General features: G+C 72.4%; 51 protein-coding genes, 1 tRNA gene, 1 pseudogene and 1 riboswitch (1 of these 54 cut by a window edge). Of the genes and pseudogenes, 25 read left to right on the top strand and 28 right to left on the bottom strand.

All coding sequences use genetic code 11. The features are described from left to right. Positions 1 to 63: 63 nt before the first annotated feature. The 3 genes from LPC08_RS19260 to LPC08_RS19250 all read left to right on the top strand — a co-directional run bounded on the left by LPC08_RS19260 (position 64) and on the right by LPC08_RS19250 (position 1519). Positions 64 to 1155, top strand: coding sequence for a ribonuclease E/G (locus LPC08_RS19260; RefSeq protein WP_230449852.1), 1092 nt, complete (start codon positions 64 to 66; stop codon positions 1153 to 1155). Continuing rightward, positions 1145 to 1366: a DNA gyrase inhibitor YacG gene (locus LPC08_RS19255; protein WP_230449851.1), complete on the top strand. Its 222-nt coding sequence runs from the start codon at positions 1145 to 1147 to the stop codon at positions 1364 to 1366. Before LPC08_RS19260 ends, LPC08_RS19255 begins: the two co-directional genes overlap by 11 nt. A gap of 80 nt (positions 1367 to 1446) precedes the next feature. Then, positions 1447 to 1519, top strand: a tRNA-Phe gene (locus tag LPC08_RS19250). A 157-nt stretch (positions 1520 to 1676) separates the two neighbouring features. Here the strand turns inward: LPC08_RS19250 and LPC08_RS26375 are convergent. The 10 genes and pseudogenes from LPC08_RS26375 to LPC08_RS19205 all read right to left on the bottom strand — a co-directional run. Continuing rightward, positions 1677 to 2402, bottom strand: a pseudogene (locus tag LPC08_RS26375) (tyrosine-type recombinase/integrase); the annotation flags it as partial. A gap of 257 nt (positions 2403 to 2659) precedes the next feature. Beyond that, positions 2660 to 2899, bottom strand: a complete 240-nt coding sequence (locus LPC08_RS19245; RefSeq protein WP_230449850.1) for a helix-turn-helix transcriptional regulator — start codon at positions 2897 to 2899, stop codon at positions 2660 to 2662. After that, complete coding sequence (locus LPC08_RS19240; RefSeq protein ID WP_230449849.1) at positions 2896 to 4083, bottom strand: phage portal protein; 1188 nt, start codon at positions 4081 to 4083, stop codon at positions 2896 to 2898. Before LPC08_RS19240 ends, LPC08_RS19245 begins: the two co-directional genes overlap by 4 nt. Further along, on the bottom strand, positions 4083 to 4625 hold the full coding sequence (locus LPC08_RS19235; protein ID WP_230449848.1) for an HK97 family phage prohead protease: 543 nt from the start codon (positions 4623 to 4625) through the stop codon (positions 4083 to 4085). Before LPC08_RS19235 ends, LPC08_RS19240 begins: the two co-directional genes overlap by 1 nt. Continuing rightward, positions 4622 to 5911 (bottom strand): phage major capsid protein, encoded by a 1290-nt coding sequence (locus LPC08_RS19230; protein ID WP_230449847.1) that lies wholly within the window; start codon positions 5909 to 5911, stop codon positions 4622 to 4624. The genes LPC08_RS19235 and LPC08_RS19230 overlap by 4 nt, the downstream gene beginning before the upstream one ends. After that, complete coding sequence (locus LPC08_RS19225) at positions 5908 to 6234, bottom strand: hypothetical protein (protein WP_230449846.1); 327 nt, start codon at positions 6232 to 6234, stop codon at positions 5908 to 5910. Before LPC08_RS19225 ends, LPC08_RS19230 begins: the two co-directional genes overlap by 4 nt. Further along, positions 6231 to 6761, bottom strand: a complete 531-nt coding sequence (locus LPC08_RS19220) for a hypothetical protein (RefSeq protein WP_230449845.1) — start codon at positions 6759 to 6761, stop codon at positions 6231 to 6233. Before LPC08_RS19220 ends, LPC08_RS19225 begins: the two co-directional genes overlap by 4 nt. A gap of 115 nt (positions 6762 to 6876) precedes the next feature. Then, positions 6877 to 7116: a hypothetical protein gene (locus LPC08_RS19215; RefSeq protein ID WP_230449844.1), complete on the bottom strand. Its 240-nt coding sequence runs from the start codon at positions 7114 to 7116 to the stop codon at positions 6877 to 6879. Next, positions 7113 to 7655, bottom strand: a complete 543-nt coding sequence (locus LPC08_RS19210; RefSeq protein WP_230449843.1) for a hypothetical protein — start codon at positions 7653 to 7655, stop codon at positions 7113 to 7115. Before LPC08_RS19210 ends, LPC08_RS19215 begins: the two co-directional genes overlap by 4 nt. After that, positions 7655 to 8173: a hypothetical protein gene (locus LPC08_RS19205; protein ID WP_230449842.1), complete on the bottom strand. Its 519-nt coding sequence runs from the start codon at positions 8171 to 8173 to the stop codon at positions 7655 to 7657. The genes LPC08_RS19210 and LPC08_RS19205 overlap by 1 nt, the downstream gene beginning before the upstream one ends. A 148-nt stretch (positions 8174 to 8321) precedes the next feature. Between LPC08_RS19205 and LPC08_RS26105 the strand changes: the two genes are divergently transcribed. Further along, positions 8322 to 8447 carry a hypothetical protein gene (locus LPC08_RS26105; protein ID WP_255702286.1) on the top strand — a complete coding sequence of 42 codons (126 nt, stop codon included), beginning with the start codon at positions 8322 to 8324 and terminating at the stop codon, positions 8445 to 8447. Positions 8448 to 8475: 28 nt separating this feature from the next. On the opposite strand, the gene LPC08_RS26310 is transcribed toward LPC08_RS26105, so the two are convergent. The 6 genes from LPC08_RS26310 to LPC08_RS19180 all read right to left on the bottom strand — a co-directional run bounded on the left by LPC08_RS26310 (position 8476) and on the right by LPC08_RS19180 (position 15177). After that, positions 8476 to 8673 carry a type II toxin-antitoxin system HicA family toxin gene (locus tag LPC08_RS26310; RefSeq protein WP_370643258.1) on the bottom strand — a complete coding sequence of 66 codons (198 nt, stop codon included), beginning with the start codon at positions 8671 to 8673 and terminating at the stop codon, positions 8476 to 8478. Beyond that, positions 8673 to 8918, bottom strand: coding sequence for a DUF1902 domain-containing protein (locus tag LPC08_RS19200; RefSeq protein ID WP_230449841.1), 246 nt, complete (start codon positions 8916 to 8918; stop codon positions 8673 to 8675). Before LPC08_RS19200 ends, LPC08_RS26310 begins: the two co-directional genes overlap by 1 nt. A gap of 354 nt (positions 8919 to 9272) precedes the next feature. Then, positions 9273 to 9572, bottom strand: coding sequence for a hypothetical protein (locus LPC08_RS19195; protein ID WP_230449840.1), 300 nt, complete (start codon positions 9570 to 9572; stop codon positions 9273 to 9275). Between the two features lie 255 nt (positions 9573 to 9827). Further along, positions 9828 to 12050, bottom strand: a complete 2223-nt coding sequence (locus LPC08_RS19190) for a phage/plasmid primase, P4 family (RefSeq protein ID WP_230449839.1) — start codon at positions 12048 to 12050, stop codon at positions 9828 to 9830. A 451-nt stretch (positions 12051 to 12501) separates the two neighbouring features. Next, positions 12502 to 13650: a bifunctional 2-methylcitrate synthase/citrate synthase gene (gene prpC, locus LPC08_RS19185; protein WP_230449838.1), complete on the bottom strand. Its 1149-nt coding sequence runs from the start codon at positions 13648 to 13650 to the stop codon at positions 12502 to 12504. Positions 13651 to 13662: 12 nt separating this feature from the next. Further along, positions 13663 to 15177: an MmgE/PrpD family protein gene (locus LPC08_RS19180; protein WP_230449837.1), complete on the bottom strand. Its 1515-nt coding sequence runs from the start codon at positions 15175 to 15177 to the stop codon at positions 13663 to 13665. Positions 15178 to 15302: 125 nt separating this feature from the next. Here LPC08_RS19180 and LPC08_RS19175 point away from each other — a divergent pair, with 125 nt between their 5' ends. Further along, entirely contained in the window at positions 15303 to 16754 is a 1452-nt protein-coding gene (locus tag LPC08_RS19175; RefSeq protein WP_230449836.1) for a helix-turn-helix domain-containing protein, read from the top strand. 492 nt (positions 16755 to 17246) lie between these two features. Here the strand turns inward: LPC08_RS19175 and LPC08_RS19170 are convergent, their stop codons facing one another. The 7 genes from LPC08_RS19170 to nikR form a co-directional block, all read right to left on the bottom strand. Continuing rightward, positions 17247 to 18293: an ABC transporter ATP-binding protein gene (locus tag LPC08_RS19170; protein WP_230449835.1), complete on the bottom strand. Its 1047-nt coding sequence runs from the start codon at positions 18291 to 18293 to the stop codon at positions 17247 to 17249. A gap of 13 nt (positions 18294 to 18306) precedes the next feature. After that, complete coding sequence (locus tag LPC08_RS19165) at positions 18307 to 19338, bottom strand: ABC transporter ATP-binding protein (RefSeq protein WP_230449834.1); 1032 nt, start codon at positions 19336 to 19338, stop codon at positions 18307 to 18309. Beyond that, a complete protein-coding gene (locus LPC08_RS19160) occupies positions 19331 to 20458 on the bottom strand; it encodes an ABC transporter permease (RefSeq protein WP_230449833.1) in 1128 nt (375 codons plus the stop codon). Before LPC08_RS19160 ends, LPC08_RS19165 begins: the two co-directional genes overlap by 8 nt. Before the next feature lie 4 nt (positions 20459 to 20462). Then, a complete protein-coding gene (locus tag LPC08_RS19155) occupies positions 20463 to 21452 on the bottom strand; it encodes an ABC transporter permease (protein ID WP_230449832.1) in 990 nt (329 codons plus the stop codon). Positions 21453 to 21570: 118 nt separating this feature from the next. Beyond that, positions 21571 to 23604: an ABC transporter substrate-binding protein gene (locus LPC08_RS19150; RefSeq protein WP_230449831.1), complete on the bottom strand. Its 2034-nt coding sequence runs from the start codon at positions 23602 to 23604 to the stop codon at positions 21571 to 21573. A gap of 61 nt (positions 23605 to 23665) precedes the next feature. Further along, a complete protein-coding gene (locus LPC08_RS19145; RefSeq protein WP_230449830.1) occupies positions 23666 to 24538 on the bottom strand; it encodes a phytanoyl-CoA dioxygenase family protein in 873 nt (290 codons plus the stop codon). A 75-nt stretch (positions 24539 to 24613) separates the two neighbouring features. Continuing rightward, positions 24614 to 25036 carry a nickel-responsive transcriptional regulator NikR gene (nikR, locus tag LPC08_RS19140; RefSeq protein ID WP_230449829.1) on the bottom strand — a complete coding sequence of 141 codons (423 nt, stop codon included), beginning with the start codon at positions 25034 to 25036 and terminating at the stop codon, positions 24614 to 24616. A gap of 109 nt (positions 25037 to 25145) precedes the next feature. Here nikR and nikA point away from each other — a divergent pair, with 109 nt between their 5' ends. The 5 genes from nikA to LPC08_RS19115 are packed head-to-tail and all read left to right on the top strand — an operon-like array spanning position 25146 to position 30065. Then, a complete protein-coding gene (gene nikA / locus LPC08_RS19135) occupies positions 25146 to 26711 on the top strand; it encodes a nickel ABC transporter substrate-binding protein (protein WP_230449828.1) in 1566 nt (521 codons plus the stop codon). Positions 26712 to 26717: 6 nt separating this feature from the next. After that, on the top strand, positions 26718 to 27656 hold the full coding sequence (locus tag LPC08_RS19130) for an ABC transporter permease subunit (protein WP_230449827.1): 939 nt from the start codon (positions 26718 to 26720) through the stop codon (positions 27654 to 27656). Further along, positions 27653 to 28468 carry a nickel ABC transporter permease subunit NikC gene (gene nikC / locus LPC08_RS19125; RefSeq protein ID WP_230449826.1) on the top strand — a complete coding sequence of 272 codons (816 nt, stop codon included), beginning with the start codon at positions 27653 to 27655 and terminating at the stop codon, positions 28466 to 28468. The genes LPC08_RS19130 and nikC overlap by 4 nt, the downstream gene beginning before the upstream one ends. After that, positions 28468 to 29274, top strand: coding sequence for an ATP-binding cassette domain-containing protein (locus LPC08_RS19120; RefSeq protein WP_230449825.1), 807 nt, complete (start codon positions 28468 to 28470; stop codon positions 29272 to 29274). The genes nikC and LPC08_RS19120 overlap by 1 nt, the downstream gene beginning before the upstream one ends. Continuing rightward, positions 29271 to 30065: an ABC transporter ATP-binding protein gene (locus LPC08_RS19115; RefSeq protein WP_230449824.1), complete on the top strand. Its 795-nt coding sequence runs from the start codon at positions 29271 to 29273 to the stop codon at positions 30063 to 30065. The genes LPC08_RS19120 and LPC08_RS19115 overlap by 4 nt, the downstream gene beginning before the upstream one ends. A 419-nt stretch (positions 30066 to 30484) precedes the next feature. Here LPC08_RS19115 and metE read toward each other — a convergent pair whose 3' ends face one another. Continuing rightward, entirely contained in the window at positions 30485 to 32833 is a 2349-nt protein-coding gene (gene metE / locus LPC08_RS19110; RefSeq protein ID WP_230449823.1) for a 5-methyltetrahydropteroyltriglutamate--homocysteine S-methyltransferase, read from the bottom strand. 40 nt (positions 32834 to 32873) lie between these two features. Next, a riboswitch (cobalamin riboswitch) is annotated at positions 32874 to 33119 on the bottom strand. Between the two features lie 28 nt (positions 33120 to 33147). Next, positions 33148 to 33687, bottom strand: coding sequence for a papain-like cysteine protease family protein (locus tag LPC08_RS19105; protein ID WP_230449822.1), 540 nt, complete (start codon positions 33685 to 33687; stop codon positions 33148 to 33150). 188 nt (positions 33688 to 33875) lie between these two features. Between LPC08_RS19105 and LPC08_RS19100 the strand changes: the two genes are divergently transcribed. Continuing rightward, positions 33876 to 35210 (top strand): dihydroorotase, encoded by a 1335-nt coding sequence (locus LPC08_RS19100; protein WP_230449821.1) that lies wholly within the window; start codon positions 33876 to 33878, stop codon positions 35208 to 35210. Positions 35211 to 35788: 578 nt separating this feature from the next. On the opposite strand, the gene LPC08_RS19095 is transcribed toward LPC08_RS19100, so the two are convergent. Further along, positions 35789 to 36778: a Bug family tripartite tricarboxylate transporter substrate binding protein gene (locus tag LPC08_RS19095; RefSeq protein WP_230449820.1), complete on the bottom strand. Its 990-nt coding sequence runs from the start codon at positions 36776 to 36778 to the stop codon at positions 35789 to 35791. A 180-nt stretch (positions 36779 to 36958) separates the two neighbouring features. Between LPC08_RS19095 and LPC08_RS19090 the strand changes: the two genes are divergently transcribed. From LPC08_RS19090 to LPC08_RS19055, 8 genes are read left to right on the top strand one after another with little or no spacing between them, the layout of a single operon-like run. Next, a complete protein-coding gene (locus tag LPC08_RS19090; protein ID WP_230449819.1) occupies positions 36959 to 37513 on the top strand; it encodes a chemotaxis protein CheW in 555 nt (184 codons plus the stop codon). Beyond that, complete coding sequence (locus LPC08_RS19085) at positions 37510 to 38940, top strand: CheR family methyltransferase (RefSeq protein WP_230449818.1); 1431 nt, start codon at positions 37510 to 37512, stop codon at positions 38938 to 38940. The genes LPC08_RS19090 and LPC08_RS19085 overlap by 4 nt, the downstream gene beginning before the upstream one ends. A gap of 3 nt (positions 38941 to 38943) precedes the next feature. Continuing rightward, positions 38944 to 39513: a chemotaxis protein CheW gene (locus tag LPC08_RS19080; protein WP_230449817.1), complete on the top strand. Its 570-nt coding sequence runs from the start codon at positions 38944 to 38946 to the stop codon at positions 39511 to 39513. Between the two features lie 6 nt (positions 39514 to 39519). Further along, complete coding sequence (locus LPC08_RS19075; protein WP_230449816.1) at positions 39520 to 41187, top strand: methyl-accepting chemotaxis protein; 1668 nt, start codon at positions 39520 to 39522, stop codon at positions 41185 to 41187. 22 nt (positions 41188 to 41209) lie between these two features. Next, a complete protein-coding gene (locus tag LPC08_RS19070) occupies positions 41210 to 43462 on the top strand; it encodes a hybrid sensor histidine kinase/response regulator (RefSeq protein WP_230449815.1) in 2253 nt (750 codons plus the stop codon). A gap of 8 nt (positions 43463 to 43470) precedes the next feature. Then, entirely contained in the window at positions 43471 to 44532 is a 1062-nt protein-coding gene (gene cheB / locus LPC08_RS19065) for a chemotaxis-specific protein-glutamate methyltransferase CheB (protein WP_230449814.1), read from the top strand. Next, a complete protein-coding gene (locus tag LPC08_RS19060; RefSeq protein ID WP_230449813.1) occupies positions 44529 to 46280 on the top strand; it encodes a response regulator in 1752 nt (583 codons plus the stop codon). Before cheB ends, LPC08_RS19060 begins: the two co-directional genes overlap by 4 nt. 8 nt (positions 46281 to 46288) lie before the next feature. Then, the gene (locus LPC08_RS19055) at positions 46289 to 48181 is read left to right on the top strand and encodes a response regulator (RefSeq protein WP_230449812.1); all 1893 of its coding nucleotides are present in this window, start codon (positions 46289 to 46291) and stop codon (positions 48179 to 48181) included. A gap of 184 nt (positions 48182 to 48365) precedes the next feature. Here the strand turns inward: LPC08_RS19055 and LPC08_RS19050 are convergent, their stop codons facing one another. Beyond that, a complete protein-coding gene (locus tag LPC08_RS19050) occupies positions 48366 to 48980 on the bottom strand; it encodes a D-sedoheptulose 7-phosphate isomerase (protein WP_230449811.1) in 615 nt (204 codons plus the stop codon). A gap of 136 nt (positions 48981 to 49116) precedes the next feature. Further along, positions 49117 to 50814 carry a glycoside hydrolase family 17 protein gene (locus tag LPC08_RS19045; RefSeq protein WP_230449810.1) on the bottom strand — a complete coding sequence of 566 codons (1698 nt, stop codon included), beginning with the start codon at positions 50812 to 50814 and terminating at the stop codon, positions 49117 to 49119. Between the two features lie 217 nt (positions 50815 to 51031). On the opposite strand from LPC08_RS19045, the gene LPC08_RS19040 reads away from it, so the two are divergent. The 6 genes from LPC08_RS19040 to LPC08_RS19015 form a co-directional block, all read left to right on the top strand. After that, the gene (locus tag LPC08_RS19040) at positions 51032 to 51640 is read left to right on the top strand and encodes a lipid-binding SYLF domain-containing protein (RefSeq protein ID WP_230449809.1); all 609 of its coding nucleotides are present in this window, start codon (positions 51032 to 51034) and stop codon (positions 51638 to 51640) included. 44 nt (positions 51641 to 51684) lie between these two features. Then, positions 51685 to 52122 (top strand): CoA-binding protein, encoded by a 438-nt coding sequence (locus LPC08_RS19035; RefSeq protein WP_230449808.1) that lies wholly within the window; start codon positions 51685 to 51687, stop codon positions 52120 to 52122. Between the two features lie 148 nt (positions 52123 to 52270). Continuing rightward, the gene (locus LPC08_RS19030; protein WP_230449807.1) at positions 52271 to 53056 is read left to right on the top strand and encodes a DUF2076 domain-containing protein; all 786 of its coding nucleotides are present in this window, start codon (positions 52271 to 52273) and stop codon (positions 53054 to 53056) included. A gap of 119 nt (positions 53057 to 53175) precedes the next feature. Then, positions 53176 to 54411, top strand: a complete 1236-nt coding sequence (locus LPC08_RS19025; protein WP_230449806.1) for an MFS transporter — start codon at positions 53176 to 53178, stop codon at positions 54409 to 54411. Positions 54412 to 54414: 3 nt separating this feature from the next. Then, on the top strand, positions 54415 to 55062 hold the full coding sequence (locus LPC08_RS19020; RefSeq protein WP_230449805.1) for a trimeric intracellular cation channel family protein: 648 nt from the start codon (positions 54415 to 54417) through the stop codon (positions 55060 to 55062). Between the two features lie 526 nt (positions 55063 to 55588). Further along, positions 55589 to 56357: the 5' portion of an ABC transporter ATP-binding protein gene (locus tag LPC08_RS19015; RefSeq protein WP_230449804.1), read on the top strand. 263 nt of this gene lie beyond the right edge of the window; the window shows 769 of its 1032 coding nt (coding positions 1-769); it begins with the start codon at positions 55589 to 55591; its stop codon lies off the right edge, out of view.

The following is a 56357-nucleotide window of genomic DNA, read 5'->3' as shown; positions in this document are numbered from 1 at the left end:
TGGCGGACTCCTGCCGGAGTCCGGGGGCCGGCCGTGCCCCCGGCGGGCCGGGCACGCCCCCGCATGACCGCCACGCTGATCCTCGTCTCCGCCTCTCCCGGCGAGCGTCGCACCGCGCTGCTGCGGGACGGGGTGCTGGAGGAGGCGTGGGTGGAGCGCCCGGCGCGGCCGGACGGGGTGGGGGACCTCCATCTCGGCCGGGTGACGGCGCGGGTCCCGGCGCTGTCCGGGGTCTTCGTGGCGCTGGAGGGCGAGGAGAGCGGCTTCCTCCCCGATGCCCAGGGGGGAGAGGGTCTGTCGGAGGGCGACCTGCGCGCCGTCCGGGTGACCCGCGCGGCCCAGGGTGGCAAGGGGCCCCGGCTGGACCGCAAGGTGCCGGCCGACGCGCCCACGCTGGGTCCGGTGCGGCTGCTCGCCCGCGGGCCGGCGGCGCCGCTGCGGCTGGGACGGGCGCATCCCCAGGCGGCGGTGCTGTGCGACGCCGCGGCCGATGCGGTGCCGCTGCGGGCCGCGCTGGGGGCGGGGCGGGTGGCGCTGCGCCCCGGCCCGGTCTTCGACGAGGCGTTGGAAGCGGCGTTCGACGCCCTCGCCTCGCCCGAGGTGCCGCTGCCCGGCGGCGGGCGGCTGCTGATCCAGCCCACCGCCGCGCTGACCGCGATCGACGTGGACACCGGCACCGCCACCGGCCGCGACCGCGCCGCGCAGCGCCGGGTGAACGAGGCCGCGCTGGCCGAGGCGGCCCGGCAGATCCGCCTGCGCCGCCTCGCGGGGCCGATCCTGCTGGACCTGGCGGGGATGCCGGCGGGGGCGCGGGCGGGGTTCCTGCCGGCGCTGAAGGCTGCGGCGAAGCCGGACGGGCTGTTGCGTATCCTGGGGACGACCGGGCTGGGGTTGATCGAGATGGTGCGCACCCGCGTCCACCCGCCGCTGCACGAGGTGCTGGGGCTGCCGCCCTCCGCCCTGACCCATGGGCTGGCGGCGCTGCGCCGCGCGGCACGGGAGGCGGCGGCCCGGCCGGGGGCGCGCCTGGCGCTGCGGGCGCATCCGGCGGTGCTGGGGGCGCTGCCGGAGACCCTGGCCGAGGCGCCGCCGCTGCTCCTGCGCCCGGATGCCACCGTGCCCCCCGGAGAGGAGAGGATCGAGGATGCCGACTGACCCACCGCCCCGGCCGGCCCGACCGCCCCGGTCACCGGCGAAGACGCGCGGCGGCTGCCCGATCTGTGGCCGGCCGGTGGTGCCGGAGCACCGGCCCTTCTGCTCGCCGCGCTGCCGGCAGGTGGATCTCGGGCGCTGGCTGTCCGGGGACTACGCCATCCCCGGTGAGCCGGTCGGCGAAGGCGATGTCCCCGGCGAGGGGGAGCGATAGGGGCGGCCGAGGAAAATACGGCCGGGCGGGTGGACAGCCCGTCCGGGCCAGGGTAGATGGCCGCCCACCACGAGCGCTATGCCCAGGTAGCTCAGTTGGTAGAGCATGCGACTGAAAATCGCAGTGTCGGTGGTTCGATTCCGCCCCTGGGCATCTTCCATGTGATTTCTCCTTTGTTTTCATCATGCTGCGTTGCGTTTTCGTCCCACTTCGGCGTTGGCGCGCTGGGGTGGGACACTTTCGCGTCCAGACTCAGGCCGGACAGCCGGCTGAGGGCGCTGGACGCGAGCCGCTGGCGCTCGGCCTTCGCGGTGTAGCGGGCGGCCTCCTTGAGGGTCGTGTGACCCAGGACGGCCATGATCTCGTGGGCGGTGCAGCCCATCTCCGCCAGCCTGACCGCCGCCGCCTTCCGCAGCCCGTGCGGGGTGCAGTGCGGGATACCGGCCTCCCGGACCCACTTCCGGAACACGTTGGTAAAGCCCTCCGGCGTGAAGGGCCGGCCGAACCCGTTGCGCAGGAAGGTCAGGTCGGTGCCGGGCGTGACGGCGATCACCTCGGCCAGCTCGGGCAGGATCGGCAGCACCAGGCGCATCGGCTTCTTCCTGGCGCCCTTCGTCACCAGGAAGTGCAGGTGCCCGTCCCGAACGTGCTGACGGCCGAGCTTCACCGCATCGCTGCGCCGGACGCCCGTGTAGAGCATCAGGGCCAGCGCCAGGCGGGGCGTCGTTCCCACCGGCCACCGGGCCTCGAACCTGCGCACTTCCTCGATGGTCCAGGTGTGGAAGCCCTCGCTGCCGGACTGGATGTAGGGCACGGCCTCGGCCGGGTTGGTCGCCATCTCTCCCGTCGCCACGGCGTGTCGGAAGACGGCCCGGAGGGACTTTACCAGGGCGTTCGCCGCCTCGGGCTTCTCCGCCTTCTCGTCGCGCAGCCTGCGGACGTGGCGCGGCTCCATCAGCTTCGCCGGCTTGTCGCCGTGCTGGTCGAACAGGTGGTCGAGGATCAGCCAGCGGACATGCTGCGACCGCGGCGCCATGCGCTTGAACTCGGCCGAGCTGCGGTAGGCGATGCAGGCGGCGCGCAGGCTGTCGGGCACCACCTGTCCCGGTCCACGCTTCTGCGTCTCGGGCTTCGCCTCCAGCGCGCGTCGGTACTCGGCATCGAACTCCGGCGTGCCCGGCGTCTCGTGCAGCCGCAGCTTCGCCTTGCCCGGCATGCGCAGGTAGGTGCGCAGGTTGCCGTGGCGGTCGCGGTCCTGGACAACATAGCGATAGCGGCGGCGCACCACGATCATCAGGCGTCCCAGGGATTCGGCTTCGGCGCGTTTGCTGCGGCGGCCCGGCGATCCTCCGCCCAGGCGTCGAGGTCGCCGCGGTGCCATGCCTCCAACCCGGCCGTGATGGACACGGGCTTCGGCACGCGGCCGGCCTTGCGCTCGGCGTCGAAGGTGGTGGGCGACATACCGAGATACTGCGCCGCCAGCTCACGGCGCAGCATCAGCGGCCAGCCAGGGAGGGTGCTGCTGTCCCTCACGCCCCCTCCCCTCCCGCCGGCTGCTGCTGGCCTTGCTGCGCCGTCACCGGCCGCGGGTTCCAGCCCTCCACCTCGCGCACCTCGTTGGGGTCGAGGATCTGGTTGCGCACGGCGATCTCGTGCGCCTTCCACCGCGCCTCGTAGTCGCCGCGCATGAGGCCGGAGAGGTCCACCTCCAGCGTCAGGTCGGAGCCGGTGCCGAAGATGGAGCGGGAGAACTCCGCCTCGATCTTGCGCGCCCAGGGCGTGAGGCTGAACTGCGCGAACCAGAGCGCCGCCTGCTGCGAGTTGGTGAAGGTGTTGTGCGTGTAGTCCTGCACGATGGGCGGCGGCACCTGGAACAGCCGGCACAGCTCCTCCACCGTGAAGCGCCGCGACGCCAGCACCTCGGCGTCCTCCGGGCTGACGGAAAGGGCCTTCCATTCCATGCCCTCTTCCAGCACCAGTACCCGGCGGGCGTTGCGCGTGCCGGTGATGCTGTCTGTGATCTGCGCCCGCAGACGTCGCACTGCATCGTCGCTCAGGGTCTTGGGATGCGTGACCGAGCCGGAGGGCGTCGCCTGGTTTTGCCACAGGCTGCCGGTCCACTCCTGGAGCGCGGTGGCGCTGCCCAGCACCTCCGGCGCGCGGCTGATCCGGCTGCGGCCGATCAGCCCGTCGTCGCTGCGGTCGCGCAGGTGGAACACCTCGTCGGCCAGGTAGCGCCGCACGCCGCCGGCATCCTGCACCACGTCGTAGGCCAGCCGTCCGGACGGCAGGGTGTAGAGCTGGAGCTTGCCCCAGGGGATCGGCCGCAGCGCGGTGATGCGCCCGGCGCCGTCGTACTCCAGCGCCAGCACCGCGTTGCCGTGCAGCAGCACCTGCGCCATCAGCCACTCGATCATGTCGGGCCAGGTCTGGTGCGCGTTCGGCCGGCGGATCAGGCGGGCCACCGGATGCGACGGCACCTCCTCCCGCCCGCCAGGCGTCACCCGGTAGACGTAGGCCGGCAGGCTGCCCATGGTCGAGCTGATCGCGCCGACGCAGGCCGAGACGGTGGACAGGTTCTCCGCCAGGCGGGCGTTGACGTAGACGCCCGAGGCGGTGGGGCGGATGCCGAAGGCCGCGGCATAGCCCGCAGGGTCGGAGAGGGGCGCCGCGCGCTTCTCCGTCCGGCCCAGCAGGCGGGCGAGGAGGCCAGCCATCACAGCGTCTCCAGGAAGCGGGCGCGGGCGGCTGCCGCGGCGCCCTGGGCGGTCCGGCTGCGGGCCTGGACGGTGGTGGCGGCATAGGCGGGCCAAGCATGGACCACCGATACCTCCAGCAGCTCCACCGCGCGCAGCTCGCGCCGGTCGGCCGCGGGCCACGCCTCGTCCTTCACCCGGAAGCTGAAGCTCATGCCGCCCAGGTCGCGCCGCTCGGCTAGGGCGAGGATATCGCGCCCCAAGGTGGTGTCGGGCACGTCCAGGGAGAAGTGCAGCCCGCGGGTGTCCTCCGCGAGCCGCAGCGTGCCCGAGGCGGTGCGCGCCAGCAGCCGGCCGGGGTCGTGGTCCACCAGGGCGAGAACGTCGCCCCCGGCGGCCAGCGACGCCCGGAAGGCGCCGGCACGGATCGTCTCGGTGAAGCCGCCGATGCGGGCCTCGGCCGCGAACACCGCGGCGTAGCCCTCCAGACGGCGGCCGGCGGCGCGCAGCTCGGCGGCGGCGCGACGCTCCAGCCCGTCCGGGAAGCGCGCCGCGCCGCTCACGCGATGATGTCCTTGATGGCCGCGAAGCTCTCCGGGTGACGCACGGCGACGTCCACCGTCATCATCGCCCTGATCTGCACGTTCCCCTTGGCGTAGGCATCGGCCGCGTAGGGGTTCACCAGGATATCCAGCTCCGACCACACCCCGATGAGGAGGTCCGACCAGTTGCCGTAGATCAGGGCGGAGAGGCCGGTGCCGGTGCCCTTGGTGAGGTTGGACGGCACGTTGTTCGTGACGGTGGGCGTGGCGCCCTGGAACACCATAGGGACGCCCAGCGGGAAGCCCGACACGTCCTTCATCTTGGCCGCGGCGCGCCGAACCTTGGTGTTGGTCAGGAAGCCCATGGAGCCACCATCCGCGTTGGCATCCTCCACCTGCCCCTGGAGGTCGGCCACCAGGTCGAAGGTCAGGGCTCCGCCGTTGGTGCCGGCCGCCACGCCGCCGATGCCGGGGGTGTTGAGGATGCCCCGCGGCTCGGCGCCCGCGCCGCTGCCGGCGATGGCCGCGCGGTCCAGCGTCTCAGCCAGCACCAGGGCCATGTCGTTGCGGGCGAGCTGCTCCACGTCCGGGCTCGCCTGCTGGATCATGTTGCGGCTGTATTCGGTGATGACGCCCGCGTGCTTCGGGGTCAGCGTCACGCCGTCGAACTGCGGGTCTGAGAAGGCCAGGGCGGTATTCTCCGCGACCCAGCCGGCCACCACGGATGCCTTGCGGCGGGGGATGGTGATGTTGCCCAGCAGGCCGGTCAGCACCGTGGCGCCCAGCGCGCGGACACGGGTGGTGGTCCGCAGGCGGTCGATGAACAGGTCTTCGCGGTACTCGCCCGGCACCAGGTTGCCGCCGGGCCCGCCCGCCGGCAGGGCGGTGGTGACGACGCGGCTCTCGACGTTGGCGGGTGCGCCCATGTGCCAGAACATGCCCTCGGCGCGGCGCCCGGAGCGGCGCTCCAGCTCGGCCGACACTTCGCGGGCGCGGCTGGCGGCTTGGTCGGTGCCGCCCAGGGAGGCGCGGATCACGTCGAGGATGCCGACGCGGCCGATCTCGGCATCCAGGCGGGCGTCGCCCGTGCCATTGACCGGCGTGCCGGCGGCGCGGCGCTCGGCGTCGTCCACGATGGACTGGCGGCCGATGCGGCTCTCCAGCGCGTCCAGCTCGGCCTTGAGCGCGTCCCAGCGGGTGCGCTGCTCGGCCGAGAGGTCGCCGGCCTCGCCGGTCGGGGCAGTGTTGAGGGCGCGCATCTCGGCGGCGGTGGCCGCCCGGCGCTCCAGCATTTCGCGAAGGGTCACGAAGGAACCTCGTCAGGGGAGGGAGCCTTCGCGAGAGGCGTGTCAGCGGGGTCGCGGCCGGTGAAGGCGCGATAGGCAGAGAGGACGATCTGCAACAGGCGCTCGCGTTCCTGGGGATCACGAAACGCCACGCGGCGGTCACGTCCGAAGTTGGGAAGCCAGATGCGCATGGAGCCGTCCGCCGACTGCGCGAGGGCGGCGCCGACGATCAGCAGCGGGCCGTACTCCACCGCGAGCTGGGCATGGATCGTCTGATGCTGCGCCGGGATCGGCGGCTCGTGCACCGTCATGCTGTGCACGCGGAAGGCGGGCGAGGCGGTCACTGGCTGCGGTGACCCAGCACCGTGCGAACGCGAAGGTCGAAGGCGTTGACATCCACGACGATGCAGGCCGCGAGCTGCGCCAGCAGGTCCGCCACGGGCGTCTTTGGCGTGATGCAGATGCAGTCGGCAAGCATCTGCGTGTCGCTCGCCCCGGTGACCAAGAGCAGGGTGGTGCCTTGCGGGAAGAGCTGGCCGGGCAGCCGGTGCGGCGGCGTCTCCTCTCCCACCCAACCGCCATGTGCTGCGCCGCGGTTCGTATCGGTGAAGGCGGCTGCGGCCATGGCCGCAGGGCGAGGGGCCATACCCAGGCGGTTCAATTCCGCCGTCAGGGTGATGTGCATGATCCGGGTAAAGCTCAGCATCATTGGGCGTCCCCGCCCGTTGTTTTTTCGCTCCTTGTCGGTCAGCAGGATCGCGGGAGGGTGCCGCATGATCCAATTTTTAAACGTGTCGGATGGGATGCCGGCCGCCTCGCATGCCTGAGCGGAGGTATAGCGGATTTCGTGGTCGGCAGGATGAATGGGCATTTGCACTCTCCGGGCTAACCGGAAGTGTAGTGCTGCGCGGCACCCATCACAAGGGGGTAGTGCTGCGCTGCGCAGAGGAGGGCGGGCAGCCCCACGGCCACCCGCCTCCGATCGGTCATCTCTGGGCCCGCGCCTGCTCCTCGGCGTAGGTGTTCGCGGCGACCACCTGCTCCATCAGCCGGGCCGTCACCCATTCGATGGCGCCTTGCAACTGATCGGCCTCGGGGCACGAGCCTCGCCGGAAGTCGCCGGTCGTGGCGATCTCCTGGAGGGCGTGCAGCCCGCTGCCGATCTCCAGCAGGCGGCGGTCCAGTTCGTTGAAGGCATCCTTGGCGTTGGGGGTAGGAGTGCTCATCGGCCGGCCTCCCAGGTGCGGGCCGCATCAAGAGCGCGCAGCGGGTCCAGCTCGGCGGGCATGTAGCAGCCGGCCCCCAGCGCCTCGGCTTCAATGCCACCCGCCCGTTCCAGGAACCCGCGCAGCCCGTACAGCAGCCGCGCAAGGCGCCGCCCCAGGGCCAGCAGGTCGTCCTTGGAGAGATGGTTGGTCGTCAGGGCGCTCGCCTCGCCGTAGGCCACAGCCAGCTGCATCAACGCGCCCTCGTGGCTGGTGGGGCGGGCGAAGGTCATGTCCCGCTCCAGGCACTCGATCCGCGGCCAGATGGCTTCCTTGCGGTGCAAGTGCGCCAGGGAGGCCGGACCCTGGTTCGCTCTTCTGGCCTCCAGCTCGGCCACGTCGGCCGCCTCGTGGGCCGCGTTCAGCACGGCCAGCTCGCGGCCGATCAGGGCAGCCGGGCAGGTGGTGGGGGAGTTTCCGCCACGGTGGCGAGAACTCTGATTTCGTTGCCGGTTTTTCCGGCAACGGGGTGCCGCAGCGGTTGGGGTGGCGGTCGCCATCACCGGCCACCCTCGGGCCGGAAGGCAGGCGGCGGCGGCAAGGCGCCGGAGGAGCAAAGGGCAAATTTGCACTTTGAAGCCGGGCTGGCCAAGAACTCGGCAAATTTGCCGAGTTGGCCGCCGCGCCGGGGGAACCGGACCACCACCGCCGGCACGCGATCCGCGGCGAGCGTCACAGGGTGCAGGCTGGCCTCGTCGGGCTCGGCCTCGCCGTCCGCGTTGGGCTCCATGTCCGGGTCGCCGTCGAGGGCGTCCAGGCGGGCCAACAGGCGCTCCACTAGGTCTTCCGCCTCGGCGCGGCCTTCGGGGGTGCGGAGGTTGCGGCAGAAGATGTCGAGCATCGTCTGCACGGCCGCGGCGGGGAGGCGGCTGGTGCGCCGGGTGAACAGCGCCCCCTTTTCCCCCTCGAGGGGGAAAACCTGCCCGATGGTCAGGTTTGGGGCACCCTCGGAAAATCCGAGAGTGAGGGGTCTTCTGCCCAGCGGGTCCGCGGGCGTGCTATGGGTGTGTTCAGCCATGACCTGCTGACTCCTTCAGCGGGTTGGGGTTAGGCCGGGACGGAAGGGCCAACTTCCGTCTCGGCCGTCTTTCTGGTATCAGAAGGGCATGGCACCGTCAACTTCTGATACCAAAAGCAAGCGGCCAGGCCAGTCGGGGACGCCCATCATGCTGCGCCTCCAGCCCGAAGCCCTCGCCCGCCTGGACGCCTGGATTGCCCAGCAGGAGGACGCGCCCAGCCGGCCGGAGGCGGTGCGGCGGTTGCTGGACGCGGCGCTACCGGAGGGGCGGTAACGGCGGGGTTGGAAGGGCGGCCAATTGCTCACCGGAAGCGGTGAGACAGCCCTGCTTGCTTCATGATTTCATTAGCAGTGTGTCGGGAAAGGATCTTGTGATCTACAGGGAAGTACCGCCCGCTGATCGGGCTGTACCAGAACTCATGATCCCCCTTGCCCTGACGGTGGAAGCGGCAGCCAGCCGCCTCCAGCCTCTCTTTCACGTCAGGGGTGTAGCTCGCCATCAGCAGGGGACGCGGATTTTTGTCACCTGCTGGGCCATGACATAGAGGGGCACCTCACCGAAGCTGCCCCCGCTGGCATCCCCATTGAGCTCCAGAAGCTCGGGGATGAGGTCCTGAAGCTTTGCGGTAAGCTCAGGCACGGTTGAGGCCTCTGCCACAAGGCCCGGCACGTCGTCACTGGTGGCAACAAAGACCCTCGCCTCAGGGTCCCACTCCGCTCGGACCATGACGCTACGGTGTTCCATCCTACTCCCTCGGCCCCGGAGGGCTTCTGATACTGGGGCAATCATGCCCACAACGCTAAGATGATGCCGAACCTTTTTCCTCGCAATCCACAGGATAGGGTTGGCTCGGACCCTTGACCCGCGTCGGATGCATGCAATCGCTTCCTACCGGTGCCGCCAGACCGCGCCCAGGTTCGCACTAGGTCCGCAGTCCGCAGTAGGTTCGCAGGGTGCGGACCCTGCGAACCCGCGACGGCCGCAAAATCCCCAGCATTTGCTGGGATTCGCCGCCGGGTCCGCAGGCCGTATGAAAAACAATCAATCACCAGCGGGGAAAAATTCTGCGCGTGACCCCACTGCGGTTCAGCCCTCCCATCAGCTCCGAGCGATTTCCTGAGCGGCCAGCTCCAGCACCTCGGCCGCGATGGCATCCGCCAGGGCTGCCGGCAGCACCACCGCCGGCAGCCCTCGCCCGTCCCGTGGGTGGCGGAAGCACGGCGCGCGGCAGGTCAGCCCGCCACCGCCACCGTGGAGAACCTGAACGCCCTGAAGGGTGAGGATCACGCCCGCAACCTCCACCTCTACCAGGGCCAGCCCCACCAGGCGCCCGGCGCCGCGGACGGGCTCCAGGGCCTTCACCTCGTACCGCACGGGCACCGTCTCGGCGCCGGTCACGCCACCCTCCCCAGCAGGCGCGCCAGGCGGCGCAGCTCGGCCGCCACCTCGCTCTTGTCCTCGTGGAACCGGTGCGGGTCGCGGTGGCTGGGGGACAGGCGGGATACCCGGTCGGCCAGGGCTTCCAGGTCTGGAATGTGAGAGGGTGTTAGGGGGTTGTGGGGGGTTATCCGGTTCTCCCCGTATGCGTGCGCGCGCGCCTCATGGATCATGCGGAAGACCCCCCACAACCCCCTAACATTTCCCTCCACCCCCTCACTTTTCGCCCCCCTGCGAAGCGCGGAGGCCGATGCCACGGACCCACTGGATATTGCATGGGGAGACGTACCGAAGCCCTGGGGTTCGCTCGATCATGCCGCGCAGCCGCTTGTTGTCGGCCACTTCCTCCCCGTTCGCCTGACACCACTGGTGGAAGCTGCCCAGCAGGGCGGCGGGCTTGGTGCTGAGGGTGGCGTCCAGGATGCAGCACTCGGCCAGCCAGCGGGCAAAGTAGTCCTGCTCCGCGAAGTATTCCGCCGTCGCCTCGATCACCACTGGCGGACGCATCAGCCCGTCGCGCTGCCACAGCAGGCAGCCGTCCAGCATCCATGCCAGGATGCCCGGCCACTCCGCCTTCAGCTTCTCCTCCAGCTCTGCATCCTTGACCGCCGGCTTGCGGGTGAAGGGCACCAGGTTCATCCGGCGCCGCATCGCCTCGTCCAGGTTCTTCAGCACGGGCTTGTGGTTGCCGATGATCGTGAGCTTGAACTGCGGGGTGTAGGTGAAGAAGTCCTGCCGCATGAACCGCGCCGTGACGGGATCGCCGCCGGTCATCTGCTTGATCCGCTGCTCCGCCCAGGTGCGCCCCTCCTCCGTCTCGGAGGACACGACCATGCGGGCTCCGCGCAGCGCGGCGAGGTCGGTGGGGTGCTTCTCGCCATGGCTCGCCGTGAAGGTGTCCATGGCCGCCACCGCGGCATAGTCGCCCATGATCTTCGCCACGGTGTTCAGGAAGACGCTCTTGCCGTTGCCGCCGGCCCCGTGCCCGAACAGCAGGGCTTGCTCGCGGGTCAGGCCGGTGAGGCAGTAGCCGCACCACCGCTGGAGGAAGCCGATCAGCGCATCATCCCTGCCGGTCGTCTCATCCAGGAACCGCAGCCAGCGGTCCGGCGGCACCTCGCGCGAGGGCGCCACGGCCGCCACCCGGGTCATCATGTCTTCCGGCCGGGCCAGCCGCATCCGGCCTGTGCGCAGGTCCACCGTGCCGCCCGGCGTCGCCAGCAGCATGGGGTCGGCGTCCCAGTCCTCCGCCACCGCGGCATGCGCGGGGTCACGTTGGGCGAACTTCTCCACCCCGGCGGCGAAGGCGGCCTTGCCGGTGATGGCCTGGGTCTTGAACTCGGCCTCCCGGTTGGCCTGCGCCACCAGCGTGCGGGCGAAGCTGAACGCCGCGTGCTTGCGGTCCTGGCGCCAGTGGGTGCCGGCCCACTCGAACCAGGCGCCCGTGCTGTGGCAGTAGCGCAGCCGGTCGCGGAACTGGCGGGTGAAGGCCAGGGCCACGCCGTGTTCCGTCAGCAGCACGTCGTCGTTGGCCGCCTGCGACGCCCGATCCCAGGTGCGGCGTGCCTCCCGCGCGCCGTCCGGCAGGCCCTTGTCGGCCTTCCACGCGGCGGTGTCCGGGTCCTCCTCCAGCCGGTCCAGGAAGGCGGCATAGTCGCCTCCCGCCCGCTTCACCTCGGCGGCCATGCGGAACGCCTTGGCGCTGCGGCTGCCGTCCTTGCCGCCCCCCTTCGTACCCTGCCCCCCGGATCGCGTGCGCGCCCGCTCCTGGCTCTCTCCGGAGGCGCCCGCGGCCATGCCGGGGCCGGCCTCCTGGATCAGCCACAGCAGGTCGGCCAGGGCGGCCGGGCGCAGCTCCTCCGGCGCGTCGGGGTGCCGCTCGCCCGTCACGGCGAAGAACCGGCCGCAGATGTAGAACTCGATCCCCGGCGGGTGGTCGCCGCCCTTCCTGGCCCACTTCCGTCCCGTCGCCGTGCCCATCGCCTGCCGCAGGGAGGGCGCGTCGGCCGGGTCGTAGAGGAAGAACAGCTTCACCCCGGAGCCGGAGGGCGACACCTCGGCATAGGTCGGGAAGCGCGCCAGCACGGGGAGCGCCCACGGCGCCAGGTCGCCCGTCTCGGCCCGGCAGGTGTCGAGGTCGATCCCACCGATGCACAAGCCGGCATGGTCGCCCAGCTCCAGCCCGATCCCGCCGGAGCCGAAGGGCCGGGGGAGCTGCGCCGCGCGCGCCTCGGCCTCCGCCCGGCTGCCCCAGGTGGCCGGCGCGTCCGCCTTCGCCTTGGCGCCACCGGGGGCATAGGGAACCTTCGTGGGCTTACCCTGCGGCCCGCGGCCTTCCGTCTGCCACGCCACCCAGCGGGGATGTGAGGCGAGGGTGGCCAGGGTGACGGGTTCCTGCTGGCCCTCGGCCGCGTCGTGCGCTACATCTTCGGTAGCCACATGCACCGAAATCCCCAGGTTCTCCGGGGGCTGACTCTCGGGGTGTGGCCCGTCTAGGGTGTTGAAATGGTTGGTTGCCGGGGTTCCCCTCAGCTCCACCACCTTGCCCGCGACCGCCATCTGGCAGCGAATCTGGGATGCGCCACAGGCATCAAGCCTGGAGGCCGGACGGTGTGCCGGCTTCGGTTGCGACGTTGGCCTTCCTCTGCGGGTCGCGCCATGACGGGGGACCCCTGGTTGTCAGGGAAGTCCTGCCAGGCCCGAACGCCGCCGCCAGGTTTTTTCGGATACCCCCTCTCCGGCCAGTGGCGCACGGCCGCAGTCACCGAGCCTGTGCCTCGGTTCCGCCCGCCGTGGCAGGGCCCGCACGGCGGGTGTGTCCGCCCGCTGCCAGGACGCCAGATGCAGCCGATCCCCGTCTGCACCTGGCGGATTGGGGGCAGGGCTCGCTTTATCGCTCGGCCAGGGGCACGAAGGCCAGATCCTCCGGGCCGGTGTAGTTGGCGGTGGGGCGGATGATCTTGCCGTCGATGCGCTGCTCGATGACGTGCGCGCTCCAGCCCGAGGTGCGCGAGATGACGAAGAGCGGCGTGAACATCGCCGTCGGCACCCCCATCGCCGAGTAGGAAAGCGCCGAGAACCAGTCGAGATTCGCGAACATCTTCTTAGTCTCGGCCATCACCGTCTCGATCCGCTCGGCCACCGCGAATCGGTCCAGCGTGCCCTGCGCCTCGCAGAGCCGCTTCGCGACGCCCTTGATGACCACGTTGCGCGGGTCGGAGATGGTGTAGACGGGGTGGCCGAAGCCGATCACCACCTCCTTCGCTTCGACGCGGCGGCGGATGTCCGCCTCCGCCTCATCAGGCGTGGCGTAGCGGTCCTGGATCTCCTGCGCCACCTCGTTGGCGCCGCCATGCTTCGGCCCGCGCAGCGCGCCGATGCCGGCGGTGATGGCGGAGTACATGTCCGACCCCGTCCCTGCCACCACGCGGCAGGCGAAGGTGGAGGCGTTGAACTCGTGCTCGGCGTAGAGGATCAGCGAGGTGTGCATGGCGCGCACCCACTCCGCCGGTGCCGGCTTGCCGTGCAGCAGATGGAGGAAGTGGCCGCCGATGCTGTCGTCGTCCGTCTCCACCTCGATACGCTTGCCGTTGTGGGAGACGTGGTACCAGTACAGCAGCGCGGAGCCGAGTGAGGCCATTAGGCGGTCGGCGATGTCGCGCGCGCCGGGGTGGTTGTGGTCGTCCTTCTCCGGCAGGGCACAGCCCAGGGCGGAGACGGCGGTGCGCATCACGTCCATCGGATGCGTGGCGGCGGGCAGCGCCTCCAGCACCGTCCGCACCGTCTGCGGCAGGCCGCGCAGCGCCTTCAGCTTGCGCTTGTACCCCGCCAGCTCCGCGACCGTCGGCAGGTGGCCATGGACGAGGAGAAAGGCGATCTCCTCGAACTCCGCCGCCTCCGCCACGTCGAGGATGTCATAGCCGCGATAGTGCAGGTCGTTGCCCGTCCGCCCCACCGTGCAGAGCGCCGTGTTGCCCGCCGCCACCCCGGAGAGGGCGACGGATTTCTTGGGCTTGGGCGCGGCGATCGTCTCGCTCATGGACCCTCTCCCTCAGAGGCCGTGGTTGAAGATACCAGGCCGGGTGTTGGCGGCGAGCTGCCCCTTCGGCAGCGCCACGTTCAGGCCGAGCAGCTCGGCCGTCGTCAGCTCCGGCAGGCGCTGCACCAGGTCGAGGAAGCGGCGCGCTTCCGCCGGATCGATCAGCCCCTCGGTCAGCGTCTCGAACTTGCGGATGTAGTCGGGCCGGGTCCAGGGGGTGGCGCCCAGCGTGTGCGCGTTGGCCACCGCCAGCTCGTCCGTGATGACCGAGCCGTCCTTGAGGACGATCTCCACCTTGCCGCCGAAGGCCTTCACGTTGGGATCGCGCGAGTGGTAGCGCTCCGTCCACTTCGGGTCCTCGACGGTGCGGATCTTGTGCCACAGCCGCACCGTGTCCGGCCGCGCCGCGCGCTCGGGCGCGTAGGAGCGGACGTGGTGCCACGACCCGTCCTGCAACGCGACCGCCAGGATGTACATGATGGAATGGTCCAGCGTCTCGCGCGAGGCGGTCGGGTCCATCTTCTGCGGATCGTTGGCGCCGGTGCCGATGACGTAGTGGGTGTGGTGGCTGGTGTGGACCACGATCTCCTTTACGTCGTCCCAGTCCTTGACCTGCTTACCCATGCGGAAGGCGAGGTCGATCAGCGCCTGGGACTGGTACTCGGCCGAGTGCTCCTTGGTGTAGGTGTCGAGGATGGCGCGCTTCGCCTCCCCCGGCGCGGGCAGCGGCACGCGGTAATGCGCGTCCTTGCCATCCAGCATGCGGGCGATGACGCTGTCCTCGCCCTCGTAGATCGGGCTCGGCGCGCCCTCGCCCAGCATGGCGCGGTCCACCGCCTCGATCGCCAGCTTGCCCGCATGGCTCGGCGCGAAGGCCTTCCAGGAGCTGATCTCGCCCTTGCGGCTCTGGCGCGTGGCGGTGGTGACGTGCAGCGCCTGCTGCACCGCCTGGTAGATCACCTCCGTCTCCAGCCCCAGCAGCGTGCCGATGCCGGCCGCGGCCGAGGGGCCGAGATGGGCGACATGGTCGATCTTGTGCTCATGCAGGCAGATGGCGCGGACGAGGTTCACCTGGATCTCGTAGCCGGTGGCGAGGCCCCGGATCAGCGCCGCGCCGTCCCTGCCGCATTGCTGCGCCGCGGCCAGGATCGGCGGAATGTTGTCGCCGGGATGGGAGTAGTCCGCCGCCAGGAAGGTATCGTGGTAGTCCAGCTCGCGCACCGCCGTGCCGTTAGCCCAGGCGGCCCATTCGGCATGCACCCGCACCTCCGGCCCGCAGCCGAACACCGTCGCCCCGCCCGGCCGGGCATGGGCCAGCGCCTCCGCGCGGGCGGTCACCACCGGGTGGCGGTTGACCGAGGCGATCGCGACCGAGGCGTTGTCGATGATCCGGTTGATGATCATCTCCGTCACCTCCGCCTCGACCGCGACCGGGTCGGTGGCCACGGCGGCAATCTTCCAGGCCAGCTGGCCCTCGCGCGGGAGGCGCTCGGCCTCCGGATGCACCGTCACGTCGTGGATGATCATGGCCTGCTGGCGACTCCCGGATTTCCAGCCCGTCGGGCTTTTGCGAAGTTTGCCATGGCCACTGCCCCTGTCAGCCCCGGCCGAGGTATATTCATGCCATCGGCAGGCCCAAGACTGCGAAGATTGTGAAGAATCACCGGTCTACTCTCAAGGAACCCAAGGTCTTCGCTGGCGACCGGCTGCGCCGCCTGCGCCTCTCCCGCGGGCTCAGCCAGGCGGCGCTGGCGCGCAGCCTCGCGGTCTCGGCCAGCTATCTCAGCCAGATGGAGGCCGATCTCCGCCCCATGCCGCCCGCCCTGCGCATCCGCGCGGCCGAATGCCTGGGCGTTCCGGAGGGGTTGTTCGGCGACGGAGATGACGACCGGATAGCCGGCAGCCTGCGCGAGGCCACCGGCGATCCCCTCTTCGGCCGGGCCACCGTCTCCGCGGAGGAAGCCCGCGCGGCCATCCGGGCCGCACCCGAGGTGGCGGAGCGCTTCCTGGTGCTCTACCGGGCCTACCTGGCCCTGGACGAGCAGCATCAGGCCTTGCGCTCAAGGGCAGCCGCTTCTGGGGAGGAGTTCGCGGCGATCCCGCACTTCCCCTACGACGAGGTGCGGGACTGGGTGCAGGCCCACCGCAACCATTTCGACGAGCTGGATCAGGCGGCCGAAGCCCTCGCGGAGCGCATCGGCCGCCAGGGCCCCCCGACGCATGACGACCTGATCCGCCACCTGCGCGACGCGCATGGGATCGCCGTTGCCGACGATCCGGAGATGCTGTCCCAGGGCACGGTCTGGCGGCTGCAGCGCGCGGAGCGGCAACTGTGGCTGGCGCAGGAGGCTACGCCCGCCAGCCGGCTGTTCTGGATGGCGCATGTGATCGGCCTGCTGGAGCAGCGCGGCGCCATCCTGAGCCAGATCCGGGCGGCGCGGCTGGCCACCGGGGAGGCCCGCGCCCTGGCTCGGATCGGCCTCGCCAATTACTTCGCCGGCGCGCTGCTGATGCCCTACGAGCGCTTCCTGACCGAGGCGGAGCGGCTTCGCTATGACATCGAGCGCCTGCAGAGCCGATTCGGCACCAGCTTCGAGCAGGTCTGCCATAGGCTCAGCACCTTGCAGCGCGCCAGCCGGCCCGGCATCCCCTTCTTCCTGGTCAAGACGGACATCGCCGGCAACGTGCTGAAGCGGAGCAGCGCCACGCGCTTCCGCTTCGCCCGCTTCGGCGGCCCTTGCCCCCTGTGGAACGTCTACCGTGCGTTCACCCAGCCCGGCCGCGTCCTGGCGCAGGTGGCGCAGACGCCGGATGGCGTGGCCTATCTCAGCATCGCGCGCACGGTGGGGCGGGGCGGTGGCGCCTATCTCAGCCGGCCACGAAACGTCGCCGTCGTCATCGGCTGCGAGATCGACTACGCCCGGCAGACCGTCTACGCGGCCGGGCTGGACCTGGAGGACCGCCGCTTCTGGGACCAGATCGGGCCGGGCTGCCGCGCCTGCGAACGGACCACCTGCCGGCACCGCGCCGTGCCGCCGGCCGGCCAGACGATCGATGTCGGCAGCCTGGAGCGGGGAATGGTCCCATACCGCATCCGGGGCTGAACGGCTCCGGTCTCGCGCCTGTCAGTGCCTCCGGGCCCGTGCAGGGGAAGCGCCACCACGGCCGGCGAGGCCAGGCTCATACCGGCGGCTGGATGACCTGACCGGTCGCGCTGTGGTGTTCCGGCGGCGGGCCGGGAGGGGACGCCGTCCCCTCCCAGACCCTCCCCTGCCGGGGCCGCAAGCGGGCCCCGGTCCCCGCTGGGAGTCTGGCTCTCCGTGGTGAGCGTCAGCCTCCGGGCTGAATCCTGACGGAATGCGGACAGGCGGGACTCTGGAAAAGAGTTACAGGCGTCCGCGAGGGCGGTGGCCGTACCCGCCGAGGAGCATGGCTCCTCGGCGCCGTGACCCCGTCACAGACTGCCGCGCGGCAGCGCCGATCGGGTCCAGGGCCCGGAGGGTCCTGGCGGAGTGGGGGTACGGGGGCGAGGCAGCGCCTTGCCCCCGGGGAACGGGCACCCCGCCGGCACGGATCAACACATTCCGCCATCCGTATCAGGCCGTTTCGGGAACCCCTTGCAGGGACAGTTCCCTGGCCCGCAGGCAGGCCACTTGCCGACCTGGCAGAACCTCCTCCAGCGCCGGCACCTCCACCCGGCAACGGGCCTCGGCGTAGCGGCAACGCGGATGGAACGGGCAGCCGGGCGGCGGGTTGGCCGGGTCGGCGATCTCGCGCTCCAGGATGATGCGGGTGCTGACCGCGTCCGGGGTGGGGACGGGGGCGGCGGAGAGCAGGGCCTCGGTATAGGGGTGCAGCGGGCGGCCGAAGAGAGCCTCCGTCTCGCCCACCTCCACCAGCCGGCCGACATACATCACCGCCACGCGGTCGCTGACGTGCTTCACCACGCTGAGGTCGTGCGCGACGAAGAGATAGGTCAGGCCCAGCCGGTCCTGGAGGTCCAGCATCAGGTTCAGGATCTGCGCCTGCACGGAGACGTCGAGCGCGGAGACAGGCTCGTCCGCCACGATCAGGCTGGGGTTCAGGGCCAGGGCCCGGGCAATGCCGATGCGCTGGCGCTGGCCGCCGGAGAAGGCGTGCGGAAAGCGGTTGAAGGCGGCCGGCGGCAGGCTGACCATCTCCATCAGCTCCAGCACCCGCTTGCGGCGCTCGGCGCGGTCGCGCATCCCGTTGATCAGCAGCGGTTCGCCGATGATCTCGCCCACCACCATGCGCGGGTTCAGCGAGGCGTAGGGGTCCTGGAAGACCATCTGGATATGCCGGCGCAGCGGGCGCAGGCGGCGGCGCGACATTCCCGCCAGCTCGTGCGTGCGGCCGGCAACGGTGAAGCGGATGGAGCCCTGGCTGGGCGAGAGGGCGCGCAAGATGCAGCGGGAGACGGTGGTCTTGCCGCAGCCGCTCTCGCCGACCAGGGACAGCGTCTCGCCGCGCCGGATGGTCAGGTCCACCCCGTCCACCGCCTTGACCTGCCCGACCACGCAGCGGAGCAGCCCCTTGCGGATCGGGAAGTGCTTGCGCAGGCCGCGCACCTCCAGGACCGTCTCGGTTGCCGCAACGGCACCGGCGGGCATGCTTCCGTCCATCAGCGGTCGTCCATCACGAGGCGGCGGTCTCCACCTGGGCGCTTTCCAGGAAGCAGCGGACGTGCCCGCCATGCGCCAGCCCGGTCGCCGCCGGTTCCTCGCGGCGGCAGATGTCGCCCAGCCGTTCTGCGCAGCGCGGGTGATAGGGACAGCCGCCGGGCCGGTTAAAGGGATGCGGGATGGAGCCGGAGATGGTCGGCAGCCGGGTGCGCGGCTTCGCCTGCACGGTCGGGATCGAGCGCAGCAGCGCCCGCGTGTAGGGATGGCGGGGGGCGGCGAAGATGTCCCGCACCGGCCCGCTCTCCACGGCGCGGCCGAGATACATCACCGTCACGTCGTGCGCCATCTCCGCGATCACCCCCATGTCGTGGGTGATCAGGATGATGGCGAGGCCGCGCTTCTCCTGCAGGTCGCGCAGCAGGTCGAGCACCTGCGCCTGGGTGGTCACGTCCAGCGCCGTGGTGGGCTCGTCCGCGATCAGGATGCGCGGGTCGCAGGCAAGCGCCATGGCGATCATCACGCGCTGGCGCAGCCCGCCGCTGAGCTGGAAGGGGTACTCGTCCACCCGCCGCGCCGGGTAGGGCACGCCGACCATGTCGAGCAGCTCGATCGCGCGCGCCCGGGCCTGGCGCTTCGTCAGGCCCATGTGCAGCAGGATGGGCTCCATGATCTGGTTGCCCACCGTGTGGTACTGGCTGAAGCTCGCCATCGGCTCCTGGAAGACCAGCGCGATCTCCCGGCCGCGGACGTTGCGCATGGCGGCGCTGTCCGGCGGCAGCCCGGCCAGGTCCAGCTGGCTGCCATCCTCGCGCCGCAGCACCATGCTGCCGCGGACGACGCGGCCGGGACGCTCCACGATTCCCAGGATGGAGCGGGCGGTGACGCTCTTGCCGCAGCCGCTCTCCCCCACCACCCCAAGCGTCCGCCCGGCGAAGATGTCCAGGTCAACCCCATCCACGGCGCGGATGGTGCCCTCGGGGGCTGAGAAATGCGTCTCCAGCCCGCGGACGCGCAGGATCGGTTCCACCGTCATCGGCTCACCCATAGGGATCCGCCGCATCGCGCAGCCCGTCGCCCAGGAAGTTGAAGGCCAGGATGACCGTGATGACGGGCACGGCGGAGAGCAGCAGCCAGGGCGCCAGGGCCAGCGTCTGGATGTTCTGCGCGTCCTGCAGCAGGATGCCCCAGCTCACCGCCGGCGGCCGCAGCCCGAGGCCGAGGAAGCTCAGCGAGGTTTCGCTGATGATCATGGCGGGCAGGGCGAGGCTGACCGCCGCCACGATATGGCTCGCGAAGCTGGGCAGCATGTGGTGGAAGATGATGCGGGGGCGGGAGGCGCCGGCCAGCTCCGCCGCCATCACGAAATCCTCCTCCCGTAGCGCCAGGAACTTGCCGCGCACCACGCGGGCGAGGTCCGTCCAGGCGAGGAGGGAGATGATGATGGTGATGGCGAAGTAGACCCGCGTCACGCTCCAGCCGCTGGGCATGGCGGCGGCGAGGCCGAGCCAGAGCGGGATGGTGGGCATGGAGCGGATCACCTCGATCAGCCGCTGCACCACGAGGTCCACCCAGCCGCCGTAGATGGCGGAGATGCCGCCCAGGAACACGCCCAGCACCAGCGAGATCGTCACGCCCACCAGGCCGATCGTCAGCGAGACCTGGGTGGCGACCATCAGGCGCGACCACAGGTCGCGCCCGAGCAGGTCGGTGCCGAGCAGGAAGATGCCGTCGCCGCGCTGCGGGTTGCGCAGCCCCATCAGATGCAGATCGGTCTCGAAGCCCAGGAAATGGTAGCTGTAGCCGCGCACGAGGAAGTCGATATAGACCCTGCGGTTCGGGTCCGGCGTGTAGACGATCTTGAAGGTGCGTGGGTCGCGCACCCCCTTCAGCCCGAGGACGTGCGGTCGGAAGGCGCCGTCCTCGAAAAGGTGGATCGGCTGCGGCGCGATGTAGCTGGTCCGTGCGTCGGAGGCATGCGGATCGGTCGTGGCCAGGAAGTCGGCCAGCGCCGCGACGAGGTAGAACAGCACCACGACGACCAGGCTGACCATGGCCAGCTTGTGCCGGCGGAAGCGCCACCAGATCAGCTGGAGCTGGGTGGCCGTGGCGTAGCGTTCGGCGCGGTCGGCCTTCGGCACGCGGCGGCCGAGCAGGGCGGCGAGCATCGGCTCAGTCCATCTGATGGCGCAGGCGTGGATCGACCCACATCAGCACCAGGTCCGAGATGAAGGTTCCCACCACCGTGAGCACGCCCAGCAGCAGCACGATGGTGCCGGCCAGGAACATGTCCTGCGCCACCAGAGACTTCACCAGCAGGGGCCCGACCGTGGGCAGGCCGAGCACGATGGAGACGATGACGCTGCCCGAGACGAGGTAGGGGAAGAGGTAGGCGATGTTGCTGGCGAAGGGGTTCAGCGCGGCGCGGACGGGATACTTCAGGATCACGCGCTTCTCCGGCAGGCCCTTGGCGCGGGCGGTGACGACGTAGGGCCGCCGCAGCTCGTCCAGCAGGTTGGCGCGCATGATGCGGATCAGCTGGGCCGTGCCGCCCAGGGCCAGGATCAGCGCCGGCAGCGGCAGGTGCTTGATGAGGTCCCAGACCCGCCCCAGGCTCCAGGGGGCCAGCGCGTACTCGGCCGAGAACAGGCCGCCGACATTCGCCCCGAACCAGCGGAAGGCGAAGTACATGATGATCAGGGCCAGCAGGAAGTTCGGCACGGCGATGCCGATGAAGCCGACCAGGGTGAAGGCGTAGTCGCCCCAGGAATACTGGCGCACGGCGGAATAGATGCCGATCGGCAGGGCCAGCGCCCAGGTCAGCACCAGCGCCGCGATGGAGAGCAGGAGCGTCAGCCAGATGCGGTCGCCGATCACCTCCACCACCGGGCGGCGCCATTCCATGCTCTCGCCGAAATCGCCCGTGACGACCCGGCTGATCCACTTGAAGTACTGCACGTAGAAGGGTTGCCCGAGCCCGTAGAGGCGGCGCATCGCCTCCGCCTCCTCGGCGGACACCGAGCTGCCCGAGGCGGCCAGCTGGGCGATGTAGGCATCCACGAAATCGCCCGGCGGAAGCTGGATGATGGCGAAGGACAGGATGGAGATCAGCCACATCGTCAGCAGGCCAAGCAGGAGGCGGCGCGCGAGGAAGGCGATCATGGGGTCTGGCGGGCCTCTGGCATCGGGCGGCGTGCCGCACCCGGGCGGAGGCGCTGCCTCCCCCCGGCATTCCTTGCGCCGGGGGCAGGGCCTGCCCCCCGGCGACGCGGCGCAGGCCTCACGCCTTGAAGAACCAGGTTTCCGGGTGTGAGCTGCCCGGCGTGCGGCAGTGCTGGGCGATGCAGGCACGCTCGGGGATGTTGCCCAGCTTGCGGCTGATCAGCCGCACGCCCTGGGAGGCGGGCGACTGCCCGCAGATGCCGATGGCCAGCTGCTGGTCGACGATGATCTTCCAGATCTCCTGCGCCGTCCTGTTCCGCTCCTCCCGCTGCTGGCCCGGCGCCGCGCGGAAGAGGTCGTAGATGCGCAGGATGTTCGGGTCCGTCGGCTTCGTCCCCTGGGTGCCGTTGGAGGCGAACCAGCGGCAGTACTCGATGCCGAGATAGGGCTCCGTCGGGTCCACCGGAATGGAGTGGCGCGGGAAGAGGTAGATGAGCTCCGAGCCGCCGTTCTGCCAGATGTGGATGTGGTGCTCGTTGGCCATGGTGCGCTGGAGGGCGAGGTTCCGCTCGAACTCCTTCACCTCGGTGAAGATGCCGGCCTTGCGCCAGTGCTGGGCGATCATCTCCGCATGCTGCGGCCAGGGCAGCAGCGAGTTCACGGCCTGGATCTGGATCACCAGCCTCTGGCCGTTGTCGGTGCGCAGGCGGAAGCCCTCGCGGTCCTTGCGGGTCAGTCCGATCGAGTCCAGCAGCCTGTTGGCGGCCGTCAGGTCCAGGGTGGACCACTTCGTCCGCCACTCCGTGCCCGGGCTCTCCGGCAGGCTCTCATTGGGGATGACCGAGCCGGGCGTGCCGAGGCCGAGCCAGAAGGTCTCGTTCATCTGCTCGCGGTCCACCGCCATGGAGAGGGCGCGGCGGAAATCGGCGTTCTTCAGCCACTTCGCCACCTCGGCATCGGCGGTGTAGCTGTGGTTGATCAGCAGCACCGTGTCCGACCCGTTGAAGGCGAGGTCGAGGTGCACGTCGTAGTTGCCGCGGTCGCGGTTCTCCAGGATGACCGGCAGCTTCAGCAGGTTGATGTGCCGTTCCTGCGCGTCGAACTCGCCGGCCATGGCGCGGAGGTTCACCACCTCCAGATCCTCGGCCAGCGTCATGGCGATCTGGTCGATGTAGGGAAGCTGGTTGCCCTCGGTATCCACCGCCCAGTAGTAGGGGTTGCGCTGCAGCACCCAGTTCGGCGTGTTGATCGGCCGCACGGTGTTCCACGGGCCGATGGTCGGCAGATCCGGGTTCAGCTGCCAGTCCTTCTTGACGTGCAGCATGCGGACCCAGGTCTCGAAGCCCGCCTCCTTGGCGCGGCGGTTCGCCTCCGCCTCGGAGGAGTACTTGGGCAGGAACTGCTTCAGGTAGTGCGCGGGAGAATAGGCGCCGTAGCTGAAGGTCTGGGCCTGGCGCACCGACTGCCCGCCCCCCAGCAGCGTGTCGCCGGCCAGGATGTCGAGCAGCAGGTAGTAGGGCACGTCGAACTGGAACTGGACCGTCGTCTCGTCGATCTTCACCACCCGGCCCGGCTTGCCGCCCGGCGACATGTCGGCGATCGGGGTGGGGACGATGTCCTTGTTGCTGTAGATGTCCTCGAACCAGAAGACGAAGTCATCGGCGGTGAAGGGCTGGCCGCTGGACCACTTCATCCCCTTGCGCAGGAAGAGCGTGGTGGTCTTCCCGTCCGCGCTCATCTCGTAGCCCTTGGCCACGGAGGGGACGATCCGGCTGCCGGTCGGATCCCAGAACAGCAGCTTGTCGGAGGCGTTGATGCGGTTGCCGTTCTCGCCGTCGGAAGGGCCGATGAAGCCGCGTCGCCAGGTGCCGCCGTAGCGGCCGGTGGCCTGCAGCGGCTTGATGACCAGCGGCTCGCTGGGCACGCGCTGTTCCACCGGCGGCAGCTTGCCCTGGCGCACCAGCTCGGCCAGCTGCGGCGCCTCCTTGAAGCGGGCGGGCACCTGCTCGGCGTGGCTGGGTCCCTGCAGGGTTCCGACCAGGCCGGATTCGGTGAACTGGCTGCTGACCGTCTGGGCCAGTGCCCGGGATGCGGGCAGCCCGGCGGCCGTAACGCCCGCAGCGGCCAGGACGCGACGACGAGTCGTCTCCATGGTCTCCCCCCACAAGTTATCGTTAACAACGATCCTAGGACGAAGACGGAGACGCCCGCAATCAGCAGGTGGCGTCCTTGCCCTCCGTTCCGAAGATCATCAGGCGCAGGCCGGAATCCGTCTCCACCGCCTCGGCCGGGCAGTAGTGGAATTGCAGCGCCCGGCGCCGGTCGGGGGAGTCGTTGGCCGGGGTGCCGTGCGGCAGCAGCCCATCGAAGAACATCGCATCCCCCGGTTGCAGCGGGAAGGCGACGGAGCGCTGGCCCAGCATCTCCGTGTCGCAGATCTGGAAGTCGCGCCGCTTCCAATGCAGGCGCGGACCCTGGTGGTGCCCGCGATCCAGCGCGTGCATGCAGCCGTTCCGCAGCGTCGCCGGGTCGAGCGCGATCCACACGCCGAGGAAGCGCGTCTCCAGCGGGAAGTCGAAGAAGGCATGGTCCTGGTGCCACGGCTTCTCGCGCCCGATGCGCGGCGGCTTCAGCAGTGCCATGTCCTGGAACATCCGCAGCGGGCCGCAGCCCAGCAGGTTGCGGATGACCGCCTGCATGGCGGGGTGTTCCACCAGCCGTGCCATCCGCGCCTCGTGCCCGGCGAAGCGGAACAGCTTGCGGACGGCATCCGCGCGCTCGTCCGCCGTCATCGCCGCGAGGCGGGGGCGGGCGGCCTTCTCGTAGATGATACCGCGGAAGCCGGGGACACGGCCATGCGCCAGGTCGTCCGTGGCCTGGCGGGCCTCGGCCAGCTCCTCCGGGGTCAGCAGCCCGGCCACCGCCAGCCAGCCATGCTCCTGGTAGTGGCGCCGCGCCTCCGGGCCGGCAGCCTGGGCGAGGGGGATGCGCTCGGCCAGCGTCGCCGCCTCGTAGAGAGCGGGCGGGTGCGCGCCCCCCGCCTCGGCATCGAACAGGATGCCGTCAACGGACGCCTGGTCGGCCATGGTCGTACCCTCCCGTTGCCGAACCATGGCGCCATCGGCATGGCATCGGCAACAGGTTACGCAGGGTCTCCCGCGCTACCCGTGCGGGGAGGCCTCCCCGTCGGGCCCTCCCTCCGGGGCGATGACGAGCAGCCGCCCGTGACGGACGCCCCGCTCGGCCGAGACGGCCTCGGCGAAGCGCCGCACCCGGGCCGCATCCCCCTTCAGGACGGCCAGCTCCATGCAGGTGTCGTGGTCCAGGTGAACGTGCATGGTGGCGACCGACAGGTCGTGGTGATCGTGGAAGGTGCCGGTCAGGCGGTCGGGCAGGTCCCGCCGGTGATGGTCGTAGACATAGGCCAGCACCGCCGCGCAGTGCCCTTCCGCCGGACCCTGCCCCGCGCGCTCGCGCAGGCCCGCCCTGGCGAGGTCGCGCAGCGCCTCGGAGCGGTTGCTGTACCCGAGGGCGTCGACCTCCCGCAGCAACTCGTCGTCGAGGGTGATGGTGATCCGCTGCATCCGGTCCCTCCGGTTCGGCCGCCGCTGGACAGGGTGGCCGGCTGATTGATAGGACGATTGGCAGAAAACATCATACCCGGCGGCTTCGACGGCCGGCTTGGAGCCTGCCATGCTGCGCCGCACCCTGCTCTCCGCCGCCGCCGGCCTTCCCGCCCTGGCCGGGCCGGCGCGCCGGGCGCGGGCAGCGGCGCGGCGGCTGACCTTCTCCTGGGCGACCCAGGCGGGGCCGTTGCATCCGCATCTCTACTCGCCGAACCAGATGTATGCCCAGGCCATGCTCTACGAGCCGCTGGTCCGCTACGTCGAGGGCGGCGAGGTGGCGCCGGCCCTGGCCGTGTCCTGGCGCCCGGAGGAGAAGGGCCGCGCCTGGGTCTTCGCCCTGCGGCCCGGGGTGCGCTTCTCCGACGGCACGCCCTTCGACGCGGCCGCCGTGGTGGCGAACGTCCGCGCGGTGCTGGCCAACCGCGACCGGCACGCCTGGCTAGAGCTGGTGGCGCAGATCGAGGGGGCGGAGGCGATCGTCCCCGGCACGGTCCGCCTCCGGCTGCGCGGTCCCTACTACCCCACCCTGATGGAGCTGTCGCTGATCCGGCCGCTGCGCTTCGCCTCGCCGGCGGCGCTGCGGCCGGATGGCGGCCTGGCTGCGCCGATCGGCACCGGCCCCTGGCGGCTGGCGGAGACGGTGCGGGGGCAGCACGACCTGTTCCGCCGCAACGACGCCTACTGGGGCGGCCGGCCGGCGCTGGAGGAGGTGCTGGTGCGCGTGCTCGGGGATGCGAATACCCGTGCCCTGGCGCTGGAGACGGGCGAGATCGACCTGGCCTACGGCACCGACCAGCTCGACGCCGACACCTTCCGCCGCTTCGCTGCCGACCGGCGTTTCCGCACCGCCGTCTCGCCGCCGCTCGCCACGCGGCTGCTGGCGGTGAATTCCGGGCGCTTCCCCACCGACGACCTCGCCGTGCGCCAGGCCATCGCCGCGGCGGTGGACCGCGCCGCGCTGGTGCGCCACGTGCTGCTGGACACCGAGCCGGCGGCGGAGACGCTCTTCGCGGAGAATTTCCCCTACACCGGCCTCGGCCTGCGGGCGCCCGGCTTCGATCGGGCGGCCGCCGCGGCCCGGCTGGAGGCCGCGGGCTGGCGCCTGCCCCCCGGCGGCCGGGTGCGGGCGAGGGGCGGGCGTGAGCTGGCGCTGGATCTGTGCTTCGTCGGCACGGACGCGCTGCAGAAAGCCCTGGCCGAGGCGGTTCAGGGCGACCTGGCCCGCATCGGCATCGCCGCGCGGCTGCGGGGGGAGGACGAGGGCACCATGCTCGGCCGGCAGAAGAGCGGCGAGTTCGGCATGATCTTCGCGGACAGCTGGGGGGCCCCCTACGACCCGCACGCCTTCCTGGGCTCCATGCGCCAGCCTGCCCATGCCGACTACCAGGCGCAGAGCGGCCTGCCGATGAAGGCGGAGATCGACCGCCGGATCGGCGCGGTGCTGGTCTCCACCGATGAGGCGGAGCGGGCGGCGGAGTACCGCTGGCTGCTGACCACGCTGCACGAGCAGGCCGTGTACGTCCCCATCTCCTTCCTGACCAACAAGCTGGTCCATCGCGCCGCCCTCGGCACGGTGCCGTTCGGCGACACGCGCTACGAGATCCCCTTCGACCGCATCGGCTGGTCCGGCTGAACGCCCGTGGCCGCCTTCGCCCTGCGCCGGCTGCTCTCGCTGCTGCCGCTGCTGCTCCTCGCCTCCTTCGCCTTCTTCGCCATGCTGCGGCTGGGGCGCGGCGACCCCGCGCTGGACTACCTGCGCCTCGCGCAGATCCCGCCCACCGACGCGGCGCTGGCCGCGGCACGGGCGGAGCTGGGGCTCGACCGGCCGCTGCTGGCGCAGTACGGGGCCTGGCTGGGCGGGGCACTGCGGGGCGACCTCGGCCTCTCCTGGTTCACCCGGCAGCCGGTCGCCGAGGAGATCGCGCGCACCCTGCCGGCCACGTTGCAGCTCGCGGGCGCCGCCATGCTGCTCGTGCTGGCCTTCGGCGTCCCGCTGGGGATCTGGGCGGCGCTGCGGCGCGACCGCTGGCCCGACCACCTGACCCGGGCCATCGCCTTCCTCGGCGTCTCCGTGCCGAACTTCTGGCTGGGCTTCCTGCTGGTGCTGCTCTTCGCCGTGACGCTGGGCTGGCTGCCGGCCATGGGGCGGGACGGGCCGGGGAGCCTCCTGCTCCCCGCCCTGGCCACGGCCGCCATGTCCGCCTGCGTCATGCTGCGCCTGACCCGGGCCGCCATGCTGGGGGCGCTGGGCGAGCCGCATCTGCGCTTCGCCCGCGCCCGTGGCCTGCCCCGGCGGACGATCCTGGGGCGGCATGTCGTGCTGAACGCCCTGGTGCCGCCGCTGACCGCGATGGGGCTGCACCTCGGCGAGCTGATCGGGGGCGCGATGGTGGTGGAGAGCGTCTTCGGCTGGCCGGGGCTGGGACGCTGGGCCCTGCTGGCGATCGGCAACCGCGACTACCCGGCTTTGCAGGGCTTCGTAATCGTGCTGATGCTGGTCTTCGTGCTGGGCAACCTGCTGGTCGATTGCGCCTACGCCTGGCTCGACCCGCGGATCCGGCTGGAGCGGGGGGCGTGAGGCGCCTCCTGCTCCCGGCGGCGGCGGCGCTGGTGGCGCTGCTCCTCGCCGCGGCGCTGCTGGCGCCCTGGATCGCGCCCTACGACCCCACGGCGACGGCGCTGCCGCACCGGCTGCTGCCGCCCTCGGCGGAGCACTGGCTGGGGACGGACCACCTGGGGCGCGACCTGCTCTCCCGCCTGCTCTGGGGGGCGCGGGCGTCCCTGGCCTCGGTCGCCGCGATCCTGGCGCTGGTGCTCGCGATCGGCTGCGCGGTGGGCACGGCCGCGGGGATGCTGGGCGGCGTGGCGGATGCGGTGCTGATGCGGCTCTGCGACGCCTTCATGACCGTGCCGACCCTGGTGCTGGCGCTGTTCATGATCGGCGCGCTGGGGACGGGGCTGACGAATGTCGTCATCGCGATCGCCCTGTCGCACTGGGCCTGGTACGCCCGGCTGGTGCGTGGGTTGACCCTGTCCCTGCGCGCGCGCGACCACATCGCCGCGGCGCGCCTCGCCGGCCTGTCGCGCCTGGCCATCGTGCGCCGCCATGTGCTGCCGGTGGTGGCGGGGCAGCTCGCGGTGCTGGCCAGCCTGGACCTCGGGCACTGGATGCTGCACGTCGCCGGGCTATCCTTCCTGGGTCTCGGCCTGGCGGCGCCGGCGCCGGAATGGGGCATCATGATCAACGACGCGCGCCCGTTCTTCCGCGTGGCGCCGATGCTGGTGCTGCTGCCCGGGGCGGCGATCCTGCTGACCGTGATGGCCTTCAACCTGCTGGGCGACGGCCTGCGCGACCGGCTGGACCCGGCGCTGCGGGAGCAGGCGCACTGATGGCGCGGCAGCTCTCCCTGTCCGGGCTGGTGCTGGAAGCGGGCGGCCGCCGCCTGGTGGATGGCGTGTCGCTGGAACTGGCGCGCGGCCGGGTCCTGGGCCTGGTCGGCACCAGCGGCGGCGGCAAGAGCCTGACCACCCTGGCCCTGCCGGATCTGCTGCCGCCCGGGGTGCGCCGCCTCGCGGGCACGGTCGCGCTGGACGGCCGGGTGCTGGATCCGGCCGGGCAGGCCGCCCTGCGCGGCGCGGTGCTGGGCTTCGTGCAGCAGGCGCCGCGGGCGGGCTTCAATCCGCTGGTCACGCTGGGGCGCCATTTCCGCGAGACCCTGGCCTGCGACGGGGTGCGGGGGCGGGGGGCGGAGGCGCGGACGCTCGCCCTGCTGCGCGAGGTCGGCTTCGAGCGGCCGGAGGCGCTGCCGCCGCTCTACCCCTCGCAGATGTCCGGCGGGATGCTGCAGCGGGCGATGCTGGCCCTGGCCCTGTGCCGCGACCCGGATTTCCTGCTGGCCGACGAGCCCACCACCGACCTCGACCTGGCGGTGCAGGCGCGCATCCTGGATCTGCTGGAGTCGCTGGTGGCGCGACGGGGGATCGGGCTGCTGCTGGTCACCCACGACCTCTCGGTGGCCGCGCGCCTGGCCGACGAGGTGGCCGTGATGGCGGAAGGCCGCATCGTCGAGCGGCAGCCGGTCCAGGCCTTGTTCGACGCGCCGCGGCACCCCCGCACGCAGGCGCTGCTGGCGGCGCATTTCGCCCTCCATGGCGAGGCGCCCTGCCCCGGCCCGTGCATCCCGGAGCCGGCGTGAGCCTGCTGCTCGCCCGTGGCCTGTGCCACGCCTACCGCCAGGGCGGCCTGTTCGGCGCGGGGCGGCGCCAGCCGGTGCTCGAGGATGCGTCGCTGGAGATCGGCGCGGGCGAATGCGTGGCCCTGCTGGGGCCCACCGGATCGGGCAAGAGCACGCTCGGCCGCCTGCTGCTGGGGCTGGAGGCGCCCGATGCCGGCGAGGTGCGGTTCGAGGGCGTCCCGCTGCTCGGCCGCCGCGGCCGCGTCGCCCCGGCCGCGCGGCGCGCGCTGCAGGCCGTCTTCCAGGACCCGCACGGCGCCACGAGCCCGCGCCTGACCGGCTTCGACGTGGTGGCGGAGCCGCTGCTGGCCGAGCGCCTGCCGCGCGCCATCCTGCGCGACAGGGTGGCGGCGCTGCTGGACGAGGTGGGGCTGGACGGCACGGTCATGGACCGGCTGGCGCACCGGCTGAGCGGCGGGCAGTTGCAGCGCCTCTGCATCGCCCGCGCCCTGGCGCCGTCGCCGCGCCTCGTGGTGCTGGACGAGGCGGTGAGCAGCCTGGACCTGGAAACCCAGGCGCGGGTGATGGCGCTGCTGCGCGCTCTGCGCCAGCGCGGTGGCGTGGCCTACCTGTTCATCACCCACGACCTGCGGCTGCTGCGCGGCTTCGCCGACCGCTGCTACGTGTTGCAGGACCGCCGCACGGTCGAGGTGCGCGACCCCTTCGGGGCGGCATCGGTGCCGCCGGCGCTGGCGGCCCTGCGCGACGCGCTCCTGCCGGCCCGTCCCGCACGGCGCGTCTGCTCCGCCTGACCCAGAGGCGGCCTCTTGCCGGCCATTCGCCGTTCCGGCGTGGTAGCCGTGGCCCGGGGGCAAGGCTCTGCCTCGCCCCCGTACCCCCACTCCGCCAGGACCCTGCGGGCCCTGGACCCGAAGGGCGCTGCCGCGGGACAGCCTGCAACGGGGTCAAGGCGCCGAGGAGCCATGCTCCTCGGCGGGTACGGCTGCGTCATTCACTGACGCCTTCTGGATTTCTTCTGGAGTCCCGCCTGTCCGCGCTCCGTCAGGGTTCAGCCCGGAGGCTGACGGCAGCAGCCAGCACCAAACTCGCAGCGGGGACCGGGGCCCGCTTGTGGCCCCGGCAGGGGAGGGTCTGGGAGGGGACGGCGTCCCCTCCCGGTCCGACGCCGGAACACGACGGTACGACCGATCCGGTCATCCCGCCGTCGGGATCAGGCCGCCGTGGCGCGCAGGGCCTGCGCCGCAGCCACCATGTTGGCGATGGCCGGTCGCACCTCCTCCCATTGCCGGGTCTTCAGCCCGCAATCCGGATTGACCCAGAGTCGGTCGGCGGGGATGCGCTGCGCCGCGATGTCCAGCAGGCGCCGCATTTCCTCGGTGGAGGGGACGCGCGGGGAGTGGATATCCCAGACGCCCGGACCGATCTCGTTCGGGTAGTCGAACGCCGCGAAGGCGGCGAGGAGTTCCATGCGCGAGCGCGCCGTCTCGATCGAGATCACGTCGGCATCCATCGCCGCGATGGATTCGATGATGTCGTTGAACTCCGAGTAGCACATGTGGGTGTGGATCTGCGTCTCGTCCCGCACGGCGGAGGCGGTGATGCGGAAACACTCCACCGCGTCGCGCAGGTAGGCGTCGCGGTCCGCGTGGCGCAGCGGCAGGCCCTCCCGGATGGCCGGCTCGTCGATCTGCACCGCGGCGATGCCGGCGGCTTCCAGGTCGGCCACCTCGTCGCGCAGCGCATAGGCGATCTGGCGGCGCACGGTCGCGGCGGGGATGTCGTCGCGCACGAAGGCCCACTGCATCATCGTGACCGGGCCGGTCAGCATCCCCTTCACCGGGCGCGCGGTCAGCGACTGCGCGAAGGCGCTCCAGCGCACCGTCATCGGGCCGGGGCGGGAGACGTCGCCATAGATCACCGGCGGCTTCACGCAGCGCGAGCCGTAGGACTGCACCCAGCCGTTCCTCGTGAAGGCGTAGCCGTCCAAGAACTCGGCAAAGTGCTCCACCATGTCGTTCCGCTCGAACTCGCCGTGCACCAGCATGTCGAGCCCGGCCTCCTCCTGCCAACGCACGGCGGCTTCCGTCCGGGCGGCGATGAAGGCGTCGTACTCCTCCACGGTGCTGGCCCTGCGCTTCAGCGCGGCGCGCGCGGCCCGGATTTCGGCGGTCTGGGGAAAGGAGCCGATGGTGGTGGTGGGGAAGCGCGGCAGGCCGAGCCGCGCATGCTGGGCCGCCTGCCGTGCCGGGAAGGCCGAGGCGCGCCGCGCATCGGCCGCCGTCCCCGCGGCCAGCCGCGCCGCGACCCTCGGGTCGTGCAGCCGGGCGGAGGCGCGCCGCTGCGCCTGGCGCGAATCGCTCTCCGCGATCGCGGCGGCGATGACGCCGGGGCCCTCGTACAGCCCGCGGGCGAGGATCGCCACCTCTTCCAGCTTCTGCCGCGCGAAGCTCATCCAGCCGCGCAGCTCGGGATCGAGGGAGGTCTCGGTCTCCAGATCCACGGGGACGTGCAGCAGGGAGCAGGAGGGGGCGACCAGGACCGCTTCCGGACGCCGGGCGGCCGTGGCCTGGCGCAGCAGGGCGAGGGCATGGGACAGGTCGCTGCGCCAGATGTTGCGCCCGTCCACCACGCCCAGCGAAAGCGCCATGCGGGCGGGCGCGCCCTTCAGCGCCGGCGCCAACTGCTCCGGGGCGCGGACGAGGTCGAGGTGCAGCCCGGAGACCGGCAGGCGCAGCGCCGTGTCGAGGTTGTCGCGCAGCCCGCCGAAATAGGTGGCGACCAGCAGGGAGAGCGAAGGTGCCGCGGCGGCCAGCCCCGCATAGGCCGTGGCATAGGCGGCGCGGGCGGCATCGGGCAGGTCGAGCACCAGGCACGGCTCGTCCACCTGTACCTGGCGCGCGCCCTCGCGCTCCAGCCGGCGCAGCGTCTCGGCATAGGCGGGCAGCAGGCCGGGCAGGAGGTCAAGCGGGTCGCCCGCGCCCTCGGCCATCTTGCCCAGGAGAAGGAAGGAGACGGGGCCGAGCAGCACCGGCCGGGCCTCGAAGCCCGCGTCCCGCGCCTCGCGGAACGCGTCCACGGCGGGGAAGCCGGTCGGTGCGAACTCCTGTCCGCGGGCGAAGACCGGCACCAGGTAGTGGTAGTTGGTGTCGAACCACTTCGTCATCTCCAGCGCCGGCACGCCCGCCCCGGACATGCCGCCATGATCGTGCCCGGGGCAGCAGGCCGGCGTGGCCGTGCCGCGCCCGCCGCGCGCCAGGGCGAAATAGGTGTCGAGCGACACGGCCTCGCCCGGTCGCCAGCCATAGCCGGGCGGGATGGCGCCCATGGCGCAGGCGGTGTCGAGCACGTGGTCGTAGAAGGAGAAGTCGTTGCACGGGACCAGGCCGATCCCCGCCTCCTTCTGCAGCGCCCAGTGCCGGTGGCGCAGCCCGGCGGCGGCGGCGCGCAGCCCCGCCTCGTCCAGCGTGCCGGACCAGTGCTGCTCCAGCGCCGTCTTCAGCTCGCGGTGCCGGCCGATCCTGGGGAAGCCGAGGTTGGTTCCCGTGGGGGAGAAGCGCATGCGTCATGTCCTCGCCCGGGTTCACCCCGCCCCGGGCCGTTGGGGGTGCCTCGCGCCGGCAGGTCTCCTGGCTTGCGGGTCATGGCCGCGCGGTCCCGCCTTCCCGGGGCACGAGGCTCCCAGTGGCGCGCGCCCCCCCGCCGCCATGGCGGGAGAAGGACGCGGGTGGACCGCCGGCTCGCCGCCGACAGTTGCGGGGGCAGCCGCCGACTGGGCCGGGTCTCCCCGGCCGCACGGCGTTCCCTCTTGCGCCCGCTCGCGCGGGACCAACGCAATATAAGGATATCTTTATCTGTAGTGGGCAGGCAAGCGCCTCATTCGGGTACGAGGCCGTAGGGAATGGCGTCCTCCCAGACCATGACCGCCCCCATCCAGCCCATGTACGCATCCGTCCCCTTGTTCGGCGCGTCGCCCTTCACGAACAGCTTTTCCGTCCAGGTCTTGATCTCCGCCTCCTTGTCCCCCTGCCACCAGGGGTCGATGAAGCGGATCAGCTCGCGGCTGGCGCCGATGACCACGACGTTGTGGCCGTAGTCATGCCACTTGCCTGCCACCCAGACGGGGCTGACGGTGCAGAAGGAGGCGAAGCTGGCCGCGCTCCAGGAGGTGCCCGTCCCCCAGGGCCGCATCCCCAGTGCCTTGGCCGCCTTCATGTAGTCGCGCGTCTTCAGCCCCGTCTCGCAGGCATCCGTCCACAGCACGCCCGCCCCCTCCAGGGCCGGGCGTATCTCGGCCGGGTCGCGGTTCTTCCAGGCGAACATCATCCGGAAGCAGGTCAGCCAGCAGGTCGTCGCCGTGTCCTGCGGCAGTGGCTTCATGTTCTTCATCGGAACGCTGACCATCGGGCTGCTCATGCGCCGCTCCTTGTCGACGGCGCCATTCTGCGCCTGTCCCGCCAGGGCTCTCCCTTCGAATGGAGGGCTTGCCCGCGAACGGATGGGCGGGCGGCGCGTCCGGACGGCACCTCTTCCCGGGGCGGGGCCGCTTCCGGCCGGTCGCGATCCGGTCTAACCCCGGAACCCCGCAGCGGAGACACCGAGCCATGGCATCCTTCGACCTGATCCTGCGCGGCGGCACGCTGGTCCTGCCCTGGGGGGAGGAGGCGGCCGATGTCGGGGTGCGTGACGGCCGCATCGCCGCCCTCGGCGACCTGCGCCAGGCGGACGCGGCCGAGGTGATCGACTGCGCCGGGCTGCATGTCCTGCCCGGGCTGATCGACCCCCATGTCCACCTGCGCGACCCCGGCGACCCGGCGGTGGAGACCATCGAGACGGGCACCCGGGCCGCCATCCTGGGCGGGCTGACGGCGGTGTTCGACATGCCCAACACCACCCCCCCCGTGACCAGCCGAGCCGCGCTGGACACCAAGCGCGCCTACGTCGCCGGCCGCGCCTGGTGCGACATGGGCCTCTATGTCGGGGCCGCGAAGTCGAACATCGCCGCCCTGGCCGAGCTGGAGGTGCAGCCCGGCGTCTGCGCCGTGAAGGTCTTCGCCGGCTCCTCCACCGGCGACCTGCTGGTCGAGGACGATGCCTCGCTGGAAGCGGTGATGCGCTCCGGCCGGCGCCGCATCGCCTACCACTCCGAGGACGAGTACCGGCTGCAGGAGCGCAAGCCGCTCTTTGCCGCGGGTGGGCCCTTCGCCCTGCATGCCGAGTGGCGCGACGTCGAATGCGCCTTCCTCGGCACCCGCCGTCTCATGGCGCTGTCCCGGCGCACCGGCCGGCCCGCCCATATCCTGCACGTCAGCACCGCCGAGGAGCTGGACTACGTGAAGGACTACCGCGACCTTGCCACGGTCGAGCTGCTGGTGAACCACCTGACCCAGGTGGCGCCGGATGCCTATGACCGGCTGGGCGGCTATGCGGTGATGAACCCGCCGATCCGCGACGCGCGCCACATGGAGGCGGCCTGGGCCGCCGTGCGCGACGGCACGGTGGACTGCATCGGCTCCGACCACGCGCCGCATCCCCGTGCCGCGAAGGAGCGCCCCTGGCCGGCCACGGCCGCTGGCCTGACCGGGGTGCAGACCCTGGTGCCGATCATGCTGGACCATGTCGCGGCCGGTCGCCTGTCGCTGGCCCGCCTGGTGGACCTGATGTGCGCCGGTCCCGCGCGCGTCTACGGCGTCACCGGGAAGGGGCGGATCGCGGCCGGCTACGACGCCGACTTCACCCTCGTGGACCTGAAGCGCCGCCGCACCATCGAGGAGAGCTGGATCGTCTCGCCCTGCGGTTGGACCCCCTTCGCCGGCATGACCTGCACGGGCTGGCCCGTTGCCACCATCCTGCGCGGCCAGGCAGCGATGCGCGAGGACGAGGTGCTCGGCACGCCGCGCGGCGTGCCGGTGCGGTTCCTCGACACCCTCGCGCACTAGGCACGGAGCGGCCGCCGCGACGCCTCGGGGGCCGGTCCTGCGCCCTGCCGCGTCAGCCGGCCTGCCAGAGCCGGGCCGAAGCCGCGAAGAGGCCCGTGGCCCGTGCCGCCGGAGACGGCCCCTGGTGGCAGGCAGCGTCACCGGCGCGCGCGGCCGTGTCGTACGCGCGGCGCGATGTGCTGGGCCGTGCCGGCGTTGTGCCCGTGGCCCGGGGGCAAGGCTCCGCCTCGCCCCCGTACCCCCACTCCGCCAGGACCCTGCGGGCCCTGGACCCGATCGGCGCTGCCGCGGGACAGCCTGATACGGGGTCAAGGCGCCGAGGAGCCATGCTCCTCGGCGGGACCGGCCGCAGCATTCGCTGAAGCCCTCTGAAAGCTTTCTTCAGAGTCCCGCCTGTCCGCGCGCCGTCAGGGATCAGCCCGCAGGCTGACGGCAGCCATGAAGCACCAAACTCCCAGCGGGGACCGGGGCCCGCTTGTGGCCCCGGCAGGGGAGGGTCTGGGAGGGGACGGCGTCCCCTCCCGGTGCCGACGCCGGAACACCGCAGCACGCCGGGTCGGGTCATCCCGCCGTTGGGATCATTCCACGGTGATGCCGCGGGAACGGATCACCTCGCCCCACTTGCCACTCTCGGCGGCGAGATAGGCGGGGAACTCCTCCGGCGTGCCGACGGTCGGGAAGTTGGAGGCCTGGCGCAGGCGCTCCAGCACGTTGGCGTCCTTCATGGTGGAGACGAGCGCGGCGTGCAGCTTGCGCACGATCGGCTCCGGCGTGCCGGCCGGGGCCAGGAGGGCGAACTGCGAGGAGCACTCGAAGCCCGGCAGGCCCGATTCCGCGATGGTCGGGATGCTCGGCACCAGCGGGTTGCGCTCCTTGGAGGAGACGCCGATGGCGTTGACCGACTTCGCCTCGATCAGCGGCAGGGCGGTGACGGCGTCGACAAAAGCCATCTGCACCTCGCCCGAGAGCAGCGCCGAGACCGCCGGCGCGCCGCCGCGGTAGGTGACGTTCAGCACGTCGATATCGGCCATCTTCAGGAACAGCTCGGTCGCCAGATGGGCGGAGGAGCCGGCGCCGGAGGAGGCATAGCTGAGCTTGCCCGGCTGCTTCTTCGCCATGGCGATCAGCCCGGCCACGTCCGTCACCCCGAGCTGCGGGCGGACGCAGAGGAAGATCGGCGTCTCGGCGATGCGGCCGATCGGGGTGAAGCTCTTCGCGTCGTCGTACCCCTTCTGCGGGAAGAGGTGCGTCGCCATGGCATAGGTGCTGTTGACGCCCAGCAGCAGGGTGTAGCCGTCCGGACGGGCGCGGGCGACATAGACGTGGCCGATGGTGCCGGAGGCGCCGGCGCGGTTCTCCACCACCACCTGCTGCCCCAGATCCTGCGACATGCGCTGCGCCAGCAGGCGGGCGACGAAGTCGGTGGAGCCGCCGGGTGCCCAGGCGACGACCAGCGTGACGGGGCGGTTGGGATAATCCGTGCCCTGGGCGGCAGCGGGACGCAGGCCAAGCGCGGGCAGGGTGCCGAGGCCAAGCAGGGTGGTGGCGAACTGGCGACGGGTGGTCATGGGTGCATCTCCTCCTGATGTTTCGTTGGCGCACTGCCCATGGGCATCGCGCGTGGTTGTGTACGGACTGGATGGTACATTAACCCGCAAGCATTTTCACGCAACCTTCGGTGAGGCTTTCCGGGCCGTTCCCGTCACCTCCATGGCCCGGCCGCGCCTGGCATGCTAGCCCGGATGGGAATGATGCCTCCCCCGCGACCGGGCCCGGAAGCCCCCGCCGACGATCGCGCCGCCCTGGCCGGGCCGCAACTCGAGTTGGTGGTCTTCGCCATGGGCAGCCAGGATTGCGCCTTGCCGCGGCAGGCGGTGCAGGAACTCCTGCCGCTTCCCCGGCTCTGGGTGCCCCCCGGGCTGCCGCGCCCGCTGGACGGCTTCCTGAACCTCGGCGGACAGCCGGTGCCCGTGCTCGCCCTGGCGCCCCTGCTGGGCCTGCCGGAGGACGGGGCCGAGACGGACCGGGTCTATCACCACCTGATCCTGCTGCGCGGCGCCGCATCCCCGTTGGCCCTGCGGGTCCCGCGCGTGCTCGACATGCGGACCGTTCCCGTCGCCGCGCTTCGCCCGGTGTCCCCGACGGACAGCCTGCAGGGCTTCGTGACGGCCGGGATCCCGTTCGGACCCCGGCTGGTCCATCTGCTCGACGCCGACCGCCTGCTGCTGGAACGCGAGCGGGCGGTCCTCGAGAGCCTGGCGCGGGAGGCGACCCGCCGGCGGGCGGAGTGGGCCCTGCCGTGACCGCGGCCGCCTCCCAGCCCCTGGCCCTGCTGCCCGATGCCGCCTTCCTGGAGATCAAGCGCCAGGTCGTGGCGCGGACCGGCCACGCCTATTACGAGGACAAGGACTCCCTGCTCTGGGAGCGGCTGCTGCGTCGCATGCGGGCGACCGGCGCGCGCGACAGCGCCGCCTATCTGGCCCGCCTGTCCGATCCCGCCCTCGGCGCCGCCGAGTGGGCGGCGCTGGAATCCCAGATCACCATCGGGGAAACCTATTTCTTCCGCTACGCCGAGCAGTTCGATGCCCTGGCCCGGACGATCCTGCCGGAGCTGATCGAGCGCCATGCGGCAAGCCGGCAGTTGCGGATCTGGAGCGCGGGCTGCTCCACCGGGGCGGAGCCCTATTCCATCGCCATCCTGCTGCACCGGTTGCTGGGCGAGGCGCTGCCGGGCTGGCGGCTGAGCATCCTGGGCACGGACCTCAATGCCGAGGCGCTGGCGGTGGCGCGCGAGGGGCGCTACGGCGACTGGGCCCTGCGCAGCCTGCCGCCGGAGGAGCGGGAGCGGGACTTCCTGCCGGGCCCGGACGGGAGGAGCTGGCGGCTCCGGCCGCAGTATCGCGGCATGGTGCGCTTCGAGCGGCAGAACCTGCTCTCCCTGCTCGATGGCAGCGCCCCGCTGGGGCTGTCGGAGTTCGACCTCATCCTGTGCCGCAACGTGCTCATCTACTTCCGGCACGAGGTGGTGGAGCGGCTGGTCCGGGCCCTGGGCGACCGGCTGGGTCCGCAGGGCTGGATGCTGGTGGGCCATGCGGAGCCGAACCCGGCCTTCGCCGCGCATCTGACGCCGGTCAGCCTGCCGGGCACCGTCGCCTATCGCCGCGGCGTGGCGGCCGCGGCGGTGGCCATCCCCGACGTGGCGGAGCCGCCCGCCCCGCCCGCCCCGCTGGTCCGCCCGCCCTCGCCGGAGCGCCGCGTGGCGCGGGCGGCGCGGCGCGCCGCCTCCGAGCCTCCGGCCGAGGCTCCGGCCGTGCCTGTGGGCGTGGCCGAGGCCGGGGACACGCTGCGCCGCGTCCGCGAGCTGGCCGACCGCGGTGCGCTGGGGGAGGCAGAGGCGGCGGCGCGCGAAGGGCTGAGGGTGCTCCCCGACCTGCCCGCCCTGCATCTGCAGCAGGGGCTGATCGCCCGCGCCGGCAACCGGCACGAGGCGGCGGAGCAGGCCTTCCGGCGCGCGCTGTACCTCGACCGCGACTTCGTCATGGCCCACTACCAGCTCGGCTTGCTGCTGCTGGAGACGGGGCGGGCCGTCGCGGGCCGCCGCTGCATCGCCAGCGCCGCCCGGATCGCGCGCTTCCTGCCCGGGACCGCGCCCTTGCCGGAGGGGGACGGAATGACCGCCGCGATGCTGCAGGACATCGCCCGGCTCCAGCTTCACGCACGGGAGGGCTGAGCCATGGTGCTGCGCCTCGGCCCGCTGGTCCTGCCGGACCTGGACCCGGACCGGCCGCCGCTCGACGCGGTCCGGATCGGGCGGCTGCTGGACGAGCGGGCGGACCAGCTCGCCCGCCGCGGCGCCGCCGCCCAGGTGGAGGAGCGGCGCGTCCTCGCCTGCGCCGTCGGGATGGAGCACTACGGCATCGCCAAGGAGGTGGTGAGCGAGGTGGTGCCGGAAGGCGGCATCACCCCGCTGCCGGGCGCCGCGCCCGCCCTGCTCGGCCTGACCGGCCATGCCGGGCGGCTGCATGCCGTGCTGGACCTTGCCGTCATGCTGGGCCTGGCGGCGACGCCGGGCGGCGGCGGCCACCTGCTGCTGCTGCGACAGGGTCCCCGGCGCCTCGCGCTCCGCGTGGACCGCGTCCTGGCCGGCGTGCCCGTGACCCCGCTGGGGGCGGCCGAGGGCGGGGAGGGGCCCGTCTCCTACCGCGCCCGTGTCGCCTCCGGCGCCTTGCAGGGGACGCTGCTCGCCGTGCTGGATCCCGACCGGCTGCTACGCCCCTTTCGCACCGCCCCATCCGGAGCCTGACCTCGCGTGTCCATCGCCAACCGCATCCTCCTCGGCTTCGCCGTGCTGACCCTGCTGATGACCCTGCAGGGCATCTATGGCCTGGGGCAGCTGGAACTGGTGCGGAACACCACCTCCACCATCGTCAGCCGCGACGTGGCCATGCTGCGCCAGCTTGCGACGGTGCATGACGGGCAGACCGCCCTGCGCGACATCCACGGCGCCGCCGTCACCCATGCCCTGCTGCAGGCGCTGGGGCGGCAGCCGCCGGGCGAGGACCCGATGCGCGCCTGGACGGGCCAGATGGCGCAGGTGGAGACGACCCTGGCCGCCGCCACCGCCACGGCGCAGCGCTATGCGGACAGTGCCGTGTCCAGCGAGAGGGTCGAGGCTTGGCGGCAGATCGCGAATCTGCTCGGCCAGTCAGGCAGCCTGCTGCGCCAGCTGCGCCAGCAGGCGGAGCGGCATTTCCAGGCGATCCGCGCTGGCGACGTCGCCGGTCTGCTGGCGGCCCAGGCCCCGGTGGTGGCGACCATCGAGGAGATCGACCGCCAGCTCGACCGCGCCGAGGCGGTGCTGAACGAGGGCGTCGCGGTCGGGCAGAGCCGGGTCGCCGAGGTCTACGAGAACAGCCGGATCTCGGTCATCGCCGGCCTGGGGGTCGCCGTGCTGCTGGCGGTCGGCATCACCGTGCTGATCCGCCGTGCCATCGTCGGCCCGCTCTCGGCCTTCGCCGAGGTGCTGCAGCGCGTCGGCCAGGGCGACCTGGCAGGCGCGCCGGCGCAGGTCGGCGGGGACGAGATCGGCCGGCTCGGCCTGGCGCTCAACGAGATGGTGGAGGGCCTGCGCCAGCTCGCCCGGCAGAGCCGGGAGGCGACGGAGAACCTCAATGCCGCGGCGGCCGAGATCCGCGCCTCCACCCAGCAGCAGGCGGCCGGCGTGGAGGAGCAGCTCGCCGCCGTGCAGGAGACGGCGGCCACGGTGGACGAGATCACCCATTCCGGCGCGCAGATCGGCAAGCGCGCCCAGGAGGTGATCGCGGCCGCCCAGGCGACGGCGCAGACCAGCTCGGCCGGGCTGCGTGCGGTGGACGAGACGGCGCGGGCGATGGATTCGATCCGCGAACAGGCGGAGGCGGTGGCGGAGAACATCGTCGCGCTCAGCGAGAAGACGCAGGCGATCGGCGAGATCATCACCACGGTGAACGACATCTCGGAGCGCACCCACCTCCTGGCGCTGAACGCGGCGATCGAGGCGGCGGCGGCCGGCGAGCAGGGGCGCAGCTTCGCGGTGGTGGCCTCGGAGATGAAGGCCCTGGCCGACCAGGCCAAGGAGGCGACCGGCCAGGTGCGCCAGATCCTGGGCGACATCCAGCGCGGCATCAACGGTTCCGTGATGCTGACCGAGGAGGCGGTGAAGCGGGTCGCCGCCGGCAAGGAGCGCACCGACACCACCCAGGCGACGATCGAGGAGATCACCGGCTCGATCCAGGAGAGCGTGCAGACCTTCCAGCAGATCGTGGCCAGCACCAACCAGCAGCAGCTGGGCATCGAGCAGGTGATGGCGGCGTTGCAGAACATCCGCCAGGCCAGCCAGCAGACGGCGGCCAGCACACGCCAGCTCGATTCCGCGGCCGGCAGCCTGGCCGGCCAAGCGCAGCAGCTGGTCACCCTGGCCGACCGCTACCGGCTCTAGGACCCAGGGCGCCGCGGTCCCGATGTCGGATTTCCGCCAGGAGCTGCTGGCCGCCTTCGCGGCCGAGCACCAGGAGCACCTCGGCGCCATCCGCGCCGCGCTGGCGGAGGCCGAGCAGGGCCGCCCGGCCGATCTGCGGGACATCTTCCGCCGGGCGCACAGCCTGAAGGGCGCGGCCCGGGCCGTGGACCTGCCGGTGGTCGAGGCGCTGGCGCACCGGCTGGAGGCGCTGCTCGCCCGCGTCCTGGAAGGCCAGGCCAGTCTGGACGGGCCCACCGTGGCCGTGGTGCAGCAGGGGCTGGACGGGGTCGAGGGCTATGTCGCCGCGCTGGAGGGCGGCGCGACGCCTCCCACCCCCGATGCCGCGTTGCAGGCGCTGGATCGCTGGCTGGCGGAGACGGTGCCGGAGGCCCGGCAGGCCGCTCCCCCGGAGGTTCCGGCGCCCGCGGTGGCGGCCGATGCGGCCCCGCCCGCCGCGCCGGAGGGCGCCGCCGATCCGGCAGCGTCCGGCTTCCCGGCGGGCGGCACGCTGCGCGTCCAGGCGGCGCAGGTGGATGAGCTGGCCGCCGCGGTGCACGAGCTGTTCGGCACGCTGCAGCGGCAGGAGGCGGCCGCCGAGGCCCTGCGCGGCCTCGCCGCGGGCCTGAGATCCCTGCGCCGGCGCTGGGACGTCGTCCGCCCCGGCCTGCTGGCGGGGGAGGGCACGCGCGCCTCCGCCCCCCGCCTGCGCGAGCTGGACCATGAGATGGCGGCCCTGACCCGCCGTGCCATCGCCCTGGCGCGCGAGCAGCGCGGCGCCGTCTGGGCCGCCGATCTGGCGGCCCGCCGCCTGCGCGAGGGCTTCGAGCGGATCAGCCTGGTTCCGGCGGAGACGGTGCTCGGCGGGTTGGGCCGCATGGCGCGCGACCTGGCGCGGGAGGCGGGGCGGGAGGTGTCCGTCCGGCTGGAGGGGCTGGAGTTGCAGGCCGATCGCGGGGTGCTGCAGGCGCTGAAGGACCCGGTGCTGCACCTGCTGCGCAATGCCGTCGGGCATGGGATCGAGCCGCCGGAGCGGCGCCGCGCCCGTGGCAAGCCGGAGCGTGGCGAGGTGGTGCTGCGCCTGGCCAGCCAGGGCGGACGGCTGCTCCTCTCCGTGGCGGATGACGGGGCGGGGCCGGATCTGGCCCGGATCGAGGCGACGGCGCTGCGCCGCGGCCTGTTGCCGCCCCGGGCGCCCGGGGCGCCGGCCCTCCCGCCCGACCAGCTCCTCTCCCTGGTCTTCGAGCCGGGCTTCTCGACCGCGGAGGCGGTGGACCGGCTGTCGGGCCGGGGCATGGGCCTGTCCGTGGTGGCGGAGGCGGCCCGGAAGCTGCGGGGCACGGCGCTGATGCGGGCGCGCCGCCCCTGGGGGACGGAGATGGTGCTGGAGGTTCCCCTCTCCGCCGCGCGCCTGCCGGTCCTCCTCGTCGGCGCGGCGGGGCGGCGCTACGGCTTCCCCACCCATGCGGTCGAGCGGCTGCTGCGCCTGCCGGCCGCGGGGCTGGAGCGGATGGAAGGGCAGCCGACGGCACGCATCGCCCTGGGGGGACAGGACGTTATCGCCCCGGTGGTCAGTCTTCTCGCCTTGCTGGGGTCCCATGACACGAATCTTCCCGTGGAGTCGGGACACGTGAGCGCCGTGCTGCTCCGCCGCGGCCATCGCCGCTGTGCCGTGGCGGTGGACCGGCTGGAGGATGTGCGCACGCTCCTGGTCGGGGAGGTGGATGCGCCCGGCTTCGATGCGGGGCTGGTCTATGGCGCCAGCCTGCTGGAGGACGACGCGGTGGCCCTCGTCCTGCGGCCGGAGGGGCTGGTCGAGGGCTGGATGCGCGACCAGGGCCGCCTGGCGGCGAGCGGCCTGGGGTTGCCGGAGCCGGCACGGCCGGAGGCGGCCACCATCCTGGTGGTGGACGACTCGATCACGACCCGTACCCTGCAGAAGAGCATCCTCGAATCCCAGGGCTACAGGGTGCTGCTGAGCGTGGACGGGATGGAGGCCCTGCGCGTGCTGCGCGGCGGCGAGGCGGTGGTGGACCTGGTGATCGCCGACGTGGAGATGCCGCGGCTGGATGGCTTCGGCCTGCTGGAGGCGATGAAGGCCGATCCGCGCCTCGCCGCCCTGCCGGTGGTGCTGATGACCTCCCGCGACGAGGCCGCCGATGTCCGGAGGGGCCTGGAGCTCGGTGCCGGCGCCTACCTGACCAAGCAGAAGTTCGACCAGCGCGACCTGCTGGCGACGATCGGCCAGCTGCTGTGAGTGGCGCGATGTCCCGCGAGGCGCCGGCCCGCGTCATGATCGTCGAGGATTCGACGGTCGTGCGGCAGCTCCTGGCCCATATCGTGGCGCGGGACCCGCGGCTGGTGCTGGCGGCCGCCGTCGGCTCGGCCGAGGAGGCGTTGCGGGAGCTGCCGCGCGTGCAGCCGGACGTGATCTCCATGGACATCCGCCTGCCGGGCATGGACGGGCTGGAGGCGACGCGGCGCATCATGGCGGAGCGCCCCACGCCGATCGTGGTGATCGCGGATGCGATCGAGGATTCGAGGCTGCATATCTCGATGCAGGCCCTGCGCGCCGGCGCCCTGTCCGTGGTGGAGAAGCCGGTCGGGCTGGCCAGCCGGGACTACGAGGCGATCGCCGACACCATCCGCACCCAGCTCGCCATCATGAGCCGGGTCCCGGTCATCCGCCGGCGGCATCTGGCCGGGACGGCCCCGGCATCGCGGCCGGTGCCGGCGCCCCCCATCCCCGCCGCGCGGCCCAGCCTGGTGGCGGTGGCGGCCTCCACCGGCGGGCCGCCGGCCCTCGCACGCCTGCTGGGCGCCCTGCCGGCCGAATTCCCGCTGCCGGTGCTGCTGGTGCAGCACATGGGCGCCTCCTTCATGGCCGGCTTCGCCGACTGGCTGAACGGGGTCGTGCCGCTGCGCGTCCGGCTGGCCGAGGAGGGGATGGTGCCCAGGCCGGGCCACGTGCTGGTGGCGCCCGGCGACCGCCACCTGAGCCTGACGCGGGCGGGCGCGCTGCATATCGACCAGGAGGGCCCGGTCGGCGGCCAGCGCCCGGCGGCGACCGTGCTGTTCCGCTCCGTGGCGGAGGCTCTGGGCGCCAGCGGGGTCGGGGTGGTGCTGACCGGCATGGGGGAGGACGGGGCCAGCGGGCTCCTCGCCCTGCGGCGTGCCGGCGGGCTCACCATCGCCGAGGACGAGAGCAGCGCCGTGGTCTACGGCATGCCGGCGGCCGCGGTCCGTCTGGGCGCGGCGGGCCTCAGCCTGCCGCTGGAGGCGATCGCGCCCTGCCTGCTGCGCCATGCGCGGATGGAGGTGGCGTGAGGCACCCGATCTCCACGCCGGAATCGCCGGTGGCCCCCCCCGCCACGTCACCGGGCATCCTGGTCGTCGAGGATTCCGAAACCCAGGCGCTGCTGCTGCGGCTGATGCTGGAGGGGCATGGCTACACCGTCCGCCGCGCCGCCACGGCGGAGGCGGCGCTGGAGGCGCTGAACGAGTCCCTGCCCGACCTGGTGATCGCCGACTACCACCTGCCTGGCATGAACGGGGACGAGCTGGCGCGCCAGATCCGCATGAACGTCCGCACCCGGGCCATCCCGGTGGTGATGCTGACGGATGCGCGGGAGCGGGAGGTGGAGCGCCAGGGGCTGGAGAGCGGCGCCGATGCCTACCTGCCCAAGCCGGCCAACCAGGCGCTGATCCTGCCGCGCATCCGCGCCCTGTTGCGCACCGGATCGGCCGAGGCGCCGCCGGGCCGGCCCTCCGTGGCCGGAACGGCCTTCCGCCGGGCCCGGCTGCTGGTGGTGGAGGCGGGGGCGACGCGGCGGGCCTGGCTGACCGGCCTGCTCGCCCAGGACGGCTATGTGGTGGAGGCGGCCGCGGGGCCGGAGGCGGCGCTCGCCCTGGTCCGGGCGCCCGGAGAGGCCTGGGATGCGGTGCTGCTCGACGTGCTGGGCCACGGCTTCGACGGGCTGGGCCTGACCCGGCATCTGGATGCGCTGCGCCGTGGCGGCGAGCGCCCGTTCCAGATCGTCGGCCTGGCCGCCGAGGAGGCGCCGGATCCGGCACAGCTCGCCCGCGTGTTCGAGGCGGGGGCGGATGACCTGCTGCCCGCCTCGGCCGAGGCGGAGGCGATCCGGCTGCGCATCCGCGCGGTGGTGCGGCGCAAGCTGCTGCAGGATGAGAACCGGCGCATCGATGCCGAGCTGGCCGAGCGCGAGCGCGTGCTGGAGCGCACCCGGGCGGAAGCCGCCGCCGCCGAGGCGCGGGCCGCGCTGTCGGACGCGCTGACGCGCGCCAATGCCGAGCTGGAGGAGGCGAACCGGCAACTGCGCGACACCCAGGGAAAGCTGGTGCAGGCCGCGAAGATGGCGTCGCTGGGCGAGCTGGTCGCCGGCATCGCGCACGAGATCAACAACCCCCTCGCCTTCATCCTGGCGCACCAGGGCACGGTGGAGCGGCTGCTGGCGCAGATCAGCGCCGTCCCCGACCAGGATGCGCCCACCGTCGCGCTGGCCGACAAGTGCCGGCAGCGGGCGCAGTCGATGACGCTGGGGCTGAAGCGCATCCAGGAGCTGGTGCTGAACCTGCGCAAGTTCTCGCGCCAGGACGATGGCGGCTTCCAGCAGGTGGACGTGCCGGAGGCGATCGGCACGGTGATCGCGCTGCTGACGCACAAGCTGTCCGACCGCATCGTGGTGGAGCAGCGGCTGGAGGCGCCGCGCAGCCTGTACTGCTCGCCCGCCCTGCTGAACCAGGTGGTGATGAACATCGTCGGCAACGCGGCGGACGCCATCCCGGACCGGGGGCGGATCACCATCGCGACGCGCGCGGAGGGCGGGCAGTACGTCATCGAGATCACGGACAGCGGGCCGGGCATCCCGGAGGATCTGCGGGAGCGCATCTTCGAGCCCTTCTTCACCACCAAGCCGGTCGGCTCGGGCACCGGGCTGGGGCTGGCCATCGCCTACAACGTGGTGCGGGCCCACGAGGGGACGATCAGCGTGGACAACGTGCCGGGGGGTGGCGCGGCCTTCACCATTGCTGTACCGCTGCGTCGCCAGGAATGACCCTCACCATGCCGGAAGACGGGCGGCCGACGATCCTGCTCGTGGATGACGAGGCGGAGATCGTCACGGCGCTGCAGGACCTGTTCGAGGACGAGTACGACACCCTCTGCGCCACGGCCCCGGCGGCGGCGCTGGACCTGCTCCGCGCCGCGCCGCGGGTTTCGGTGATCCTCTCCGACCAGCGCATGCCGGGCATGACGGGGGATCAGTTCCTCGCCCGGGCCCGTGAGATCAGCACGGCGGAGGCGCTGCTGCTGACCGGCTACGCCGATCTGGAAGCCGTGATCTCCGCGATCAACAACGGCCGCATCGCCGGCTACTCGCCCAAGCCGTGGGAGCCGGCCGCGCTGCGCAGCATGGTGGCGGGTGCGCATCGCCGCTGGTCGCTCGACCGCGCGCTGGACACGGAACGGATGCTGCTGCACGGGCTGCTGGACAGCTCGGCCGACCGCATCGCCTTCAAGGACGCCAGCGGGCGCTTCGTCCGCCTGAACGCGGCCAAGGCGGCGGCGCTGGGCCGGACGGTCGAGGAGTGCCTGGGCCGCCCCGAGACGGCCCTGCTGCCGCCGCCCGCGGCGGCGGCACTGAGCCAGGCGGAGCAGGCGCTGCACGACGAGCCCGTGGAGACGGAGGAGGCGCGGCCGGACGAGGGCGGCACGCGCTGGTTCTCGGTCCACCGCATTCCCATCCTGCCCCGGGACGAGGTGGCCCCGCGCTTCCTGGTGACGATCGAGCACGAGGTCACCGAGCAGCGCCGCATGGCGGACCGCCTGCGGCAGGCCGACAAGATGCAGGCGCTGGGCACGATGGCGGGCGGCGTCGCGCACGACTTCAACAATCTGCTGACCGCCATCCTGGGCAACCTGCAGCTGGCCGCGCGCCGCGCCGCCATGGACCCCCGGCTGACCCGGCTGGTGCAGAACGCCACCATGGCGGCGGAGCGTGGCGCGGCACTGACCCAGCGGCTGCTGAGCTTCAGCCGGCAGCGCGACCTGGCGCTGCAGCCGGTGGACGCGAATGCGCTGATCCTGGGCATGGAGGATCTGCTGGGGCGCAGCCTGGGCGGCGCGGTGCGGGTGCGGAGCGAGCTGGGCGAGGGGCTGTGGCAGGCCCGCGTCGATCCGGGGCAGCTGGAGCTGGCCGTGCTGAACCTCTGCATCAACGCGCGTGACGCGATGCCCCATGGCGGCGTCATCACCATCCGCACCCGCAACCTGTCGCTCGGGCCGGAAGGGCTGCCCGCCGCGGCGGAGGATGCGGACAGCGACCTGCCGCCCGGCGACTACGTCTGCCTGTCCGTGCAGGATGAGGGGACCGGCATGGCGCCGGAGGTGCTGGCCCGTGCCTTCGAGCCCTTCTTCACCACCAAGGAGATCGGCCGGGGCACGGGTCTCGGCCTGTCCATGGTGTACGGCCTGATGCGCCAGTCCGGCGGCAGCGCGCGCATCACCAGCCGCCCCGGCGAGGGCACCTGCGTGGAGCTGCTGCTGCCCCGGGCCCACGAGGCGCAGGAGGCGGCCGCCGAGGCCGTGCCCGAGCCGCGGCAGGGCCGTCGGGCCCGCATCCTGGTCGTGGACGACGACAGCACGGTGCGGGAGGTGACGTCGGCATTCCTCGCCGAGCTGGGCCACGACATCCTGGAGGCGGCCGACGGGGCGGGCGCGCTGCGGCTGCTCGAGCAGCGGGGCGACATCGACGCGCTGGTGGCCGACCTCACCATGCCGCAGATGACCGGCGTGGAGCTGGCCCAGCGCGCCCGTGCGCTGCGGCCCGGCCTGCCGGTCCTGCTGGTCACCGGCTATGCGGAGATCGACAAGGTCCCCCGCGACCTGCCGGTGCTGCACAAGCCCTTCCAGCAGGCGGAGCTGGCGCGCCGCGTGGCGGAGATGATCGGCGGCTGACGGCGGCCGCGAGGGCCGCGTTCGGGCTGGCGCCCGGCCATGGCCCTGGCAGGCGAGGGCTCCGGGAGGGGATCGGCGCACGGGGCCGATCCACAGGCCGGTGCCCCCCTCCGCTCCAGCGCCGGACCGCACGGGCCCCCGCTTCACGGGCCCCCGCTTCGGGGGCGGCCCGGGGCCCTGGCGGCTACAGGCTGGGCGCGCTGGCCGGGGGCGGGAAGAAGCTGCGCTCCACCAGGGCGCAGAGCAGGTGGGCGGCCGTGATGTGGACCTGCTGGATGATCGCCGTCTGGCCGGCAGGGGCGCAGAGCAGGCGATCGCAGAGCGGGCCCATGGCGCCGCCATGCTGCCCGGTGAAGCCGAGGGTGACGATGCCGCGGCTCCGCGCCGCCTCCAGGGCACGCAGGATGTTGGCCGACCGGCCGGAGGTGGTGATGCCCAGGAAGACGTCGCCCGGCCTGCCCAGCCCCAGCACCTGGCGCTCGAAGACCTGCTCGTAGCCGTAGTCGTTGCCGATGGCCGTGAGGTTGGAGCTGTCGGTGGTCAGGGCCAGCGCCGCCAGGGGGGCGCGGTCGTACATCAGGCGGGAGACGAACTCCGCCGCGATGTGCTGCGCATCCGCGGCCGAGCCGCCATTGCCCGCCACCATCAGCTTGCCGCCCGCGCGCAGGCTGCCCGTCACGGCCCCGGCCATGGCGAAGAGGGTCTCCTGCGCCCCGGCATCCGCGGCGAAGGCTTCCGCCGCGCGCACGGAATCCGCGAGGTAGCGGGTCACGAAATCCTGGTCGGCGGGGCGGGTCATACGGCAATCGTCCGGGAGGGGAGGCGCGGGAGGCGGGGCTTCGCGCGAAGCCCCGCCTGCGGGACAGGGCGGCCTTACCACCCGCCCCGGGGCGGGTGAAGCGGCCCGCACCCGGCAGATGGGGAACGGGTGCCGGCTATGCCAGCCGCTCCACCCGGCGGGGCGCCGGCTGGCGCAGGCGCAGCAGGGCGGGTGCCGCCAGCCCCAGGGCACAGGCGGTCCAGCCCAGCGCCTGGATGTTGTGCGGCCCTTCCAGGGCCGCGCTGGCGAGGGCCGCCAGGGCCAGGGTGCCGCCGGCCCAGAGCTCCGCCCAGCCGCCGCCGTGGCGCGGCAGGTCGCCCAGGGCGGCGCGCGCCACCACCGCCACCAGCGGCACGGCGAAGGTCGGGAAGGGGAAGTCGCGGTAGCGCGGGTCGAAGAGCAGCAGGAGCTGCAGCACCGCCGCGGTCCAGAGGAAGACGAAGGCGAGGTCGTCCAGCGCGAAGCCGCGCCAGTCGCGCCAGCGGAGGCGGAGGCGCAGCAGGTCCCGCACCGTGGCCGTGGCCATCGCACCGTTCCGCGCCGGCTCGACCGGCAGGCCGGAGAGCCGCTGCCCGGCGCGCCGCAGCAGCAGCGCGGCCAGCGCCGCCTGCCCGGCGAGGTTGACCGTGACCGACAGCAGCAGGTGCTCGTCGAAGGCGTAGGGCACGCCGCCGCACCAGGCGAAGGCCAGCGCGTTGCCCAGGGCGAGGGAGAGCAGCGCCAGCCCCGGTCCGGAGGCGGCGGGGAAGGCGCGCGCGGTCGCGGCGAGGAGGCCCAGCCCCAGCAGGGCGGCGGCACCGGCGTACCAGCCCCAATCCGCGTTCTCCCGCACCGGGCCGGAGAGCGCGAACTTCGGCGCCCGGTCGGCGGTCCAGAGGCCCCAGGCGGCGCCGACCGTGCCCTCGTTCTTGTACTTCCAGATCTGGTCGAAGGCCTCGATGACGTTGTAGTCGAAGCCCTCCTCCCGGCTCAGCGCGGCGAACTCGCGCAGGAAGCGCGCCTGGTTCACCACGGAGGGCACGGCGCCCTCGCGCCAGCGGCCGTGGCTGGGCCAGCCGACCTCGCCGATGGCGATCGGCTTGTCCGGGAACATCGCCTTCATCTTCCGGTAGATGTCGCGCACATGGGCGATGGCCGCCTCCACGTCGAGCGGCTCGTCCTCCCAGTAGGGCAGGATGTGGATGGTCACGATGTCCACATGCCTCGCCAGCTCGGGGAACTGCGCCCAGAACTCCCAGACGTCGGCATAGGTGACGGGCTGGCGGACCTGCGCCCTGACCCGGTCGAGGGCGGCGGCCAGCACCTCGGGCGGCAGGTCGCGGCGCAGCAGCACCTCGTTGCCCACCACCACGCGCTCGATGGTGTCGGGGAAGCGGTTCGCCGTCTCGACCAGCTTGGCCAGCTCGCGCTCGTTCTGCCGCAGGTCGCGGCCCAGCCAGGCACCCTTCCAGACCCTGATCCCGTGGCGCTGCGCCAGCTCCGCCACCTCGTACTGCCCCTCGATGCTGGCATAGGTGCGGATGGCGCGGGTGCGCGGGGCGATCAGGCGCAGGTCCTCCTCCACCTGCGCCGCCGTCGGGAAGCGGTCGCGCAGCGGGCTCTGCCCGGGGCGGAAGGGGGCGAAGGAGACGCTGTTCAGCCGCTCCGCCGGCATGGGGAGATCGGCCAGCTGCGCCCGGTTCGGCCACCACCAGCCCAGCAGGGTCAGCAGCAGCCCGGCGCCGATGGCCAGCAGCAGGGGCAGGCCGAAGGGGCGGCGCCCCAGGGGACGGGGGGAGGGGGGCCGGGACGGAGTCGGCGAGGTTGGCGGCATGACGGCGGAGATACCGCGGCACGGCCGGGGCGAATACCGCGCCATCCCATGGCCATCCTGTGGCAGGGCGCGGAGCGCGGGCGGGCTTTCCCCCGCGCGGCGCCATCCCGCGGCCGCTTCAACCCTCCCTTCGCCCGCCATGCAGCCGAAGGCGGGCCGCGGCGTTCGGCCAGCGTCCGGGCCCAGCGCCGCGGCCCGATGAGCGGAGAGCGGAAGCATGCACGAGGATATCGCGACCAACGTCCGGCCGGACCTGACGCGCCGTGCCCTGGGAGGCCGCCTGCTGCCGGCGCTGGCCCTGGCCGGTCTGGCCGGCGCGGCGGCGCTGCGCCCCCGCCGCGCCGAGGCCGCCACCCGCGCCGAGATCGACGCCGAGGTGAACGCCGCCCTGCTGCGGCTGCGCGGCATGGACAACGCACGGCCCCTGTTCGGCCCGGCCAAGGCGGTGCTGGTCTTCCCGCGCGTCATCTCCGGCGGCTTCATCGTCGGCGGCCAGTACGGCGAGGGCGCATTGCTGCGCGGCAGCACCATCGTCGGCTACTACAACATCGCCGGCGCCTCGCTCGGCCTGCTGGCGGGGGCCCAGTCCGCCGGGCTCGCCATGTTCTTCATGACCGACGCGGCGCTGAACACCTTGCTGAACGCCGCCGATGGCTGGGAGATCGGGACGGGCCCGAGCGTGGTGGTGCTGGACCAGGGCGTGCAGGCGAACGTGACAGCGACCACCCTGGCGGAGCCGGTCTATGCCATCACCTTCAACCAGCAGGGGCTGATGGCGGCGCTGGCGCTGAACGGCACCAAGATTACCCGCATCAACCCGGGCTGACCCGCGGCCGGCCTGGCCGGGGCACGAGACGAAGGAGAGAGGGCATGGCCCTGGACGGGCTGACGGATTCGGCGGTGCGCGACCTGTTGCTCGCCACCCGGCGGATCGCCGTGGTGGGGGCCTCGGACAGGCCCGGCCGGCCCTCCGGCGGGGTCTTCGCCTTCCTGCTCGGGCGCGGCTACGACGCGGTGCCGGTGAACCCCGCCCTGAACGGGCGTTCGCTGCAGGGCGTGCCCTCCGTCGCCACGCTGGAGGAGGCGCGACCTCTGGATCTGGTGGACGTGTTCCGGCGGAGCGAGGAGGCCGGGGCGGTGGTGGACGAGGCCGTCCGGCTCGGCGCCAGGGCCGTCTGGCTGCAATTGGGCGTCGTCGACCAGGCAGCGGCGGAGCGGGCACGGGCGGCCGGAGTGGTCTGCGTCATGGACCGTTGCCCGGCGATCGAATGGGGGCGCCTGGGCCTGCCGGCGCGCATCGGCGGGTGAGGCGGACGCGGCGACAATCCGTTACCGCCGAACATGAACATTTTGTAAGAAAGCCATTGAAAGCCCCCGCGGGCTGGTCCAAGTCCCGGGCCCCTGCATCGGCGGGCGCAGGCGCCCCGCGGCGGCAGGATGGGAGAATCGACAGACCATGACCGAGGAAGAGCGCCGCATCATCACGGATTACGTCATGCGCGTGGCCGGGGCGCAGGCCGCGGCTCCGCGCCCGGCGAGCCCGTGGGGCGGCAGCGTGCCCTCGACGGCGGTCCAGGCAGCGCCGAACCTGCCGCCCGTGGACGGGGAGGCCGACCGGCTGATCGGCGACCTCTTCGCCCGCTATCCGGAGGCGCGCTACCGCATCACCCAGACGGCCTTCGTGCAGGAGGCGGCGCTGGTGCAGGCGCAGAACCGCATCCAGGAGCTGGAGTGGCAGCTGGAGAACGCCCAGCGCCAGGCCCAGGTGGCGCAGCAGCCGCAGCGCGGCGGGCTGTTCGGCGGGATGTTCGGCGGCGGGCAGCAGCAGCGGCCGATGCCGATGACGCCCCCGCCGCAGCCGATCCAGCCCCCCGGCGGCTATGCCCAGCAGCAGATGCTGCAGCAGGGCCGCGGCTCCGGCTTCCTCGGCACGGCGCTGACCACCGCGGCCGGCGTGGCCGGCGGCATGGTGCTCGGCAACGCCCTGATGGGGATGTTCTCGGGCGGTGCGGCGCACGCAGCCAGCGCGGTGGGCGACGCCGCCACCTCGGCCGGCGGCTTCGCGCAGGAGCAGGTGGCGACGCCGGCCTCCTCGCCCTGGACCGATCCGGGGGGCGCGGCGCAGGACGCCTCGCCGGTGCAGGATGCGGGCTATGCCCAGGATCCGGGCTACCAGGACGACGCCCAGGCCGATTACGGCGGGATGGACGACGCCGGCGGCGGCTTCGACGAGGATATCTGAGGCCGCCTCGTCGCAGGCCGGGCCGCAATTGCCCGGCCATTGGGCGGGTCCTGACCTGCACATGATGCAGGACCGGGCGCGTTGACCCCTGATTGGGCGGGGAGCAGGCTGGCGGGACCATGTCCGACGCTGCCTCTCCCCCCGCCCGCCCTGGTTCCAACGACTGGCCGGTGCTGGGCCTGATCGGCACCGGCCACTTCCTCTCGCATTTCTACATGCTGTGCCTCGCGCCCCTCTTCCCGATCTGGCGCGACGAGTTCGACGTGTCCTACGCCGCGCTGGGCCTGTCCGTGGCCCTGATGAGCGCGGTGACCGCCGCGCTGCAGACCCCCGTCGGCTTCCTGGTGGACCGGCACGGGGCGCGCCCCTACCTCGTCGGCGGCGCGCTGCTGATGGCGCTGGGCATCGCCGCCATGGCCTTCGCTCCCAGCTTCGAGGTCATCCTGGTGCTGTCGGTGGTCTCGGGCATCGGCAACAGCGTGATCCACCCGGCGGACTACGCCATCCTGGCCGGCAGTATCGACCGGTCCCGCATGGGGCGCGCCTTCGCCCTGCACACCTTCACCGGCAACCTCGGCTTCGCCCTCGGCCCGCCGGTGATCGTGGCGCTGAGCCTCGCCTTCGGCTGGCGCTATGCCCTGCTGGTGGTCGGGCTGCTGGGCCTGCCGGTGGTCGCCGCCATCCTGTGGCAGTCGCGCATCCTGGTGGATCAGGCCAAGCCCCGGAAGGCCAAGGAGGCCGGGGGCGGCCGGGTGCTGCTCTCCCGCCCCATGCTGCTGTTCTTCGCCTTCTTCCTGCTCTCCTCCATGGCCGGGGCCGGCATCCAGTCCTTCCTGATCACCGTGCTCAACCAGCTCTGGGACACGCCGGTCGCCGTCGGCTCCATGGCGCTCACCGGCTACATGGCGGGGGCCAGCGCCGGCGTGCTGGTGGGCGGCTGGTATGCCGACCGCTACAGGCGCCACCTGACCTTCGTCTTCCTGCTGACCGGCATCTCCACCCTGCTGATCCTCTCGCTCGGCCTGGTGCCGATGTCGGATCTGGCCCTCCCGCTGGTCGCGCTGGTGGCCGGGCTGGCCCTCGGCGCCTCCCGCACCCCGCGCGACGTGATGCTGAAGGATGCCTCGCCGCCGGGGCAGATCGGCAAGGTCTTCGGCTTCGTCTCCTCCGGCCTGCCCCTGGGCAGCGCGCTGATGCCGGTGCCGGCCGGGATGCTGCTGGATGCCGGCTACCCCCACCTCGTGCTGCCGCTGGTGGCGCTGATCCTGCTCCTCTCCCTCCTCTGTGCCGGGGCTGGCCGCGGCGACGCCCAACGCCACCGGGCGCCGGCCACGCAACCCCTGCCCGCCGAATAGGCCTTGCCGCTGGATACGCTGCTCGCCGCCCTGTCCTGGGCGGCGGTGGCGGTCCTGGCCGTGGCCGGGGCCCTGACCGCGTCGCGCAAGCAGCTCGACCCGGTGGGCTTCATCCTGGTCGCCTGCGTCACCGCCTTCGGTGGCGGAAGCCTCCGCGACCTGCTGCTCGGCAAGCCGGTCTTCTGGCTTGAGACGCCGGGGACGGTGGCCCTGGCTTCGGCCCTGGCCCTGCTGGTCTTCTTCACCGCCCATCGGCTGGAGCGACGCTTCACCCCGCTTCTCTGGGCCGATGCCGTGGGCCTCGCCCTCTTCGCCGTCCTCGGGGCAGAGGCGGCGCACCATAAGGGCGCCAGCCCCTGGGCCTGTATCCTGCTGGGCATGGTGACCGCCACCTTCGGCAGGGCACTGCGCGACGTGCTGTGCCAGGAACTGCCGCTGATCCTGCGCCGCGAGATCTATGCCACCGCCGCGGCCCTGGGTGCGGGAATCTTCATCGGCCTCACCGAACTCGGCCTGCCGCGCGGGACCGCCCTCCTCGCCGGGGCCGCCGCCTGCTTCAGCCTGCGCGCCACGGCCATCCTCCGCGGCTGGTCGCTGCCGACCTACAACGCCCGGCCGGGCCGCAACTATCCGGATCGACCCCGGAACTGAGACCCGCGACGGGATGACCCGGCGTACTGCCGTGTTCCGGCGGTGGACCGGGAGGGGACGCCGTCCCCTCCCAGACCCTCCCCTGCCGGGGCCACAAGCGGGCCCCGGACCCCGCTGGGAGTTGGTTCTACGCGGTGGGCGTCAGTCTGCGGGCTGGACCCTGACGGAGCGCGGACAGGCGGGACTTTGAAAAAGCTTCAGAAGGCGTCAGCGAGGGCGGCGGCCGTACCCGCCGAGGAGCATGGCTCCTCGGCGCTGTGACCCCGTGTCCGGCTGTCCCGCGGCAGCGCTGACCGGGTCCAGGGCCCGCAGGGTCCTGGCGGAGTGGGGGTATCGGGGGCGAGGCAGAGCCTTGCCCCCGGGGAACGGGCAACCACGCTGGCACGGATCAAGGCATCCCGCCGCCCGTATGAGGGGAGGCTGCGGGAAGGGGCACCCGCAGGCCGGATTCCGTGGCGCATGGCACGTGTCTTGCTCCATCCTGCGACGGCTCGGAGGCTTCGGGTCAGGGCGGAAAAGGAAGCCGATGCACGGCGCGGGCGTCGAACTCGTCAAGGTGACCAAGCGCTACGGCCAGGCCGTGGCGGTGGACGGCATCGACCTTCGCATCCCCGCCGGCAGCTACTGCTGCCTGCTTGGCCCCTCCGGCTGCGGCAAGTCCACCACGCTGCGCATGATCGCGGGCCATGAGTCCATCACCGAGGGGGACGTGCTGATCGGGCCGCGCAACGTCGGCGGGCTGCCGCCGGCGGGCCGCGGCACGGCGATGATGTTCCAGTCCTATGCCCTGTTCCCGCATCTCGACTGCCTGGACAACGTCGCCTTCGGCCTGCGCATGCGCGGCGTGGGCAAGGCGGAGCGTCACGAGCGGGCACGGAAGATGCTCGCCCTGGTCCACATGGAATCCTATGCCTCCCGCCTGCCGGCGCAGCTCTCGGGCGGGCAGCAGCAGCGCGTGGCCCTGGCCCGCGCCCTGGTGACGGAGCCCTCCGTGCTGCTGCTGGACGAGCCGCTCTCGGCGCTCGACCCCTTCCTGCGGGTGCGGGTGCGGGCGGAGCTGAAGCGGCTGCACCAGGAGCTGGGCATCACCTTCATCCACGTCACCCACAGCCAGGAGGAGGCGATGGCGCTCTCCGACCTCGCCGTGGTGATGAATGCGGGCCACATCGAGCAGGCGGACCATCCCCGGATCGTCTTCTCGCGCCCCGCCACCGCCTTCGTCGCGCGCTTCATCGGCGCGCACAACGTCATCGCCCTCCCGGACGGCGGCAGCGTCGCCGTTCGCTCTGACCGGC

This window comes from Roseomonas sp. OT10, assembly GCF_020991085.1.
Taxonomy (GTDB): domain Bacteria; phylum Pseudomonadota; class Alphaproteobacteria; order Acetobacterales; family Acetobacteraceae; genus Roseomonas; species Roseomonas cutis.
This window is presented reverse-complemented; position numbering and strand designations above follow the sequence as displayed.

Coding starts and splice junctions, on each gene's coding strand:
- LPC08_RS19260 (WP_230449852.1), top strand. CDS start 64: ATGACCGCCACGCTGATCCTCGTCTCCGCCTCTCCCGGCGAGCGTCGC.
- LPC08_RS19255 (WP_230449851.1), top strand. CDS start 1,145: ATGCCGACTGACCCACCGCCCCGGCCGGCCCGACCGCCCCGGTCACCG.
- LPC08_RS19240 (WP_230449849.1), bottom strand. CDS start 4,083: ATGGCTGGCCTCCTCGCCCGCCTGCTGGGCCGGACGGAGAAGCGCGCG.
- LPC08_RS19220 (WP_230449845.1), bottom strand. CDS start 6,761: ATGCCCATTCATCCTGCCGACCACGAAATCCGCTATACCTCCGCTCAG.
- LPC08_RS19215 (WP_230449844.1), bottom strand. CDS start 7,116: ATGAGCACTCCTACCCCCAACGCCAAGGATGCCTTCAACGAACTGGAC.
- LPC08_RS19210 (WP_230449843.1), bottom strand. CDS start 7,655: ATGGCGACCGCCACCCCAACCGCTGCGGCACCCCGTTGCCGGAAAAAC.
- LPC08_RS19205 (WP_230449842.1), bottom strand. CDS start 8,173: ATGGCTGAACACACCCATAGCACGCCCGCGGACCCGCTGGGCAGAAGA.
- LPC08_RS26105 (WP_255702286.1), top strand. CDS start 8,322: ATGCTGCGCCTCCAGCCCGAAGCCCTCGCCCGCCTGGACGCCTGGATT.
- LPC08_RS26310 (WP_370643258.1), bottom strand. CDS start 8,673: ATGGCGAGCTACACCCCTGACGTGAAAGAGAGGCTGGAGGCGGCTGGC.
- LPC08_RS19200 (WP_230449841.1), bottom strand. CDS start 8,918: ATGGAACACCGTAGCGTCATGGTCCGAGCGGAGTGGGACCCTGAGGCG.
- prpC (WP_230449838.1), bottom strand. CDS start 13,650: ATGAGCGAGACGATCGCCGCGCCCAAGCCCAAGAAATCCGTCGCCCTC.
- LPC08_RS19180 (WP_230449837.1), bottom strand. CDS start 15,177: ATGATCATCCACGACGTGACGGTGCATCCGGAGGCCGAGCGCCTCCCG.
- LPC08_RS19170 (WP_230449835.1), bottom strand. CDS start 18,293: ATGGACGGAAGCATGCCCGCCGGTGCCGTTGCGGCAACCGAGACGGTC.
- LPC08_RS19165 (WP_230449834.1), bottom strand. CDS start 19,338: ATGGGTGAGCCGATGACGGTGGAACCGATCCTGCGCGTCCGCGGGCTG.
- LPC08_RS19160 (WP_230449833.1), bottom strand. CDS start 20,458: ATGCTCGCCGCCCTGCTCGGCCGCCGCGTGCCGAAGGCCGACCGCGCC.
- LPC08_RS19155 (WP_230449832.1), bottom strand. CDS start 21,452: ATGATCGCCTTCCTCGCGCGCCGCCTCCTGCTTGGCCTGCTGACGATG.
- LPC08_RS19150 (WP_230449831.1), bottom strand. CDS start 23,604: ATGGAGACGACTCGTCGTCGCGTCCTGGCCGCTGCGGGCGTTACGGCC.
- LPC08_RS19145 (WP_230449830.1), bottom strand. CDS start 24,538: ATGGCCGACCAGGCGTCCGTTGACGGCATCCTGTTCGATGCCGAGGCG.
- nikR (WP_230449829.1), bottom strand. CDS start 25,036: ATGCAGCGGATCACCATCACCCTCGACGACGAGTTGCTGCGGGAGGTC.
- nikA (WP_230449828.1), top strand. CDS start 25,146: ATGCTGCGCCGCACCCTGCTCTCCGCCGCCGCCGGCCTTCCCGCCCTG.
- LPC08_RS19120 (WP_230449825.1), top strand. CDS start 28,468: ATGGCGCGGCAGCTCTCCCTGTCCGGGCTGGTGCTGGAAGCGGGCGGC.
- metE (WP_230449823.1), bottom strand. CDS start 32,833: ATGCGCTTCTCCCCCACGGGAACCAACCTCGGCTTCCCCAGGATCGGC.
- LPC08_RS19105 (WP_230449822.1), bottom strand. CDS start 33,687: ATGAGCAGCCCGATGGTCAGCGTTCCGATGAAGAACATGAAGCCACTG.
- LPC08_RS19100 (WP_230449821.1), top strand. CDS start 33,876: ATGGCATCCTTCGACCTGATCCTGCGCGGCGGCACGCTGGTCCTGCCC.
- LPC08_RS19095 (WP_230449820.1), bottom strand. CDS start 36,778: ATGACCACCCGTCGCCAGTTCGCCACCACCCTGCTTGGCCTCGGCACC.
- LPC08_RS19090 (WP_230449819.1), top strand. CDS start 36,959: ATGATGCCTCCCCCGCGACCGGGCCCGGAAGCCCCCGCCGACGATCGC.
- LPC08_RS19080 (WP_230449817.1), top strand. CDS start 38,944: ATGGTGCTGCGCCTCGGCCCGCTGGTCCTGCCGGACCTGGACCCGGAC.
- LPC08_RS19070 (WP_230449815.1), top strand. CDS start 41,210: ATGTCGGATTTCCGCCAGGAGCTGCTGGCCGCCTTCGCGGCCGAGCAC.
- cheB (WP_230449814.1), top strand. CDS start 43,471: ATGTCCCGCGAGGCGCCGGCCCGCGTCATGATCGTCGAGGATTCGACG.
- LPC08_RS19055 (WP_230449812.1), top strand. CDS start 46,289: ATGCCGGAAGACGGGCGGCCGACGATCCTGCTCGTGGATGACGAGGCG.
- LPC08_RS19050 (WP_230449811.1), bottom strand. CDS start 48,980: ATGACCCGCCCCGCCGACCAGGATTTCGTGACCCGCTACCTCGCGGAT.
- LPC08_RS19045 (WP_230449810.1), bottom strand. CDS start 50,814: ATGCCGCCAACCTCGCCGACTCCGTCCCGGCCCCCCTCCCCCCGTCCC.
- LPC08_RS19040 (WP_230449809.1), top strand. CDS start 51,032: ATGCACGAGGATATCGCGACCAACGTCCGGCCGGACCTGACGCGCCGT.
- LPC08_RS19035 (WP_230449808.1), top strand. CDS start 51,685: ATGGCCCTGGACGGGCTGACGGATTCGGCGGTGCGCGACCTGTTGCTC.
- LPC08_RS19030 (WP_230449807.1), top strand. CDS start 52,271: ATGACCGAGGAAGAGCGCCGCATCATCACGGATTACGTCATGCGCGTG.
- LPC08_RS19025 (WP_230449806.1), top strand. CDS start 53,176: ATGTCCGACGCTGCCTCTCCCCCCGCCCGCCCTGGTTCCAACGACTGG.